The organism is Rhodococcus sp. YH3-3 (assembly GCF_001653035.1).
GTDB lineage: Bacteria > Actinomycetota > Actinomycetes > Mycobacteriales > Mycobacteriaceae > Rhodococcus_F > Rhodococcus_F qingshengii.
Map to the genome: position 1 here is coordinate 20,252 of NZ_BCWH01000003.1, position 55,621 is coordinate 75,872.

Sequence of the window (55,621 nt, forward strand, 5' to 3'; positions counted from 1 at the left end):
GGGTCCGGTTTCGGCGGGGAGCGGCCTTCTCTTCGGGGCCGTCCGAGTCGGTCGACTTCGGCGCGTCTGCTTTTTCCGTTGCTGCCTTGTCCGTTGCTGCCTTCTCCGGGGCGGCCTTGGCCTTGCGAACAGTGCCCTTGGCATCGGCCGGAATGGACAACTCTTCGTAGAGGTGCGGCGAGCTGGAGTAGGTCTCGACCGGGTCGGGGATTCCGAGGCTCAGTGCCTTGTCGATGAGCTGCCAGCGAGGGATGTCGTCCCAGTCGACCAGCGTGACGGCGATGCCGGTGCGTCCGGCGCGGCCGGTACGACCGATGCGATGGACGTAGGTCTTCTCGTCCTCGGGGCACTGGTAGTTGATGACGTGGGTGACGTCGTCGATGTCGATGCCGCGTGCGGCGACGTCGGTAGCGACCAACACGTCGACCTTGCCGTTGCGGAAGCCCTTCAGGGCCTTTTCACGGGCGATCTGGCCGAGGTCACCGTGGACGGCACCGACGGAGAAGCCGCGTTCCGCGAGATCGTCGGCCACCTTCTGGGCTGTGCGCTTGGTGCGGGTGAAGATCATCGTCGCGCCGCGGCCTTCGGCCTGCAGGACGCGGGCGACCATCTCGGCCTTGTCGAGCGCGTGTGCACGGTAGATGTGCTGGCTGGTGCGATCGTGCACCGCGGAGGATTCGGCCTCTTCGGCGCGGATGTGCGTCGGCTGCGTCAGGAAGGTGCGAGCCAGGGTGATGATCGGGCCGGGCATCGTCGCGGAGAAGAGCATCGTCTGACGCTTGTCGGGGACCATGCCCATGAGGCGTTCGATGTCGGGGAGGAATCCCAGGTCGAGCATTTCGTCGGCCTCGTCGAGGACGAGAACGCCAACCTTGCCCAGGATCAGGTGCGACTGGTTGGCGAGGTCGAGCAGGCGACCCGGGGTGCCGACGACAACGTCGACGCCCTTCTGGAGTGCCGAGATCTGCGCCTCGTACGGACGGCCGCCGTAGATGGGCAGAACCTGGAGACCGCGGTCGCCGACCCGGAGGTACTTGCTGGCGTTCTCGAGGTCGCGGGCGACCTGGATGCACAGCTCGCGGGTGGGAACGATGATCAGAGCGCGGGGCGTGCCGTCGAGAACAGCTGTGCCGTTCTCGGCGGTGACGATGCGATGCAGGAGCGGGACGCCGAAACCGAAGGTCTTGCCCATTCCGGTGCGGGCCTGACCGATGAGGTCGTCACCGGCGAGAGCCAACGGAAGGGTGAGTTCCTGGATGGCGAAGGTGCGCTCGATGCCGATCTCGTTCAGTGCGCGGACGATTTCGTCGCGGACACCGAGTTCGGCGAAGCTCGGGGGTACATGGGTGTCGTCGAGCTGGACGGAAACGGTGTTCTCGGTTGCTTCGTCTTCGTGGTCGACAGTGATCTTGCTCAGGGGACTAGCCTTTCCTCGTGGCGGTACGCACGCACAAGGTAAGGGGCCAGGCCGTAAGTCGGCCGATGTCGATGCCCTCTTTTTCTTCGGTCATGCCTACGCCTCAGCACTGAATTCCACTCGGACGAATTCGAACCGTCCGGAGATCTCGGCGAAGCGGGCGACAACCGTCGATGCAGGTGCGCGCACATTATCGGTGGGGTTCGTGTGAATACAGCCGTCCCGGCTAACCAAATGGCCCGGGGGAACTGGCGAACTCCCAAGACCATTGTAGCTGCACGTTGTCCGTCCCTCGCGATGACATGTCGAAGATCACCGAATCGGACATGCGGTCCTTGCCGGTCGCGTCGGCCGTCGAAGCACTACAGTTCGTAGTCATGGGCGCACACGATCTTGATGCTTCGACGGACGCTGGAACCGGAGGCCGAGTCGCTTCCGATCACCCTGGCGTGATCGATTTGTTTGCCGTTCTCGCGTATGGCGAGATTTCGGCGTTCTACCGCTTGGCGGAGGACGCACAAATGGCACCGGACCTGCGAGGCAAGGTGGCGTTCGCCAGCATGGCCGCCGCCGAGATGGACCACTTCGAGACTCTGGAAACGGCGTTGACGGAACGTGGCCACGAGATCTTCGCCGTCATGGACCCGTTCGTTCGAGCTCTCGACAACTACCACGCGTCGACGACACCGTCGACGTGGCTGGAATCGCTCGTGAAGGCGTACGTCGGCGACGGAATCGCTGCCGACTTCTATCGCGAGATCGGGCACTCCCTCCCGGCGGATGTCGCGGAAATCGTCGAGGACGTGCTGTCCCAGACGGGCCACTCGGAGTTCGTGGTGCTCGAGGTGAAGGCAGCAGTGGAGGCCAGTACTCGCGCAAAGGACCGGTTGATGCTGTGGGGACGCCGTCTTCTGGGCGAAGCAATCACGCAGGCACAGTTCGTGCTGGCGCAGCGTGAAGATCTCACCGATCTGGTGATCTCCGCCTCCGGCGACCTCAACGGAGTTGTCGCGTTGTTCGACGGCATGCAGGCAAAGCATGCCGAGCGGATGGCGATTCTCGGACTCGTCTAGGTGCCTGTTCGCTCTGGGCACAGCGTGCAGAGGAGCGTGGGCGGTCGTTGCTGCATTAGCCTTGCGTCGACAACGGATGTAATTCACGAACAGTTCGGAGGTTGACCGTGGAGGTCAAGATCGGTGTAATCGACAGCCCGCGTGAGCTCATCGTCAACAGCGAACAGACCCCTGACGAGGTCGAGACACTGGTCGCGGCTGTCCTCGGTGGCCGCGAGCCGGTTCTGGCTCTCGTCGACGACAAGGGCCGCAAGTTCCTGGTGCAGGCTTCTCGTGTGGCGTACGTGGAGATCGGTCCGTCCGATATCCGCAAGGTCGGATTCGCGCCTACCGTCTGACGCGTAGCTGTAACAGCAGAATGGGCGGGCAGTCGTGAGACTGCCCGCCCATTCTCGTTCGGGTTCCGGTTACTTCGTTTCGGCTTGCAGCGGCACGTGTGAGAGACCGCCCCACGCGAGGGTCACGGTGATTTCCACGGCTTCTTCCTTCGGGATCGGCCGCGCGGCCTCGAGCCAATACCGCGCAGTGAACTGGCTGGCACCGACAAGACCGACCGCAAGGATGCGCGCGCGGTAGGGATCGAGTCCGGAATCCTGACTCACCAGGTCGAACACGGCGTCGACGCAGGCTTCGGTGGCTTGTTCGACGCGTGTCTGGACCTGAGGTTCGCCCATGATGTCGGACTCGAACACCAGGCGGAAGCCCTGGGAGTCGTTGTCGACGAAGTCGAAGAACGCCTGGACCGCGGCGCGGACACGCTGTTTGTTGTCCGTCGTCGATCGCAGGGCCTGGCGTACACCCGAGATGAGGCTGTCGACGTAACTCTGCAGGACTGCGACGTACAGTTCGAGTTTGCCTGGGAAATGTTGGTACAGAACTGGCTTGCTGACACCGGCACATTCGGCGATCTCGTCCATGCCGGCCGAGTGGTACCCGTTCGCAACGAATACCTCACTTGCAGCTGCGAGGAGCTGGAGGCGGCGCGCATCGCGCGGGAGGCGGGTGCTGCGACGTGTTCCGGCAGGCTTGCCAGCCGTTGTACCGCGATCGGAGTCAGTCCGATCCGCGAGTTCTGTCATGTCGCTTCCAATCTGAGCAAAAGTAATTCGGTCGGCGCGCGGATCCGCGAGTCGCGTGTGCGTACCCGCCAGTATCCTCCGTCACACCGGTCGTAGCCGAATGAACGATACCGTGTGTCGCCCGGGCGAGTCGCGCGTGCCTCGGTGAGCGAGACCAGCGGTCTTTCTCGTTACAGGACGGGCTGCCATGACACGCCAGGACCAGCAAGTTTCGGTCAGCCCGGGCGAGCGACTTGCCGTGTGTGAGATTCTGGACGACGTGACTGACCCAGGGGGACCGCGCATGCGTGGACGAACTACGCAGAACCCTGAACGTGAGGAACGTCGAATGCGTAGCGGAACTGGAGCGCCTCGCGACGAACGTCGGCCGGAGGTGCCGGATGATCGTGCCTACGGCGAACGCGACTATCGCGGCATTTCCTCCCATCAGCCTTTGCGCGCCCAATGGGATCCGACCAAACGAGAAGTGGGCCGAACCCCGCGTAATCCGCGACCGGACCGGGCAGCGCGAAAGCAGAGCAAGCTCGGGCGCTTCGTCTCGACCTACGGTTGGCGGGCCTACGCGATTCCGGTTCTCGTGGTGCTCACCATTCTTGTGATCGTCGATGCGGTGCGGCCGGACGCCACAGACTCCGCGAGCAAGACGTCGGCCACCGCCGACCTCGCGCACAGCACCGACGGAACCGATGTCATCGGTGCCCCACCGGCCGGAGACGGAACTTTTGCCTCGTCGATACCGTCCGGTGCCCTTCCCGACGGTGGTCCGTTCACCGTCGCGGGGGGTGGAACGTGGCACGTCGTACCAGGTACGACGGGCAAGGTCGGACAGGGAACCGAACGCGAGTTCACGTACACGGTCGAGATCGAGGACGGCGTCGACACGACCGGCTTCGGCGGAGACGAATCGTACGGACGCATGGTCGACCAGACACTGGCCAATCCGAAGAGTTGGACCAACGATCCCAAGGTCGCGTTCCGGCGCGTCGACGCCGGCGAGCCGGACTTCCGGATCTCCTTGACCTCACAGATGACGATCCGCGAAGGCTGTGGATACGAAATCGAACTCGAAGGATCCTGCTACAACCCGAGCATGGACCGAGTCCTGCTCAACGAACCGCGATGGGTGCGAGGCGCCATTTCGTTCCAGGGCGACATCGGCTCGTATCGGCAGTATCAGATCAATCACGAGGTCGGCCATGCCATCGGATACGCCGCTCATCAGCCGTGCGAGACCGAAGGCGGACTCGCACCGATCATGATGCAGCAGACCTTCGGAACCGCGAACAACGACATCGCTAGGCTTGATCCCGAGGGCGTCGTTCCGATGAACGGACTCACGTGCCGCTTCAATCCGTGGCCGTACCCCCGAGCGTGACCGGATCTAGAATCCCTGATCTCGTCTTGAACTAGGAGTGTTTCGCGGTGTCTGCAACACCCGTCGTATTGCCACCACTGGTGGAGCCGGCAGCCGAGTTGAGCCGGGAGGAAGTTGCCCGATACAGCCGGCACCTGATCATCCCGAACGTAGGCATGACCGGTCAGAAGCGGCTCAAGAATGCACGAGTCCTGTTCATCGGCGCCGGTGGATTGGGTTCACCGGCACTGCTCTACCTCGCGGCCGCAGGAGTGGGCACCATCGGGATCGTCGAGTTCGACGAGGTCGACATGTCGAACCTGCAGCGTCAGGTGATTCACGGACGCTCCGACGTCGGACGCCCGAAGGCGCTCAGCGCGAAGGAGTCGATTCTCGAAATCAACGAGCACGTCGACGTCCGGTTGCACGAGTTCCGCCTGGACAACTCCAACGCGGTCGAACTGTTCTCCGAGTACGACCTGATCCTGGACGGTACGGACAACTTCGCGACGCGGTACCTCGTCAACGATGCTGCCGTCATCGCGGGAAAGCCGTACGTGTGGGGCTCGATCTACCGCTTCGAAGGGCAGGTCTCGGTCTTCTGGGAAGACGCCCCGGACGGCGCGGGACTGAACTATCGCGATCTTTACCCGGAGGCGCCGCCGCCAGGCATGGTCCCCTCGTGCGCCGAGGGTGGTGTGCTCGGAGTCCTGCCTGCGACCGTCGGTTCGATCATGGCGACCGAGGCGGTCAAGCTCATCACGGGGATCGGCGAACCGCTTCTCGGACGCCTGATGATCTACGACGCACTTGCGATGACGTTCCGGACGATCCGCCTTCAGCGTGATCCGACCCGCGTGCCGGTCACCGCCTTGATCGACTACGACGCGTTCTGCGGTGTCGTGTCCGAAGAGGCGAGTGCCGCTGCTGTCGGTTCGACGATCACGGCGCCCGAACTGGAGGCCATGATCGGCGAGGGACGGTCGATCGAGCTGGTCGACGTACGAGAACCGGTTGAATGGGAGATCATGCATCTGCCGGGGGCCGTGCTGATCCCGAAGGACCGCATCCTGTCCGGTGAAGCTCTGGCGACGTTGCCGCAGAACAAGCAGATAGTGCTGTACTGCAAAACCGGCATTCGTTCCGCCGAGGCATTGGCATTTCTCAAGAACGCCGGTTTCTCCGACGCGGTCCACGTTCAAGGCGGCGCGATCGCCTGGGCGAACCAGGTGGATGCGAGTCTGCCGGTCTACTAGGCGCGCCTCGCGGGAGGCGGCGCCGCGCACCGGTAGCGTTGGGGTGTGAGCACAGGCCAACCTCCCCAGCACGTGTGCTCCACCTTCGGCCTCCGTGAAGTCGATCCCATCCCACTCGGTGCGGATTGGGACGGCGGGTGGCTGTGTGGAGACGTCGTCCTTTCAGCAGTCGCGGATCATGCCCGCGCAGCGTGGTCGGCGAAGGTGCGAGAGAACCTCGAAGTCGACGGCGTTCGGCTGGCTCGACCGGTGCGTTCGACCGACGGTCGTTACGTCGTCTCGGGCTGGCGTGCCGACACCTTCATCGTCGGATCGCCGGAACCACGTCACGACGAAGTGGTCTCGATGTCCTGCCGACTGCATGCGGCGACGGCCTCGCTCGAGCGCCCGCGCTTCCTTGCGCAACCGCCCGTGCCGCCGTGGGCCGAGGTCGACGTATTCGTCGCCGCTGATCGCGCGGCCTGGGAAACGGTTCCGCTGAGGATCGCGAAGGGCGTCGAGCAACTCGAGACGCCCACTCCTGACGGTCGCAAGAGTCTGGAACTGATCGCCGGGCTCGCTACTTTGCGTAAGCCGGTGCGGAGCCCGGACCAGCTCGTGCACGGCGATCTGTTCGGGACAGTGCTGTTCTCGGGCAGTATGGCGCCCGGAATCACCGACATCACGCCGTATTGGCGGCCGGCTGCGTGGGCCGCCGCCGTCGCTGTGGTCGACGCGATCTCGTGGGGCGGTGCCGACGAGGCACTGGTCGGCCGGTGGGAAGATCTCCCCGAGTGGCCGCAGATGCTTCTACGTGCGGTGATGTTCCGCTTGGCGGTTCATGTTCTGCATCCTCGCTCGACGGCGGACGCGTTCCCGGGGTTGGCCCGTACGTCCGACATCGTGCGCTTGCTGCTCTAGATCGGGGCGCCGGTACCGAAGTCCGAGACCAGGCCCTCGAACAGCTCGCGTGCGGCGTTCGAGGCGGCCACGGTGTTCCCGTCGACGACAGCGTTGACGAGGTTCGCGTGCTGCGAGTGGAATCCTTCGCCGGTTGCATCGATGTGCTGTTGGATCGTGGTCTCGATGACCGGGAGCAGGGAGTCGTAGAACTCCAGGTAGACCTCGTTGTGGCTGGCCGCGACGATTGCTCGGTGCAGGGCGACGTCTGCGGTGGTGGCAGCGTCGACGTCCTGACCCTCCCATGACGCGGTGCGAAGCTCGAGTAGCCGCGTCAGTTCGGCGATGTCGTCTTCGGTTCGCCGTGCGGCGGCGAGGGTGGCTGCAGTGATGTCGAGTGCGCGCCGAAGTTCGAGTACATCCCGCTGGTGGGCACCGGCAAAGTAGTTGCCGAGAGTGCCACCGAGGTCGGAGACAGCAACGACGTAGGTGCCCGATCCCTGACGACGTTCCAGCATTCCGGCGTGTACGAGCGCCTGGACTGCCTCGCGCACGGTATTGCGACCGGTCCCGGTCAGCTCCGACAGTTCCGGTTCGGTGGGGATTTTGGAACCGATCGGCCAGGTTCCGCTCCGGATCTCGTTGCGGAGTTGTTCGGTGACCTGCGAGATGAGACTTGCGCGTCGGACGGGTTGCACGTGGTTGTTTCCTCGGGTCCGGGTAAGTGGTGTGAATGTGACGTTAGATTACCGCGCTTGTGCGAGTTCGTCCGGTCATCCTATGATTTCCCGGTGACTGCTCAACTGGAGAGAACCGAAACCCGCTCGTTGGTACAAGGCCGTGTGCTCGTCTTCGCTGCGATTGCGATGTCTGCGCTCGTACTTCGACTTGCGGTGACCTCGTTCTCGCCCTTGGCGGCCGAGATTCGCGACGAGATCGGCTTCTCCGCCTCGATCGTCGGTGTCTTCGGCATGGTTCCGACCGCCATGTTCGCCATCTTCGGTCTCGTCACTCCCGCCATCGCGAAACGTATCGGGCTCGAGCGGACGGCCCTCGTTGCGATGCTCATGGCCGGCGTCGGAATGCTGTTGCGCGCCATGATGTCTCAGACATGGTCGTTGCTGGCCCTCTCGGCTCTGGCACTGGCAGGCATGGGAATCGGCAATGTCGTGATCCCGCCGTTGGTCAAGCGGTACTTCTCGGATCGCCTCGCCACCATGAGTTCGGTCTACATCGTGGCCGTGCAGATCGGCACCATCGTTCCGGCGTTCGTCGCAGTCCCCGTTGCCGACGCCTTCGGGTGGCGGTTCTCGATCGGCTGGTGGTCCGCCTTCGGCTTCGCCGCAGCAGTGCCGTGGTTGATCACCCTCGCTCGCTCGCGCAAGGCTCGCGCGAACGAAGCCGGGTCCGTCGAGAATTCATCGGATTCGGTTGCGGCAGTGGCAGAACAGCCACGCGGTCAGGTCTGGCGTTCTCCCGTGGCCTGGGGGATGGCCGGCATGTTCGGCATGACCTCACTGATCACGTATTCGATGTTCACGTGGATTCCCTCGATCCTTCGTGACGCCGGAGCCAGTGACGCCTTCGGCGGAACGATGGTCGGAATGTTCTCGGTGATCGGGCTCGTCGCAGCTTTCGGTGCACCGACGCTGTGCGCCCGCATGGCCAATCCCTTCCCTGTCGTGATCGCGTGTGCCGTCTGCTACCTGGTCGGCATGGGCGGGCTGTACTTTGCCCCGATGGCGGCGCCGGTCGTGTGGGTTGTCGTCCTGGGCCTCGGTCCGAGCACGTTTCCGATGTCGCTCACACTGATCAACCTGCGTACTCGTTCACACATCGGTTCCTCGGCACTGTCCGGCTTCACCCAGGGCATCGGCTACTCCGTTGCCTGCCTCGGTCCGCTCCTGTTCGGCGTTTTTCACGACGTGTCCGGTGGATACGCTGCGCCGTTCGGCCTGCTCGTCGTCGCGGTGATCGTGGTGCTCCTGGGCGCCTACCAGGCATGCAAGCCTCGGATGCTCGAGGATTCCTGGCACGCACCTGCGAAAAACTAGCTCACACCCGGTCTTGTTACCGGGTGAGGATCAATTGACTTCGCGGTCATCGCACGCAGCACCGGCGCAATAACCGTTTTCTACCTTTGGGTCTCCAACATATTCAGGAGGCCCTGGTGAGTCATTACATCGAGCATTGGGATGCAGAGGACGTCGACGCCTGGGAATCCGGCGGCAAGGACATCGCGAAGCGGAACCTGATCTGGTCAGTGGTAGCCGAACACGTCGGCTTCTCGATCTGGTCGATCTGGTCCGTGATGGTGTTGTTCATGCCGACGGATATCTACGGCATCGACGCGGCCGGAAAGTTCTTCCTCGTCGCAGTGCCCACACTTGTCGGGTCAGTCCTCCGTATTCCCTACACGGTTGCCACCGCACGGTTCGGCGGTCGTAACTGGACCGTCATGAGTGCGCTGTTCCTCTTCGTACCAACACTTCTCACGCTCTACCTGATGATGAACCCGGGTGCGTCGTACACCACGTTCATGTTGGTAGCGGCCACTGCAGGTATCGGCGGCGGCAACTTCGCGTCGTCGATGACCAACATCAATGCCTTCTACCCGCAACGCCTCAAGGGGTGGGCGCTCGGTCTCAATGCCGGCGGCGGCAACATCGGTGTGCCGATGATTCAGCTGATCGGTCTGCTGGTGATCGCCACCGTCGGTAACCGCGCTCCGTGGATCGTCTGCGCCGTCTATCTCGTGTTCATTGCGGCCGCCGCCGTCGGTGCCGCGCTGTTCATGGACAACCTGGGCAACCAGAAGTCGGACCTGCGCTCCATGGCCAAGGCACTCAAGTTCTCCGAGTCGTGGGTGATCAGCTTCCTGTACATCGGTACGTTCGGTTCCTTCATCGGATTCAGCTTCGCCTTCGGTCAGGTTCTGCAGATCAACTTCCTCGCCGGCGGTGCCACTCCGGCCGCGGCGGCGCTGCATGCAGCACAGATCGCCTTCATCGGCCCTCTCCTCGGTTCGATCGCCCGGCCGCTCGGTGGCAAACTGGCCGACCGCATCGGCGGCGGCAAGATCACCATGTGGACGTTTGTCGCCATGGCATTCGCGGCATCGATACTCGTGACGGCCGGAACGATGGACGACAACACCGCCGGCGTCGCCAGCGCCGGGATCATGGTGACTTTCGTTCTCGGCTTCATCGCCCTGTTCCTGCTCTCGGGCATCGGAAACGGATCCGTCTACAAGATGATCCCGGCGATCTTCGAGGCGAAGGCTCAGAGCTTCGATCACATGGATCGAAGCGAGAAGGCAACGTGGTCGCGCAGTATCTCCGGTGCTCTCATCGGATTTGCCGGTGCGGTAGGCGGTTTGGGCGGCGTCGGCATCAACCTGGTGCTGCGCGCGTCGTACAGCAGCCCCGCGAAGTCGGCGACCATGGCCTTCTGGGTGTTCCTGGCCTTCTACATCGCCTGCATCGCAGTCACCTGGTTCGTCTTCCTGCGCAAGCCGTCGACGCTGACCACAGACGTCGACGAGGCGAAGGTCGCAGTCACGGCGTGAGCGGTCCGCAGAATCTCAGAACTATCTCGTACCTCAGGAAGTAGGCGTCATGAGCAAGTCGGTTGTTGTCATCGGACACGGAATGGTCGGACACCGATTCGTCGAGGCACTGCGTTCGCGCGACGAAGCGAACAACTGGTCGGTGACCGTACTCTGCGACGAGCAGTACGCAGCGTACGACCGAGTCGGGCTGTCCTCGTACGTCGGAGCGTGGGACCCCAAGGAATTGGCACTGGCCGGCAACGATTACGTCGGTGACGGCCTGGTCGATCTCCGAGTGGGGGAAGGCGCGCTCTCGATCGACAAAGATGCACGCACGGTCACGACGACAACCGGCGAGACGATCTCCTACGACGCTCTGGTGATGGCGACCGGTTCGTATCCGTTCGTGCCTCCCGTGCCGGGGCACGACGGCGACGGATGTTTTGTCTACCGCACCCTCGACGACCTCGACGGTATCCGGGCCGCCGCCGAGGAGGCTGGCCCTGGCGCTGTCGGCGTCGTGGTGGGCGGCGGTCTTCTCGGACTCGAGGCCGCAAATGCTCTCTCGCTCATGGGGATGACGGCACACGTCGTCGAGCACAATGCGCGATTGATGCCGATGCAGGTCGACGAGGGTGGCGGCGCACTGCTCGCTCGCCTCGTCACCGAACTCGGGCTCACTGTCCACACCGGTGTCGGGACGGCGGGAATTTCGCAGGCCGACAACGGAATCGTGGTCGAACTCTCCGACGGCTCCACCATCGACGCCGCGCTGCTCGTCTTCTCCGCCGGAGTACGTCCGCGTGATCAGCTGGCCCGCGACGCCGGGATCGCAGTGGGGGAGCGCGGTGGCATTCTGACCGACCTCGGCTGCGTGACGTCGGACGAGAACATCTATGCCGTCGGCGAATGTGCTGCGGTGGAAGGCCGTTGCTACGGTCTGGTCGCTCCCGGTTACACGACGGCCGAGATCGTGGCCGATCGTCTGCTCGGCGGCGCCGCGGATTTCCCGGGCGCGGACATGTCCACCAAGCTCAAGCTCATGGGCGTCGACGTCGCCAGTTTCGGTGACGCGATGGCGACCTCGCCGGGCGCCCTCGAAGTCGTCCTCAGCGACGCGTCCAAGGGGACGTACGCAAAGCTCGTGGTCTCCGACGACGCGAAGATCCTGCTCGGCGGCATTCTTGTCGGTGACGCATCGGCCTACGCGTCGCTGCGCCCGCTGGTCGGTCGCGAACTACCCGGTGACCCGGCGACATTGATCTCGCCTGCGGGGGAGAAGCCGGGTGCAGGCTCGCTGCCCGACGACGCCGAGGTGTGCTCGTGCAACGCCGTGACGAAGGGAGCCATCTGCGGTGCAATCGCAGCCGGCGCATGCGACATCGCTTCGGTGAAGGCGTGCACCAGCGCCGGAACCACCTGTGGCGGTTGCCTTCCCACCGTGAAGCAGCTGCTGGCCGATTCCGGCGTCGTGATGTCGAAGGCACTGTGCGAACATTTCGCGCAGTCGCGGGCCGAGTTGTTCCAGATCGTCCAGTCGACGCAGACCAGAACTTTCTCGGCGCTGATCGCCAAGTACGGCAAGGGCGCCGGTTGCGACATCTGCAAGCCCGTAGTCGCTTCGATTCTGGCCTCGACGGACTCCGATCACATCCTGCACCGCCAGCAGGCGTCGTTGCAGGACACCAACGATCACTTCCTCGCGAACATCCAGAAGAACGGTACGTACTCCGTGGTACCTCGGATGCCGGGCGGCGAGGTCACGGGTGAGCAACTCATCGTCATCGGAGAAGTCGCGCGGGACTTCGGCTTGTACACGAAGGTGACCGGCGGTCAGCGCATCGACTTGTTCGGTGCCCGCGTCGAACAGTTGCCCGCGATCTGGAAGCGCCTCGTCGACGCCGGGATGGAATCGGGTCAGGCGTACGGCAAGTCCCTCCGGACGGTCAAGAGTTGCGTCGGTTCGAGTTGGTGCCGCTACGGTGTCCAGGATTCGGTGGGTATGGCCGTCGACCTCGAGAATCGCTACCGCGGTCTGCGTTCGCCGCACAAGATCAAGTTCGGCGTCTCGGGTTGCGCCCGTGAATGTGCCGAAGCGCGAGGCAAGGACGTCGGCGTCATCGCGACGGAGAACGGTTGGAATCTGTATGTGGGCGGTAACGGCGGACAGTCGCCCAAACACGCTCAGTTGCTTGCCGGAGGCCTCGACGACGCGACCTTGGTCAAGTACATCGACCGCTACCTCATGTTCTACATCCGTACTGCCGATCGCCTCCAGCGCACGGCGCCGTGGGTCGAATCACTCGAAGGCGGACTTGATCACCTCAAGGCCGTGATTTGTGAAGACAGCCTGGGTATCGGCGAGGAACTCGAGGCACTGATGGCCAAGCACGTCGAGGGTTACCAGGACGAATGGGCCGGTGTGCTGGGTGATCCGGAGAAATTGTCGAGGTTCGTCTCGTTCGTCAACGCACCGGAAGAAGCCGACCCGACGGTTGTGTTCGACGAGACCGGAGTGCGCAAGGTTCCGGTCCTGATGGGCATGCCGAGCATCCCCACGCGCCGGTAATAGTCGCGTAACCCGTGGGAAACACGGGATCCGTAGAAACGTAGACAAGAACCCGCGCGACGTTGTCGCCGGATCGACAGGAGGACTTCGATGAGTGTCATCGATGCGCAGATCGCCAAGCTGGATTCGGATCGACTCGAATGGACGTCGGCCTGCCCGCTGAGCCATCTGATCCCTGGGCGCGGAGTTGCCGTGCTTCTTCGCGGCGGCGAGCAGGTGGCACTGTTCCTACTCGAGGACGGCACACTCCGGGCTGTCAGCAACTTCGATCCGTACGGCCGCGCCGCGGTGATGTCTCGCGGACTCGTCGGCGACCGGGACGGTGAACCGATCGTGGTCTCGCCACTGCTCAAGCAGGCGTTCTCGCTGGTCGACGGCCGGGCGCTGGACGACTTGTCGGTTGCGCTGCCGGTGTACGGCGTTCGCGTGTGGGCTGGAGTCGTTCAGGTACACAGCTTGCAGATGCAGGGCGTTCGCTCGACTGTCTCCGATGCAGTCTCGTGAGTGACGACATGCCGTTGGCTGGATTCACGGTAGGTATCACTGCTTCGCGCCGCGCCGAGGAGTTCGCGACCTTGCTGACTCGTCGGGGAGCGGATGTCGTTCACGCTCCGGCGATTCGAATCATTCCGTTGGCCGACGACCGTGAGCTCGAAAGGGTGACACAGCAGATCATCTCGGATCCTCCCGAGGTGGTTGTCGCCACCACCGGGATCGGATTCCGGGGTTGGCTGGAAGCCGCCGACGGATGGGGCGAAGCCGAAAGTCTCGGTTCTGCGCTCGGTTCGGCTCGTCTACTCGCGCGAGGACCGAAGGCCAAGGGAGCAATCCGCGCGGCCGACCTTCGTGAGGAATGGTCACCGGCATCCGAGTCTTCCGCCGAGGTGCTCGAACATCTTCTGGCAGAAGGTGTCTCGGGAAAGCGGATCGCTGTACAACTGCATGGTGCGACCACCGAGTGGGAGCCGATTCCCGACTTCTGTCAGGTGTTGCGCGAGGCCGGCGCCGAGGTCATCGCGGTGCCCGTCTATCGATGGGAACCGCCGGAGGATCCGACGCTGCTCGACCGGATGATCGACGCCATAGCGTCAGCCGGAATCGACGCCGTCAGTTTCACCAGTGCACCGGCCGTAGCCTCGATGTTGATGCGCGCCGACAAGACCGGGGATCTCGGAGACATTCTCGACGCGATGCGGGGTCCGGTGGCGGCCATGTGCGTCGGCCCGGTCACCTCGGCGCCGCTCGAAGCCTTGAATGTACCGACCACAGCCCCGGCGCGGGCACGTCTGGGCGCGCTCGCGAGACACATCGTCGACGAACTCCCGCAGCGAGCCAACAAGATTCAAGCCGGCGAACACGAAATCAGCATTCGCGGCGGTTGCGTAGTCGTGGACGGTGATGTGAAGCAATTGCCGCCGGCTGCGATGTCGTTGATCCGCACTCTCGGTGCGAGTCCCGGTCGAGTCGTCTCCCGCGACGAACTTCTGGCTTCTCTTCCCGGCGGCGGCGGCGACACCCACGCCGTCGAGACCGCCGTCGCCCGATTGCGCGCGTGCCTCGGTGCGCCCAAAGCCGTTCAGACGGTGGTCAAGCGGGGCTATCGACTTGCCCTCGACCCCGGCGACTACGTACAGAATCCCGGTGACTATGCAACGCGATGACGATGTACTCGTACTGGTAGCTCACGGCACGCGTAGTGCACGTGGCGTGGAAATGGTTGCCGCCCTGGCCGAAGCCGTCGGCACGCGCGTCGGACGCACGCGCGTTGCCTTTGTCGATGTGCTCGGTCCGTCACCTTCGGAAGTCCTCCGGGACACTCCGGGGCGAGCGATTCTCGTACCGGCGTTCCTGGCGTCCGGCTACCACGTTCACACCGATGTTCGACGCGAAGTGACGCTCAGTGAGCACTCGGCTGTGAGTGTGACGCCCGCACTCGGACCCGATCCGGCGCTTGCGCGCGTGCTGCTCCGACGCTTGACCGAGGCGGGGTGGAATCCGGGTGACGCGATAGTGCTTGCTGCCGCCGGGTCCTCCGATGCGCGGGCGCTGCGAGACGTCGAGCGTGCTGCGCTGATGCTTGCCGAAGCGGCGGGGACTCGTGTCGACATCGGGTACATCGCGACCGGGGAGCCGAAGGTAGCCGATGTTGTTGCAGCAGCACGCGTTCGCGGCGCGAAGCGAGTTTTTGTCGCCTCGTACCTCCTCGCGCACGGGCTGTTCCACGAAAGGTTGCACGCTGCAGGAGCCGATGGTGTGACCGAACCGCTCGGCGTCGATCCGGGAGTGGTGGACCTTGTCGTGAATCGGTATGAGAGTGCGCGAAGGGAACTAGTATCGCTGCATGACGTCTCACTCCGTAACGCCGACGTATGCCGACCTGGTCGCAGCAGTTCGTGAATCCGACGTCAAGGCACAGGCTCTCATCGGTGCACTGACCGAAGAGCAGGCGCGGGAGCCCTCCGGGCTCCCCGGGTGGAGTCGGGGACACGTCGTGACGCACATGTCGCGCAACGCCGACGCGCTGGGCAGATTTGTTGCCGGCGTGCAGGGCGGCGAATCGGGGGAGATGTATCCAGGGGGGCCGGATGCGCGCAATGCTGCAATCGAAGAGGGCGCAGATCGCCCGGCTGAATTGTTGGCCCTCGACTACCGCTTCTCGGGAACGAGGCTGGTCGACGCGTTGTGCGAGATCCCGACAGATCGACTGGACACACCGGTGCCGTGGCGCAAACCTGTGACGGCATTCGATCTACCGATCCTGCGCTGGAACGAGATCGAAATTCACCTGATGGACCTCGACATCGGTTACACCTGCCACGACTGGCCTGCCGAGTTCGTGGAATTCACTCTCGCCAGTCAGTTGGGCGCACTCGAGACGGCGGTCCCGGGTGTACGAGTGCCGTCGCTGTCCGACGCGGAGACCTTGGCCTGGTTGGTCGGGAGGCCGACGAGGGTGGGGCTGCCGACTCTCCCTGCCTGGCCGTTCTGAGATGCAGCCGTTCTGAGATGCAGCCGTTCTGAGATACAGCCGTTCTGAGAGTTAGAACAGGGTGGGGGCGCTCACGTCGTTGCGTGCTTGGGCCAATCGCGCACTCCACCTTTTCACCAACCACATCTCGACGATCTCGGGTTGGGTGCCGGCGGCATAGGCCCAGCTGTCGAGAAGTTCGCAGTACCGGCGGTAGCGACGCGTCGTGAAGCCGGTGACGGAAGGATCCTCGAGCCAGCCCTCGTGGATGAGCGTCGAGACTCCGTACTGGTCGATCATCTGAGCGCGTCGGCCTTCGTCCTGTACGCCCACTGCCCACATGAAAGCGGCCATCAGCGATACCCCGACACCGGGGGTGAGTGGCCACCCGGACCAGGTGTCGCGCCGGACGACGGGCATCGACTTGTTTTTCGAGCAGTGATCGAGAATGGCTGTGATCTGGGTCAGCGGATCCTCGTCCTCGCGGTGATGGGGATTGAAGACGTTGGGGAACCGCCGTGTGAACCGTCGGCTCTCGTGCGAGCCCTGCCAGGCCGCGCAGAGAAACAGTAGTCCGAGGCCGTCGTGCTGGGCGACAACGAGATCGCTCGACGGGCGAAGGTCGTTGCGTTGAACGATGGCTCGGCCTTCGGTGATCACTTTGCCGTCGAGATCACGCCCGCGCAGGCTGATGGTGTGGCCGGCGTCCTTCAGGTGGGCGTTCCACCAATCCAGGTCGACGGTGGCTTCGTCGTCGAGGACGTGCAGTGGAAAGGTGCGGGAGCGGCACCACTCGACCAATGCGTCCGGCGGTTCGAATCCTTCGTCGACACGATTCATGGCGCGATGATCCCACGAGTCGCCGACAGTAATTCGTGCGACGCGCAGTCCACCGGGATGGAACCGGACACTCGCGGTACGCTCCGCTCATGAAATTCGCGTCCTCGCAGGTGCGGTCGGCGCTGTGGACGGTAGCCATCGCTTTGGCGGCCACGAGTCTGAGCGGATGTATCGGTGCCGTCGATCGGATGGATTTCGACAATCAGATGCGCGAACGTGGCGGTGGGATGACGTCGGAGTTGGTGCGAGGCGGGTTCGACAGCCTCGCACATAGATACGGCGTCGACGCGGTATCGGTGACCAGCATCGACATCAGCCCGATCGAGACGCTCGGAGTCACCGTTCGAGACCCCGGGAAGCCGACCCAGCTCGACAGATTCTCTTTCGACGGAGTCATTCTCGGCGAGCCGAGCCCCGTGCAAGTCAGTGTCACCGACGATCTCGATGCACGATCGTTCACGCTGGATCAAGTGCCGGCATTGACGAACCTCGAGAAGTTGGTCGACGACGCGCTGGAGAACAGCGGTGTCGACGACGGCGAAGTCACCGGGATCTCGGTCAGTCGCACCGAGGCGATTCGCGCATCCGTGATGGTGGAATCTCCACGCTCGCGGGCGCTGGTGGTCTTCGAGCCTGACGGAACTCCCTTCCTGGTGCACCCGCTGTGAGCCGCCGTATCGCTCCGTTGCTGATCTCCGTAGTGGTGATCGTGGTCGTGGGAATCTTTGCTGCACTACTGTCTTCGGTGATCTGGCCAGGACAGGTCGCTCATTTGGCGCCGATTTTCTGTGAAGCTCCCACATCGAGCGCGATGGTCGTCTCGGATACCTTTTCCGACGGCGACGGTACGTCCACCAATTTCACGCTGTATTGCGTCGGACCGCGCGGTCAGACCGTTGATGCCGGGTGGCTGCTGCCGTTCTTGGTGCTGTGGGGCGTGTATTCGCTGGTGCTTGCGATAGTGGTCGGCGTGGTCGGGGTCAACCGGCGTAGGCGCCCAAACGACTGACCCGATCAGCGTGGGAGGACAACCACTTCGGCGACGGCATCGTCTTCCGCGTGTGGCGGAACGAGTGCAAACGCGGAGCGCCCGATCAACCCCGCCAGGTGTGCGGTACGTACAGACGGTTCGGCGCGCCAGCGACCGTCGGCGGATTGTGTGACCGGCAGTAGGCGTACCGCATCGGAAGTCACCGCAGCGGCGTTCTCGATGATGCCGAGCAGTCGCGGTGGTGTGTCGCTTCCCGTCAAGGCGGCCACGACGGTGGGCAGCATCGTCAACAGGGTGGTCACTGCGGCGTACGGGTTGCCGGGGAGGCCGAGAACCACCCGACCACTGGGCAGGACAGCCGTTATCTGAGATCCGCCCGGGCGCGAGGCGACTCGCCCGACAATCGTGCGAGCGCCGAGTCGATCGAGCGCACTGCGCATTTCGTCGGCAGCGCCGCCGCCCGTGGCACCAATGACAACAAGCAGGTCCTGTTCAGTCGCATCCGCCAGTACACGCTCGAAACTGTCGGCCGTGTCCCTCAGGTGCGAATCCGCCACGCACCGTACGCCGTTGCTTTCCAGTAGGTAGGGGAGAATCCCACCGACGGAGTCGCGGGTCTGACCTTCACGCAGTGGACCGGTCCGCCGGATCTCGTCGCCGGTGACTGTCACGCGTGCCCGTACCGGACCACGGACGAGGGCGTCGAACACCTCACCGCTGGCAGCTGCGGAGACCACCGCCGGAGTCACCGCGGTACCAGTCGGGGCGATCGTGAATCCGGTGGTCCAATCTTCCCCTCGTGGTCGAGCGTCGTTGCGGTGCGGCGCATCCGGCAGTCTCCGTACCATCCGAGATGGCTCGTCGACGGACAGATACTCGTCACGAATCACCGAGGTGGCGCCGAGGGGCAGGTGTGCTCCCGTGGCAATGCGAATCGCTTCGCCTTCACCGAGTTCGAGTTGCCCGTCGGCGCCCGCGATACGGATCTCGGTGCGGATTCGCCAGGGACCCTCGCCGGAGACGGCGTACCCGTCCATCGCCGAGACATCGGATCGAGGAAGATCACCCAGGGCGACGAGAGGCTGCGCGAGCGTTGCTCCGAGACTGTCGGTGAGGGCGGCCCGGTGTGGTGACAATGCTGTCAGTGAGTTCCTGACGGCGGCGCGGGCTTGCTCGATTGTCAGGCGCGGATGGTTTCGCGCGCGGTCGATGTCCGCCGGTGTGTCGCAGTCAGTGGTGCCAGTGACACGCAGCGTCGAGAACGGTTCGGTGACAATCGCTTTCATAGGTTGATTCTCCAACCCCGAACTCTCCCGCAATGTGGACAGGCGTTGCCGGAGCTCGCGAAATGTCCACGCGGAGAGCAGGAATTGGGTTCGGTTGTTCTCGTCCACGGCACACGTCACCGGACTGTCCGTCGACGTGGCAGCTATCAAAGCGTCGACTGATACGGCCTCGATGTGCGGCAGATCGGACGCCAGGACCACCACCACGGCGTCATCGGGTAACCGGGTCGCAGACAATCCGGCCCAGATCGCCTCGACAGGGCCGGCTCCGGCCGGAGTTTCCTGAGTTTGAGTGATGCCAGGATCAAGTTCAGGGCGATGTGGACCGACCACGACGACGGCGTCCAGATGCGCCGTCGCTGAAAGCGCGATGTCGAGGAGCCTGCGGCCGTGAACGAGCAGGCCGGGTTTGTCGACACCACCCATTCGGGTCCCGCGACCACCCGCCAGAATGAGGGCGGCGGTCGGCGGCGTGACGGTCATACCTCCATGCTGCCCCATCGCCCGCGTCACGACGACCGGTGACACGTGAATCAGAAGTGATACCGAGCTTTCTTCAGGTCGATCCGACCGTCCTTGATCGGCACGCCTTCGAGTTCGAGCTTGGCGATCTGACGATGAGCCAGGTGCGCCGACGGTTTGCCGGAGGCGCCGAGAACCCGATGCCACGGCAGGTCGGCAGAGTCCGTTCGCATGATCCAACCGACCGTGCGAGCACTGGAAAGTCCTGCAGCATCAGCGATATCGCCGTACGTCGCCACGAAACCGGCCGGAATCGACGCGATGAGGCGCCGTACCTCTTCGATCTGCTCTTCGGTGGTGGCTGCCATGTCGGTTCCTTCAGAGCATGCTGCGAACGAGGGCGGCGACTTCGTCGGCCCGCACGTGCGGGACCATGTGGTCACAGTCGAATTCGACACCGGTCAGATTTTCACCGAGGTGCTCGGTGAGCGCTGCCCGGAACTCGTCGGTGACGTACGGCGGTTGGACCTTCATCGCCTGAACCAGCACGGTTGGCATCGACGACGGAGGCAGCACGATCGGGCGAGCGAGTTCGCCCCACCCGGTCACGATCGCGGGTGTGGACAGGCGCCAGTTGACGCGTCCGTTGCCCAGTTCGATCAGGTGTTCAGCCATCTCGACGTCGAGGTCCTGGGTGGGAACCTCACCCCACGAGCCGTGAATCTTCTCGGAGTAGGCCTCTGCCGCATCGGTGTAATCCGGTGAGCCGATTGTGAGTTCGGCCACTTCCTGCATGAAAGTCGGATCCAACCCGATCGCCGGGTCGAGCAGGACGAGCCCACGAATGCGTTCCGGTGCGGTGGCCGCGAGGTGCAGCGCCAGCATTCCGCCGAAAGAATGCGCGACGATCACCACCGGTCCGGTGGCATGTTCGTCGAGCGTCTCCAGCAGGCTCGCCACGTGGGATTCGATGTTCCACGGAGGAGCCCAGGTGGAACGCCCGTGACCGCGTAGATCCGGCGAGATCCAGCGCGCTTCGGGCAGTTGGTTCTCGGCCATCGACTGCCAACGTCGGCCGTGACCGGTCAGACCGTGCAGCGAAAGGATCTCCGGTGCCCCGACGGGTCCGTAGAGATACGTATGGAGTGCAGACACGAGGTCAATCATGCCGGAAGCAGGCGATGTGTGAGTTGTCGGTGCGCTCTGGTGGAATGCCTGGGTGAGTGAGAGGGCAACACGCAGCAAGGTCACCATCCCGCGGGCGCGGTTGGTGCACCGAACTGCGCCGTCTCCGATACCCCGAACATGGGACGAAGGGACGGCCCGGCTGTTCGCGCCGCCGTCCGAGGATCCTTTCCAACTCGCGTTCGGCCCTGTTTCATTCGGCTCGGGGGCCGCCTGGAGTCCCTGGCAGGTACTCGGCAGCCCCGGAACGGGCAAGACGTCCCTTCTCGTGGATCTGGCAGTGCAGAAGATCTCCGGTGGCGAAGATCCTGAATCGGTCCTGGTGCTCACCCAGTCGCGCCGGGCAGCGACGCAGGTCCGCGAGCAGATCACGGCCGGGTTGCTCGGGTACGAACAAGAACGCGGACCGCAGGCAACTCGTGAGCCGTTGGTCCGCACCGTTCACTCGTACGCCTTTGCCGTACTCCGGCTTCAAGCCGCAGCGCACGGCAACGCGCCGCCACGCCTGATCACCGGCGCCGAGCAGGACTCGGTGCTCCGAGAGATGTTGCGCGGCGACATCGAAGACGGTGCGCTCCGGTGGCCGGAGCGCCTGCGACCCGCATTGGGTTTGAACGGCTTTGCCGTCGAACTTCGAGATCTGATGTTGCGAGCGAACGAGCGCGGACTCGGTCCCGAAGATCTGGTCAAGCTCGGCAAGAAGCGTGGACGTCCGGAGTGGGTGGCGGCCGGGCGGTTCGCCGAGGCCTACGAGCAAGGCGTGCTGCTACGCGGCAGTGTCGGTGTCGAGGCTCCGGAGGCGACGGCGCCGGCACTCGACGCGGCCGAGTTGATCGGTGCGGCATTGACCGCGTTCGGCACCGATCCCGAATTGCTTCGCTCCGAGCGCGCTCGGATCCGGCACCTACTCGTCGACGACGCACAACATCTGGATCCGCAGGCGGCGCAGCTGGTTCGGCTGATCGGAACCGCAACTGCGGGCACGGTCATCGCCGGTGATCCCGATCAGTCGGTCTTCGGGTTCCGCGGTGCGGATTCGGCGTTCCTACTCGGACTCGCCGAGCGCGGAGACGAGCGCCAGATCGTCCTGCCCACCACGTTTCGCAACAACGCCGACGTCGCGTCGATCGCGGCGAAGATCGCTGCGCGGCTGCCCGGCAACCTCGCTCATCGCATCGCGGTTCCATCCGATCTCACCGATGAGGACCCGGGGCGGGCGTCGGTGCGGGTTCTCGGTACGACGGCCAAAGAAGCGGCAGTCGTCGCAGATACCTTGCGCCGGGCGCATCTGCTGGACGGGATTGCTTGGTCCGACATGGCCGTCATCGTTCGGTCGGTCCCGCGCACTCTCGCCCCTCTCCGGCGAGCGCTGCTCGCGGCCGGGGTACCCGTCACGACCGCTGCCACCGAATTGCCGCTGGCCAGGCAACACGGAGTGTCCGGCCTGCTGCTGGTCCTTCGGGCGCTCGGCGGCGATCAGTTCACCGGCGACGACGCGCTTGCCCTGATGGCCGGTCCCATCGGCGGCGCCGAGCCGGTCACCCTGCGCCGGTTGCGTCGTGGCCTGCGCCGGGTCGAGTTGGCATCGGGAAGTGATCGGGACTCCTCGGAGTTGTTGCGGCTCATTCTGATCGACGAGGATCGTGCGCAGTCCAAGCGCCTCATGGGCAAGTTGACAGACGTCGAAGCTGCGGCACTCAATCGCGTGCTGTCGGTCCTTCGCAAGGCCCGAGTGCCTCTCGAGCGAGGTCTCGGGGTCGAAGAAGTTCTGTGGGCGGCATGGCAGGCGACGGGGCTGGAACGACGCTGGGCGGCTGCGTCGGCGCGCGGCGGGCCTATCGGCTCACAGGCCGATCGAGACCTCGACGCAGTCGTCGCACTTTTCGACGCGGCCGCCAACTACGTCGACCGGTTGCCGCGTTCGCAACTCGCCGGTTTCGTCGACTACTTGACCAGCCAGGAGATACCGACCGACTCGCGGAGCCGGTCGGTCATCACTCCCGACGCCGTCACCGTGGTCAGCGCTCACGCCGCGGCGGGTCGCGAATGGGCGGTCGTGGCAGTGGCGGGGGGGGGGGGGGGGGGCGGGGCTCTGGCCGAGTTTGCGGGCACGCGGATCGCTACTGCGTACCGAAGCGCTGATCGACCTGGTCAACGGAGTCTCCGACGGCAGTGACTCGGCTGCCGAACGACTCTCGCGAACCGCACCGCTTCTGGCCGAAGAACGCAGGTTGTTCCTGGTTGCCTGTAGCCGTGCTCGTCGCCGTCTGCTGATCACCGCAGTCGAATCGGCTTCGGGGGACACCGACTTGGTGCCTTCGCGGTTCGTGGACGAATTGATCCGTGGTGACGCCTACTCGGACGATCCGTCCTCCGATCTCGACGTCGTTGCACCCGAGACCGGGGATACCCGGGTTCTGTCGCTGCCTGCACTGGTCGCACAGCTTCGCAGCGTCGTGTGTGATCCCGACATCGCGCATTTCGACCCCGAGAAGCATTCCCGGGCCGCTCGCCAGTTGGCACGTCTGGCTGCTGCCGGGGTACGCGGCGCGCACCCGGATCAGTGGTACGGCACAGCCGAGCCGAGTACCGCTGCTCCCATGTGGCAGCCCGAGGACGGACCGGTTTCACTATCGCCGTCCACCATCGAGCTTCTCGAAACATGCCCTCTCCGATGGGTGTTCGAGCGTCATGGCGGCAGCGACGGAGACAACACTCATGCGATCGCCGGTACGCTGGTCCATACCTTGGTGCAGGCATTGGCCGGCCGGATTCCACCGGATCAGGTCGAGAAGGCACTCGAAAATGCCTGGGAATCCATCGATCTGGGATCGCAGTGGTACTCGCGCCGCGAACTCAATCGAACTCGGGAGATGCTGGCGACGTTCACCGCCTGGATGAACGCAACTCGCGGCGAACTGACCGAAGTCGGCGTCGAGGTCGCGGTCGAGGGGGTCCTCGAACCACGTGAGGAGGGAGCGCCTGCGGTCAAGCTTCGTGGCCGGATCGACCGGCTCGAGCGCGACACCGAAGGCCGTCCGGTGGTTGTCGACGTCAAGACTGCGCGAAACCCTGTCAGCAACGAGGCCGCGCAATCTCACGCGCAGTTGGCGGCGTACCAGGTCGCAGCGGCCGAAGGTGCGATTGCCGGCGAACCGGCCACACAACCCGGCGGTGCACGCCTGGTATTCGTGGCCAAGTCCAACAAGAAAGACGGTGCGGCGCAGCGAGTTCAGCCGCCGCTGACGGCCGAAGCCGTCGAGATGTGGCGAGACGTCATCCACAACGCAGCGGCAGCGACCCAAGGGCCGCAGTATCTGGCCAGGGTCAACGACGGATGTAGACATTGCCCGGTGCGCTCGAGTTGCCCGGCACACGACGAGGGACGACAGGTGAGTAACTAAGTGGCTGCCGCGACGCAGAAGGCACGCCGACCGAAGATCGATCCTGTCGACCTGGCGGTCGCGCTCGGTCAACACCCGCCGACGCCGGAACAGGCGGCTGTCATCGCCGCACCGCTCGGTCCGACATTGGTCGTCGCCGGTGCCGGTGCCGGTAAGACCGAGACGATGGCTGCTCGCGTCGTGTGGCTGGTGGCCAACGGCTTCGTCGATCCCGAGGCCGTTCTCGGATTGACCTTCACGCGCAAAGCGGCACAACAGCTCACGTCGCGAATCCGCAAGCGCTTGGCGCGACTGGCGGGTTCGGACGTTTTGCGGGCACTCGACCCGACCGGCGGAGTGCGTTCCCGGATTCTGGCCGGGGAACCCGAAGTCAGTACCTACCATGCTTACGCGGGACGGTTGCTGTCCGAGCACGGATTGCTGTTGCCGATCGAACCCTCGGCGACGCTGTTGTCCGAGACCGAACTGTGGCAGGTTGCGCACCGCGTCGTGAGCGGCTGGGACAGTGATCTGGACACCGACAAGAATCCGGGGTCCATCACCGAAACCGTTCTGGCCCTTGCCGGTCAGTTGGCGGAGCACCTGGTCGACCCCGAGCAGTTGCTCGAGGCTCACACCGAGTTGGACAAGCTGATTCACACTCTGCCCGCCGGTCCGAAACAGCGGGGTGGGCCGAGCAAAGAGCTGTTGAATTACCTTGATGTGCAACACAAACGCATCGAGCTACTGCCCCTCGTTGCCCGGCTGGGTGAGACGCTGCGGCGTGAAGGCGCATTGGATTTCGGCAGCCAGATGTCGCTGTCGGCCCGTGTCGCCTCCGAACATCCCGAGGTCGGGCAAACCGAGCGTGAGCGCTTTCGGGTAGTTCTTCTCGACGAGTACCAGGACACCGGTCACGCTCAGCGAGTGTTGTTGTCCTCGTTGTTCGGTGGGGGAGCCGACGGCCGGTTGGCGCTGACAGCCGTCGGCGATCCGATGCAGTCGATCTACGGTTGGCGAGGCGCGTCGGCGGCCAACCTGCCACGGTTTGCAACCGACTTCCCGCTTGCCAACGGAAAGCCGGCTCCGACGCTCGAACTGCTCACCAGTTGGCGTAACCCGCCGGAGGCTCTCGAACTGGCAAACCTGTCGTCGGCACCGTTGCGCCGACGCGGTGTGGCCGTCAGCACACTTCGTGCGCGGCCGGGAGCCGTCGCCGGAGACGTTCGACTGGCGCTGCTGGGAGACGTCGAACAGGAACGTCAGTGGGTTGCGGAGAAGATCGCCGAAGAATACGAGGCGGCACGTGCCGAAGACCGCCCGACGCCCACGGCAGCGGTGTTGATCCGCCGCAACGCCGATGCTGCCCCGCTGGCCGAGGCTTTGCGGTCCAAAGGTCTGCCGGTCGAAGTGGTCGGACTCGGTGGGCTCCTGCACACACCCGAGGTGGCGGACGTGATCGCCATGCTCCGAGTGGTCGCCGATCCGCTGGCGGGCAGCGCCGCCGTTCGGCTGCTCACCGGAGCGAGATGGCAGATCGGCGCGAAGGACCTCGCCGCACTCTCGCAACGCTCCCGCGAACTTGCCATCTCCGCCGGATACGGAACAGCGGGTGCGGTCACCGACGCCGAGGCGCTCACCTCGGCAGTTCAGGACGCGCTGCCGGGGGAGAACGCCGAGCAAGCAGGATTGGTCGATTCGATCTCCGATCCAGGCCCGGCAGAACGCTATTCAGCTCTCGGGTACACACGCATCAACGCGATAGCGGCAGAGTTGGAGTCGTTGCGCGAACGTATCGGCCAGCCGCTCACCGAACTGGTGGCGGAGGTCGAGCGGGTGCTCGGTATCGGAATCGAGGCAGGCGCGCGAACCCGAGTCGGTGTCGTCGGGACCGCGGGCCGCGAGCATCTCGACGCATTTGCCGACGTCGTCGCCAATTACGCGACGCGTCCAACAGCCAATCTGCCCGGGATGCTCGCATTCTTCGCGGCCGCCGAACAGATCGAAAAGGGCCTCACTCCGGGCGAAGTGGAGGTGGCGCCGGATCGCGTGCAGATCTTGACCGTGCACTCGGCGAAGGGGCTCGAATGGGAAGTAGTGGCGATCCCGCATGTCAGCGACGGGGTGTTCCCCTCGTCCACCGCGTCCGGATCGTGGCTCGGGGCGCTCGCCGAACTGCCACCGTCGTTGCGTGGTGACCGGGCCGTCGACGCGGATTCGGCCGACGGAGTTCCGGTGCTCGACCTCGAGGAGCTCTACAACCGCAAGGACCTCGAGAACGCGATCACGGCGCACAAGAAGGCCTTGTCCAACCGTCGACTGGACGAGGACCGGCGACTGTTCTACGTCGCGCTGACCAGAACCGAACGGGCGCTGTTCATCTCGGCGCATCACTGGGCGGAATCCGGTTCGGAACCGAAGGGGCCTTCGGAGTTCCTGGACGAGCTGCATCAGATGGTCACGGCCGAAAACGATGCCGGTGAAGAAGACTCACGCGGTGCGATCGGCGTCGTGGAGGAATGGGCGCCTGCACCGGAACCCGACACCGAGAACCCGTTGGCCTCCACACCCCGTACTGCGCAGTGGCCGCCGGATCCGCTGGGTGCGCGGCGCGGCGCGGTCGAGGCCGGAGCCGCAAGCGTCCTGTCCGCACTTGCATCGCTGCCGCAAGACAGCGAAGAGACGGAAGAACCGGAGGACGATCCGGAGAACTGGGCCTCGGACGTCGACGTGCTCTTGGCCGAGCGCGAAGCCCGGGCAAACGCGCGTGCCGAAGTGATTCTCCCGGCGCAGCTTTCGGTGACTCAGCTCGTCGACCTCAAGGCAGATCCTGATGAACTCGCGGCACGGCTGCGTAGACCACTGCCGTACCCACCGAACCCGCTCGCTCGGCGCGGCACGGCTTTTCACGCCTGGATCGAGCGAAGGTTCGGTGCGACCCGACTGTTGGATCTCGACGAACTACCCGGCGCCGCGGATACCGGCGCGGGTCCCGAGACCGATCTGGTGAAACTTCAGGATGCGTTCCTGCGGTCCCCGTGGGCCAATCGCAGCCCGATCGAAGTGGAAGTTCCTTTCGAAACATCCATTGCCGGAACGGTTCTCCGCGGTCGGATCGACGCTGTGTTCGCCGATCCCGACGGCGGATGGACGGTGATCGACTGGAAGACCGGTGCCGAACCGTCGGCCGCCAACGAGGACGCTGTTGTGATGCAGTTGGCCGCGTATCGGGTGGCCTGGGCCGAATTGATGTCCGCCAGAGCCCGTTCGGCGGGGCGCAACGAACAGTTTCCGGCCGACAAGGTGCGGGCGGCGTTTCACTACGTTCGATCGGGTCGCACCATCGCACCCGAGAACCTGCCGGACGGTGAGGCTCTCGCTCGCCTCATCCGAACGGCAGGCGCGCAAGATTAGCTTGCGTTTCGACGAGCCTTGAGTGCTTCGGTCACCAGCGGAACCTGCAGGGGAAGACGTGCGATCGAACCGATCTTCTGCGGTGTGGACGTCTTCGGGCTTCGGCACCAGTCGATCGCCATCTGGATGTTGGCGGGGAACACGGCAACAAAGAGCGCGGCGGCAAGGCCCGCGCCGAGCTTGCGGGTCTTCGGCACGGCCAAGGCAGCGCCGATCGCCAGTTCCGCGACGCCGGACACCTGGGTGTAGGTGCGGGCCTGTCCGGGAAGCTGGCGGGGAACGGTGCTGTCGAAGAAGGAAGGCGCCACGAAATGCATGGTGCCGGCGCCGAGAAGGAGGGCCGACAAACGAAGAGCGGCCGCTTGGCTGGGAGTGGACGTCGAACCGGTGAAAGGCATTTGCCCAGCCTGCCTCACGGTGGACCTTCTTGCCACTACCGGCGCCACGACCCGCGCGCTATTCGGCGCCCGAGTTCCGAAGTCGATCTTCGAGGGTTACGCTGCCTGCCGATGTCTGTGTAGGTATTTCGTAAGTTCGAGTGAGAGAGTCGATGTATGGCCGGTAAGCTCCGGGCGCGTTTGACCAGGTCGGAAGCATTGACCGATCAGCCTGACTTCGCCCTTGTCGGGGTGCTGCGCATTCCCCAGCTACAGACAAGTCCGGCGCGGGCCATCTACAAGCGAGTTCTCATCGCGTTGGGTGCTCTCGGCGCCGCCGTGTTGATCGTGTACATCGATCGCGCGGGATACCGGGACGCACAGGACAACGAGCTGTCGCTGCTCGACTGCATTTACTATGCGACGGTTTCGCTCTCGACCACCGGTTACGGCGATATCACTCCGTTCACGCCGTCGGCGCGCCTGGTCAACGTCCTGTTGATCACGCCACTTCGGATCTTCTTCTTGATCGTGTTGGTCGGAACCACACTTTCAGCTCTGACCGAGAGTTCGCGTCAGGCGTTCAAAATTCAGCGTTGGAGGCAGCACGTGCGTAATCACACCGTCGTCGTCGGATACGGGACCAAGGGGCGGACGGCAATCGAAGCAATGCTCGGTGACGGTGTACCGGCGTCGGAGATCGTGGTCGTGGACACCGATCAGACCGTCCTCGATTCGGCGGCGAGCAAGGGCCTGGTGACGGTGTTCGGTTCGGCGACGAAATCGGACGTACTTCGGTTGGCAGGTGCGCAGAATGCGTCGTCGATCATCGTGGCAACCAACCGTGACGACACCGCAGTGCTCGTGACGCTGACAGCCCGCGAAATCGCGCCGAAAGCCAAGATCGCCGCAGCCATCCGTGAAGCCGACAACGCGCATCTTCTGCGTCAGTCCGGCGCAGACTCCGTCGTCGTGTCCTCGGAGACGGCGGGTCGACTCCTCGGCATCGCGACCACGACGCCGACCGTCGTGGAGATGATCGAAGACCTGCTGACTCCGGAGGCCGGATTCGCGATTGCCGAGCGTGCCGTCGAGCGCGACGAGGTCGGCGGCTCTCCGCGTCATCTCTCCGACATCGTGCTCGGGGTCGTTCGTGACGGCCGTCTGGTTCGCGTCGGTTCACCCGAGGTGGACGCCGTCGAAGAGAACGATCGACTGCTCTACATTCGCCGCGTCACGAACTGAGTGTTACCGAGCTTCGTGCGCGCAGTAATGTCGTGAGCGTGAACGACTTCCAGCTGACCGAAACACCTCTGCTCTCACGCTCGAGCGTCGGCCGCGCCGAGGAATTGCGGTCGGACGCCGCTGCACTGACGACGGGTTGGGCGGACGCACTGCTCCTCCGTGTGAATTCACGGGGTCAGGTCAAGGTGTCGCCGGAAGGTCAATTGGTCTTCGCCGAGGCAACCGAGTTGGGGCCCGAACCGGTGCGCGGCGCGGTCTTCCTGGGAATTCGGGAGAATCGCCACGTCTGGGCGGTGCGGGTGTCGCTGCTGGCGGGCACTTTGTCTGAATTGCGGATGCTCGGCGGAACACTCGACGACGCGGACGCCGGTTTGTTGACCGGTGCCGTCGCGATTCTCAACTGGCACGACAGTGCCGGATTCAGCGCTATCGACGGCGCACCGAGTGAACCCACGATGTCCGGCTGGTCACGCATTTCCACGTCCACCGGCCACGAGGAGTTTCCCCGAACGGATCCGGCGGTCATCTGCCTGGTGCACGACGGCGGCGATCGAGTTCTACTCGCGCGTCAGCCGACCTGGCCGCAGCGCCGTTTCTCGATTCTCGCGGGATTCGTCGAGGCCGGGGAGTCACTCGAAACGTGTGTTGTCCGCGAGATCAAGGAAGAAGTCGGTATCGACGTGCACAGCGTTCGATACCTCGGGAGCCAGCCTTGGCCGTTCCCTCGCTCGGTGATGTTGGGCTTCGCCGCAATCGGCGACCCCGCCGCTCCGCTGCTGTTCGCGGACGGCGAGATCGCCGAGGGCACCTGGTTCACGAAGGACGAGGTGCGCGCCGCTCTCGAACTCGGCGACTGGGGTTCGGAAGCGGACGCGCCACTGCTGCTGCCCGGGTCGATCTCCATCGCTCGCGGAATGCTCGAGAGCTGGGTCAAGTAGCAGCCGGAGAAGGTCTACAGACCCAGAGCCTGCTTGACCTGGTTGAGCGACGGGTTGGTCGCAACGCTGCCGTCGCCGTACTTCACGGTCGGAACGACGTGATTGCCACCGTTGACGCTGCCGACGAAATCGGCTGCTGCCGGATCGTTCTCGATGTCGATCTCGGTGTACTCGATCCCCGACGCGTTGAGCTGCGTCTTGAGGCGACGGCAGTAGCCGCACCACGTGGTCGAGTAGATGGTCAGGGCAGGCGCATTTTCGGTAGAAGTCACGGCCGATATAACACCACGACCGAGAGCGTTGTTCCGTATCGGCCCGTGTTCTCTTGCCCACATACCGTCGGGCGCGGCGAATGGAGTGTCGGAACGTCCTGCCATGATGGTCCCCATGCCTGCGGACACCGGACTGGATCCAGAACAATCGGCCGCCGTGCTCGCGCCACGCGGCCCGGTATGTGTCCTCGCGGGCGCTGGAACAGGCAAAACCCGCACCATCACGCGCCGGATCGCTCATCTGGTTGCCGACGGTCACGTGTCGGCCGGTCAGGTGCTTGCCGTGACGTTCACCGCTCGTGCGGCCGGGGAAATGCGTGGACGTCTTCGTGAGCTGGGCGTCGGCGGGAGTGGGCCGCAGGTGCAGGCTCGAACTTTTCACGCTGCTGCTCTCCGTCAACTGAAGTACTTCTGGCCGCAGGTTGTCGGCGACACGCCGTGGCGTCTGCTGGACCGAAAGTTCGCCGTTGTCAGCAGTGCCGCAGCCCGGGTGGGATTGTCCACCAGCACGGAAAGCGTCCGCGACCTCGCCAGTGAAATCGAGTGGTCGAAGGCGTCGCTGATCGCGCCGGAGGATTACCCACGCGCGATCGCCAAGATTCGCCGTGAGGCACCGGTCGATGCCACCAAGGTGGCCCAGGTGTATGCCGCATACGAAGAGCTGAAAGCACGCGGCCAGGACGGCATGCTGCTTGATTTCGACGATCTCCTACTGCACACGGCGGCAGCTCTCGAAGAGCATTCGACAGTCGCCGACGAGTTCCGCGAGCGGTATCGCTGCTTCGTTGTGGACGAGTATCAGGACGTCACCCCACTGCAGCAGCGTGTGCTCGACGCCTGGCTGGGCGACCGAGACGATCTGACCGTGGTGGGCGATGCGAATCAGACCATCTACTCCTTCACCGGAGCCACCCCCAACTATCTGTTGGACTTCTCCCGGAAATTCCCCGAAGCGACCGTCGTTCGGCTCGAACGGGATTACCGCTCCACCCCTGAGGTCGTGTCGTTGGCGAACCGCGTGATCGGTGCCGCGCGCGGGCGGATCGCCGGGACGCGTCTGCAGCTGATCGGGCAGCGCGCGCCGGGGCCTGAGCCGGAGTTCATGGAGTTCGACGACGAGCCGGCCGAGGCGCTCGGCGTTGCGCGGGCGATCAAACGGCTGATCGCGGCAGGCACTCCTGCGGCCGAGATCGCTGTTCTGTACCGGATCAATGCTCAGTCGGAGGCGCACGAGCAGGCCCTGACGAAGCTGGGCATTCCGTTCCAGGTGCGCGGTGGAGAGGGCTTCTTCACTCGCACCGAGGTACGTCAGGCGGTGGCAGCGCTGCGTCAGGCAGCTGGACGCGACGACCTCCCCGAAGGTGCAGACAACGGCGAAGCGCTGGTCTCACTCGTCCGCGCTGTGCTCGCGCCACTCGGCCTGACCAACGAAGAGCCTTCGGGTACTCAGGCACGCGAGCGCTGGGCGTCGCTCTCGGCTCTCGTGGCGCTCACCGAAGAACAACTTGTCCACGAACCTGAACTGACGCTCACCGGGCTTCTACAGGAGCTCACGGCCCGAGCCGAGGCGCGGCACCCACCGACCGTGCAAGGTGTGACGCTGGCCTCCCTCCACGCGGCCAAGGGGCTCGAATGGGATGCGGTGTTCCTGGTCGGCCTCAACGACGGCACCCTGCCGATCCAACACGTTCTCGGCGACGCCAATTCGGGCGCCGACGATGTCGCGGTGGAGGAGGAGCGTCGGCTTCTCTACGTGGGGGTTACTCGCGCTCGCGAGCATCTGCAGCTGTCGTGGGCATTGGCCCGCAATGAGGGTGGACGCAAGTCCCGTCGCCGGTCGAGATTTCTCAACGGACTAATCCCGGAGGACTCGCCGGCCTCGCGCGTCGCCGCGCCGTCGTCGGGAAACAAGAAGCGTCCGCGCTGCCGCGTATGCGGCAAACCGTTGATCGGGACGTCGGCGACCATGCTCGGGCGCTGCGAAAAATGCCCGTCCAATGTCGACCTGGAATTGCTCGAGCACCTCAAGGCCTGGCGTCTGGACAAGTCCAGAGAACTCAAAGTTCCGGCCTATGTCGTCTTCAGTGACAACACACTGATGGCTATTGCCGAACAACGACCACAAGATAATCGTGGACTGGTTTCGATCCCTGGAATCGGGCCGAAGAAACTCGACAACTTCGGGGAAGACGTACTAGCTGTCATTCGCGGTGAACTGCGAGCGGCAACACTCGATATCTGACAACACATCCGAATCGACAACGGTGAGTTACATAACCGCAGGTCAAAAATAGGTTGTGCAGATTCGGCAGATTCTCTACTCTGGTTTTCAGTGTTACGGGGCAACCTGTGCGCAGAAACTATCCGGACCGACACGAAATGGAGGTGGCAAAAAAATGACGAACTTGATCTCTTACGAAGCGTGCGCAAGCGCAAAGTTCGCTGTTGCCGCCCCCATGCTGCCGCGTGCAGCGGGATGGGCGCAGCATGCGCTCCGCCTGCGCCCTCAAGCAGCAGCAAAGAAAGCAGCTGTCGAGTCCGTGTTCTTAAGCCATCGAGGTATTTCTCGGTAGGACACATCCGTTCACTTACGGCCACGGACCCGCAGCCCCTGCGGACCGTGGCCTTTGTGTTGGATAGCCCTCTTCATCTGGTTTCCGACTCGGCTCAGGTTCGCACCCATCGAACCCATATCGTGCGACACAGTTTCGCATCCGAGCACTAGGAGACCGAGTTGTCTGCCCAGACAATCCGCGTGGAATCCGAAAACTCCACCACTGCAGTAACTTCCACCGACGTCACTTCGGCTGCAGTCACGTTCATCGAGGTCGCGTCCACCCGCCGCGACCTGCCGTGCCGGGCATCCAACCCCGATCTCTGGTTCGCCGAAGCTCCGGCCGAACTCGAGCAGGCCAAGGCACTGTGCGCGCAGTGCCCCATCCGTTCCCGTTGTCTCAGTGCGGCTCTCGACCGCGCCGAGCCATGGGGGGTGTGGGGCGGCGAGATCCTCGATCAGGGGGCCGTCATAGCGCGCAAGAGACCGAGAGGGCGCCCACGCAAGCAACTTGTGTGCGCGTGAGAGCCCTATTCGGCGGAGCCGGTGTCTTAGTCGGCGGAGCCGGTGTCATCCAGAACCGGCTCCGCGAACCCTGGCAACCAACGAGTCAGGATTTCCATGTACGGGGCATATGCGTCCAACTGGGCGCATATGCCGACCGAACCGAGAAGAACACGGAAGATCATCAAATACTCGGCCGGAAGGTTGAGTGCACGGGCCGTTCGGAACTGCGCACTGTTGAAGTCAGTGGCGGTTCCGGCGGCCTTTTGCAGCCATGCCCGAGTGAAGTGAAATGACTCGGTCTGGATCGGGTCGGTGAAGGGTCGCAGGTAATCCGCGATCTCCTTGTCGGTCACCGTGCGTCCGGGGATCACGAAACCGTTGGCGCGCAACAACTCCGTCAACTCGTCGAATTGTTCCTCGACAGCCAAGCGCACCATCGTGCCGAGAACCCGTGGCAGTCCGTTCGGGAACGGCGCAGCAGCACCGAAGTCGATGACGCCGAGTCGGCCGTCCTCGAGAAGCATGAAATTGCCGGGGTGCGGGTCACAGTGGAGCAATCCGACACGGGCCGGAGACGCGAAGTGGAATTCGGCGAGTAGTGCACCGGCCGCATTGCGCTGCTCCGGCGTTCCACTCTCGATGATTCTGGTCAACGGGGTTGCCGTCATCCATTCGGTCACGACCACTTTCGGCGCGCTCGCCACGACGTGCGGGATCACGAATTGGGGATCTCCGTCGAACTCTTTGGCAAAAGCTCGCTGATTGTTCGCCTCGATCCGATAGTCGAGTTCTTCCTCCGTGCGCGCGGTGAACTCCTCGATCACGGGCCGTACGTCGACACCGGGCATGACCGAACCGAAGAGACCGGCAAATCTGCCCAGGGTCTTGAGATCGGCGCGTAGAGCTTCGTCGGCGCCGGGGTACTGAACTTTCACGGCTACGTCGCGGCCGTCCGCCCAGACGGCTCGGTGAACCTGCCCGATGCTTGCCGACGCGGTCGGTTCATCGTCGAACGACTGGAATCGGTCGCGCCACTTGGTTCCGAGTTGCTGGTCGAGCATCTTGTGTACTTGCTTGGTCGGCAGCGGCGGGGCGGCGGCCTGGAGCTTGTTCAGCGACTCGCGGTATGGCTCGGCGAATTCCTCCGGAATTGCCGCCTCCATGACGCTGAGCGCTTGGCCCAGCTTCATCGCGCCGCCCTTGAGTTCGCCCAGCACCGCGAACAGTTGCTCGGCCGCCTTCGCGCTCAACTGCGCGTCGATCTCGCCTTTGTCGCCGCCGGCGAGCTTGCGTCCGAAGCCCATGGCGGCGCGACCGGCCATCCCCAGGGGGATGCTCGCGAGTTTGGCAGTACGGGCAGAACTCTTGCGTGGGATCTCGGACACCACACCATCATGTCTGACTGGGGCGTCCTTTGCCCGAAACAGGTGCCAGGTATTGGCAACTGCAGGATATTTGCCGAGGCCAGTGCCTGGTTGTGATCCGATACGGACGCAGCGCGATCTCGAGCGTCGACGACAGACTGGCCACATGCGTCGCCGCTGTCTCCGATAATGCGGAGTCGATCTCGGCCAGGGCCAGCGCGACACTTGCATGGATCATCGCCGATTCCGCGTGGCCTGCGCTGCCGAGTAGCTGCGCGGACAGATGAAGCCAATGAGGGTCGAGTTCGGATCGGAGGATGTCGGCGCACCGCAGGCAACTCGACTGACCAGGCAGGACAAGAGGACCGACCACACCGTTGCCGTCGCGGATGCGGACGGAAAGGTGGGGGAGTCCACAGCGAACGAGATCGCTGACCAGACGAGGATCAGTTACGACGTCGTCGGCCAGAACCACCAGTTGTTCGTTCCACGTGCGCACGACGTCGGTGTTGCGATACCCGCGCGAGCGACGCGTGCTGACCCCGCCGGTGACGAGTGCGCGCTCGATGGCGTCAGAGAGCGGACCGACACCGTGAATCCGGACCGTCGCGGTGCTTCTGCGGGCAGTGTGGACGAAACCGGAATCGGCGAGTTGCTCGAGCAACTCCTCCGTCACGGATGTGGGAATCCCGCGCCTCGACGCTTCCCAGAGGATGTTTGCGCGGGATCTCGAGCCGTCCATTTTGCGCAGGATCGACTTCACCGCGCGATCGTCGACCCCGACAGGCAGAGTCAGCAGGACGGCACGTCCGGGGGTCCATCCCAGCTGCAGTCGACCATCCGGGCGCGACAGAACAGCGATCCGCGGGTCCCATCGAGGTCCCGCGGATCGCTGTGAAGTGCTGTCTTGTCTGGTGTCGTCGTGTGTGTGACCGGTCATCATTCGATGCTGGCACGACGGGCCCTCGGCGAGTCCCCGTCAGCGGCAGTTATCCACAGGCGGTCATCGCGGCTGATCTGCGAAAATCGGTCGAGAAGGGATTACTTCTCTTCGTCGTCCTCGCGGGTCTTGTCCATCGCTGCCTCGGCCGCACGCTCTTTTGCCACGACGGCTTCGAGCTGGGCTATCGGGTCGTCGAAATTACCGGCTTCGCCGGCGCCGAGGACACGGGCGACAAATCCGTCCGGTGCGTCGAGATCGCTCGAATCGGGCATCAGGTCGGGATGCGACCAGACGCCGTCGCGAACGTCCATACCGGCTTCCGCAGTGAGCTTCTGCCACAAACCGGCCGCTTCACGGACCTTGCGAGGACGAAGTTCGAGTCCGACCAGCGTCGCAAAGGTCTGTTCGGCGGGGCCGCCGGTGGCACGGCGACGCCGCAACGTCTCGCTCATCGCGGCAACACCAGGCAGTCGCTCGCCGAGTGCGGCGGTGACGACCGTCTCCACCCAGCCCTCGACCAGCGCAAGCAGAGTCTCGAGACGTTCGAGAGCGGCTTTCTGCTCCGGTGTGTTCTGCGGCTCGAACGTGCCCTGCTGCATCAACGCTTCGAGCTTGCTCGGATCGGTGAGAGCGGATGGATCGAGGTCCTTGGCGAATTCTTCCATCGCCGAGAAGTCCATGGTGATTCCGCGGGCGTATTCCTCCACTGTCGCGAGAACACGCTGGCGCAGCCACGGAACGTGACTGTAAAGGCGCTGATGAGCGGCTTCCCGCGCGGCGAGGAAGACCAGAACTTCCTGATGCGGCTGTTCGAGACCCTCACTGAAAGCCTGAACCGCAGCCGGGAGAAGGGCCGCGGTGCCTTCGGGGCCGAGGGGCAGGCCGATGTCAGTGGAGGAGAGCACCTCGGTGGACAGTTGGCCGAGTGCCTGGCCCAATTGCGAGCCGAACGCGAGTCCGCCCATCTGGCCGAGCATGCCCAGCATCGGGCCAGCCATCTGCTGTGCTTCGGCCGGAAGACCCTGGACCCACATGCCCGCTACCTTCTCGGCCACCGGATCACAGAGTCGCTTCCAGGTGTCGATCGTGTTGTCGAGCCAGTCGTTCGGAGTCCACGCAAGAGTGCGGCTCGCTCCGGCAGGGAGCGTTGTCGCGGCGTCCAGCCACATCTCGGCCAGGTGCGCGGCGTCGGCGATCGCCTTGACGTTGCCCTCGGTGATCGGTGTGACCGATCCGATCTGTTGGCGTGCCAGCTTCTTGGCGATGTCGTAGTTGACCGGGCCGGACGTACCGCCCTGGCCCATCGACGAGCCCATTCCGCTCAGCATCTGCCCGAACTGGGTGAGCATCTGGCCGAGCTGAGCCGGATCGAATCCCTCACCGCCCGCGCCGAACCCGAACGGCATGTCACCACCCCCGAACGGATTGCCACCCGCCGCGTTCTTGTCGCGATCGGGATCGTCGTCGGAGTTGGAGAAGCCGAACGGCATATTGCTCATACCTCAACGGTACAAGGCTCGAGCGGTCGGAGTCGCCCTCCGAGTCACGCTGACGGCGAACACGCACGGCGCTCAGGCGGTGCGATCGGTGCTCCGGAGCCTTCGCGCTTTACTCTGGATCAGGTGAATCGACGGATAGTGACGCTCTTGGCCGCACTCGCACCCATCGTCGTGTTGGGAGTCGTCGGAACAATGGTCACTGTTCCTTATGTCGCACTCGGTCCGGGCCCCACCTTCAACACGCTCGGCGACGTCGACGGTAAGCCCGTCGTGGACATCCAGGGGACCGAGGTCGATCCCACCGACGGCAACCTCAACATGACAACGGTGTCGGTTCGCGACGGCCTCAACATCTTCGAAGCGTTCGGACTGTGGGCGAGTGGCAGCAACGGACTCGTCCCTCGCTCGGAGATCTATCCGCCCGAGAAGTCGAAGGAAGAGATTCAGCAGGCCAACACGGCCGACTTCCAGCAATCCGAGGACAGTGCCGAGTTGGCGGCACTGCACTTTCTCGGCAAGCCGGTGGCACTGACTGTTTCGAAGGTGACTCCGGACGGTCCCGCTGCGGGTGCCCTGCAAGAAGGCGACGTCCTGGTCAAGATCGGCGACACTCCGGTAACCACCATCACCGGCGTTCAGGACACGGTCGGTGCGATCGCGCCCGGCACCGCGATCGACGTCACCGTCCTTCGTGAGGGTGTGGAGACCGTTGTGCCGGTCACCGTCGGGGCGCGGCCCAACAAGCCCGAATCGGGTTACCTCGGCGTCACACCAAGCGAGGTCCCGGACGTTCCCTTCACCGTGCAGTTCAATCTCGCCGACATCGGCGGTCCTTCTGCCGGACTGATGTTCACACTGGCCTTGGTCGACAAGCTGACTCCGGGGGAGCTCAACGGCGGAAAGTTCGTAGCCGGAACGGGCACCATCGACTCCGACGGCGAGGTCGGTCCGATCGGCGGCATCAGGTACAAGTTGATCGCCGCGTCCCAAGCCGGTGCTGAGACCTTCCTCGTGCCGGCCCAGAACTGTGACGAGGCGAAACAGAATGCGCCGGACGGGCTTCGACTCGTCAAGGTCGACAACCTGCCCGGCGCAGTGGACTCACTCGAGAGCCTCAACACGGGCGGCGACGCACCCCGCTGCTGAAGGCTGCCTGGCCGCCGACGACTCTGTCAGTCTTCTTCGACCTCGTCGAGCGTCGCGTACAGGGCGTGCACGAGGTGAGGTGCAAGACCGTCGTAGGTGAGCAGTTCCAAGTCACCGTACGGATCCGCATCCTCGTCGGGACGCATCTGTAGGAGCGACAGCGAGGGACCGTCACGGAGCACGCCGACGAACAGTCGAGCCTCGCGTCGATCGGGATGCGCGTCGGCCGTCAGTCGAGCGACTTCGTCCGCCGCGTGCTGATCGGTCAACACCGGCGCCGTGGCGTGGTCGAGATCCGATTCCGCCTCGGGCGGCAGGACGACGATCTCCTGCACCAGGATGCAACCCTGCACGGACTCGGGCCAATGCGTCGTTGCCAGGAACTCGTCGAGTGCCCGTGAACCGCCGATGATGTCCTCGGGAAGCGATTCCTGTTCGATCGGTGTGTATTCGGCGCCCTCGGCGAGTTGGTCGAGCAGTCCGGGTTCGGCCGCGGCGAGCATCTCGGTGGGTACCAACGCGTACAGCTTCGGAGGCTGATCCCAGCCTTCGGCGTCGATGTGGTCGACAACTTCATGAACGCACCGGGCGAGGGCACTCGGTGATCTGCTCATATTCTCTTCACTCACACGTTCATCCTCCCACCTCCTGTCCGGCTCCCCGCTCTCCGTGTTGTCAACCCGTGACCGTTGTTACGTAGAGTGGTCGGAAACGGCCAAGTCCACTCGGGCGTGGCCGCAGTGATCGATGCAATCGGTTGCGACGCCACGGCGTCGCCAAATCTTGGAGCGTGGCACGTGGGCATGCGGCCCCCCGCAGGTTTACCCTCTCTGTCCAGACGCAGTCGAATCTTGTTGGTGGTGGCTGTCGTAGTGGCGGCCTTGCTGCTCGTGGGGCCGCGACTGATCGGCATGTACACGGACTGGTTGTGGTTCGGCGAAGTCGGCTTCCGCGGTGTCTTCACCAAGGTTCTGCTGACGCGATTCGTGCTCTTCCTGGTCGTCGGAATTGTCGTCGGCGCCATCGTGTGGCTCGCGATGCTTCTCGCGTACCGCGCACGCCCGGTGTTCGTCCCGGTCTCCGGACCCAATGATCCGATCGCGCGCTACCGCACCACCGTCATGTCGCGTCTTCGTCTTTTCGGCGTGATCATTCCGGTAGCGATCGGCATCCTGTCCGGTCTCATCGCACAGGCCAACTGGGTCACTATCCAGTTGTTCCTCAACGGCCAGGCTTTCGGGATCACCGATCCTCAGTTCAACTTGGACGTCGGCTTCTACACGTTCGATCTGCCGTTCTACCGTTTCGTTCTGAACTGGTTGTTCGTCTCGATCCTGCTGGCTTTCGTGGCAAACCTGGTCACCCACTACGTTTTCGGTGGAATCAAGTTGGCCGGGCGCAATGGGACGTTCACCACGGCCGCTCGTATTCAGCTGGCTGTCATCGCCGGCACCTTTGTGCTTCTCAAGGCGGTGGCGTACTGGTTTGATCGGTACTCGTTGATGTCGAGTAGTCGTAAGGAACCGACGTTCACCGGCCCGGGCTTCACCGACATCAATGCGGTTCTGCCTGCGAAGCTCATTCTGTTGTCCATTGCGGTCATCTGCGCCTTGGCGTTCTTCGCCTCGATCTTCACGCGGGATCTTCGGATACCGGCCATGGCAGTCGCTCTACTGGTTCTTTCGTCGGTCCTCGTCGGTGCCGTCTACCCGATGATCGTCGAGCAGTTCTCCGTCAAGCCCAATGCGGCGCAGAAGGAGAGCACGTACATCGAACGAAACATCGAAGCGACCCGTCAGGCGTACGGGATCACGGAAGAAAACGTCGACTACGTCGACTATCCGGGAATTGGCACCAAGCAGCCCCAGGACGTTCCGGCAGACCGGACCACGATCGCGAACACACGCCTGTTGGATCCGACCATTCTGTCGCCGACGTTCACCGCTCAGCGTCAGCTCAAGAACTTCTACGGGTTCCCGCAGACGCTCAACGTCGACCGTTACGAACAAGACGGCCAGTTGCGTGACTTCGTTGTCGCCGCGCGTGAGCTGTCGCCGAACAACCTTTCCGGCAACCAGACGGACTGGATCAACAAGCACACGGTCTACACGCACGGCAACGGTTTCGTCGCCGCCCAGGCCAACGAAGTCACGGCCGTGCAGGGCGACAGTCAGAACAACACCGGTGGCTACCCGATCTACTCGGTGAGCGACCTGACGACCACGCCCGAGAACGAGAATCTCAAGGTGGACAATCCTCGTTCGTACTACGGCGAGGTGATCAGTCAGTCGGACGCCGATTACTCGATCGTCGGTTCCGTCGACGGTGAGGGACCGCGGGAGTACGACACCGACACCTCGAAGTACACCTACACAGGTTCGGGTGGCGTTTCGATCGGCAACTGGTTCAACCGTCTTGCATTCGCGGCGAAGTACACCGAGCGCAACATCCTGTTCTCGAGTGCAATCGGCTCGAACTCGAAGATCATCTTCAAGCGTGATCCGAAGGAAAGGGTCGAGGAGGTCGCGCCTTGGCTGACGACCGACGGCGCTGCTTACCCCGCAGTGGTCGACGGCAAGATGCAGTGGATCATCGACGGCTACACCACGGCCCAGGATTACCCGTACGCGCAGCGCAGTTCGCTCGACGGGTTGGTCGAGGACAGTATCGACCAGACGACCGGGCGCCTCATTCCGCGCCAGGAGTTCTCGTACATCCGTAACTCAGTGAAGGCCACGGTCGATGCCTACGACGGCACTGTCACGCTGTACCAGGTCGACGAGCAGGATCCGGTTCTGAAGGCGTGGATGGGGGTCTTCCCGAACACGGTGAAGCCGAAGAGCGAAATCTCGGACGACTTGCAGGCACACTTCCGCTACCCGGAAGACATGTTCAAGGTTCAGCGAGAGATGCTGGCGAAGTACCACGTCGACGATCCGAGTGAGTTCTTCACCAACAACGCGTTCTGGTCGGTTCCGAGCGATCCGACGATCGACACGTCGGCCAACCAGCCGCCGTACTACGTGCTGGTGGGCGACAAGGACACCGCGAAGGCGGATTTCCGTCTGACCAGTCCGATGGTCGGGTTCAGTCGTGAGTTGCTGTCGGCCTACATCTCGGTGGCGAACGACAAGGAGAACTACGGCAAGTTCACGGTGCTGCAGTTGCCGACCGATACGCAGACTCAGGGTCCACAGCAGGCTCAGTCTGCGATGACGTCGGATTCGCGTGTTGCTTCGGAAGTGTCACTGCTCAAGCAGTCGAACAAGATTCAGTACGGAAACTTGCTGACTCTGCCGATTGCCGAGGGCGGAATCCTCTATGTCGAGCCTTTGTACTCGCAGCGAAACTCGCAGAACGCGTTCCCTCAGTTGGCGCGTGTATTGGTGAGCTTCAGCGACACCAACGGCATTCGGATCGGTTATGCACCGACCGTCTCCGAGGCGATCAGTCAGATTTGGCCGGGCGCAGGTTCGGCAGCGACGGTCACCCAGCCGGCACCCGATCCGGATACCGGAGCGCAACCGGAAACGCCGACAACTCCGACGGCACCGGCCCCGCCGGCTTCTTCGGATGACGTCACGAAGGCGCTGGCCGAGGTCAATTCGGCAATGGCGGCATTGAAGTCGGCGCAACAGAGCGGTGACTTCACCAGCTACGGTGCTGCGCTCGACCGCCTGCAGAAGGCTGTTGACGCGTACCAGGCGCTGCCGAGGTAAGCGGCGTCAGTTCATGAATAGCAGAAGGCCCACCATCCGATCGGATGGTGGGCCTTCTTGTGTGCTCAGGTGAAGCTGTACGAGCTGAATCAGCGCAGTGCTGCAACGATCGGTGCGTTGGCATCGGAGAGCTGCTGGAACTGTGCGGCGAAGCCGTACTGGCCGGCGAGGTCACGAGCGGTGTCGAAAGCCTGCTGTGCGGCGGGCTTGAGCTCGGCCGGGATCTCGATGGCGGGAGCAACTGCGGGTGCCTCGGCGACGGGAGCCGGCGCTGCGGCGGGAGCTTCTTCGACTGCAGGCTCGCTCGCGACGGTCAGACGCTGGCCGCAGACGGGCCATGCGCCGGGGCCCTGGCTCTGCAGGGTGTTCTCGGCGACGCGGATCTGCTCTTCCTTGGAAGCGTTGGCGGGCGAGCCGGTGCCACCGTTGGCGGTCCAGGTGCTCTGCGAGAACTGCAGGCCGCCGTAGTAGCCGTTTCCGGTGTTGATGTTCCAGTCGCCACCGCTCTCGCACTGTGCGACGCCGTCCCAGTTGTGGGTGGCTGCGGAAGCGGTGCCGGTGCTCATGGTGAGGGGCACTGCGACAAGTGCGCCGGCTACTGCCAATGTGCCGAATGCACGCTTGCTGATGCTGGTGTACGTCATGTCGGGGTAAATCCTCTCCGCGCTTGCTGACATCGGCGGGCCTGCGGGTCGGCGATGATGCTGACTTTCCCGGGCGCTTGTCTCTCCGTGTCTCTGCCCCTCGAAGGTTTCGGGGGTTCCGATCCCGCGGGGCAGAGTGGAGCAGCGGCGGGTCGGCGTTCGCCCGGTTGATTCGGGCCGGGACCGACCGTACGGGAGCGTCGAACGAGGGTCGATTCGCAATTTTCCGGACTGTCTGGTCTGCTCTCGACCCAAAATTTTAGCGTTTGTGCTGGTAGAGCCTTTCCGATGCCGTTTCGACGTACGTTCGTTACATGCTTGTTATGTGTTGATGCTCACGGGCATTTTGTGAACCCAGTCACCCGATTCTTCGACTTTCAGGCGTGTATTTCGCTCCAGCGCAGGCGATTTGCGTTCCGTTCACCTGCTCGTGTAACTTTGTCCATGCATCGCGGGGTGGAGCAGCTCGGTAGCTCGCTGGGCTCATAACCCAGAGGTCGCAGGTTCAAATCCTGTCCCCGCTACTAGAAAAGGACCGCCGCACTGGAATCCAGTGCGGCGGTCCTTTTTTTGTGCGCAGCCGTCGTAGGGTGGCGACGTGCGACTCTCGAAGATTCTTTTGGCGATGGCGGTGACTACTTCGCTGGTGACCACCGCTCTGGCGTTCTCGGCAGGAAGCGCTGCCGCCGGTGGGCGGATCACCGATGCGAAGCGCGTGGTCTTCATCGTTCCGGGGCAGCAGCTCTACAACTCGGGAGAAACGCACCAGGCGACCTACCGCGCCCTCGACAAGGCACTGAGCGCTGCGGGCTACGAGACACACTTCGTCGACGCACCCGGCAAGATGATTGCGGCCGACGCCGAGCTGATTGCCGATTCGATTCGCTCCTACGCTGCCGGCGCTGACTCCGTCGGGGTGATCGCGCACAGTGCGGGTGGACTGAGCTCCCGGTACTACGCGAAGTTCCTCGGTGGCTCCGAGGTAGTGGATTCATTCGTCGCCATCGGTGCTCCGCAGTACGGTAGCCCCGGTGGCTGCGTACAAGGCCCTGCCGACGGTTACGACACCTGCATGTTCTCCGAAGTTCTCACCAAGCTCAATGCCGGTGAGGACACTCCTGGATCTGCCTACTATTCGGTGGTGCAGAGTTCGGGCGAGTGGGCGGACGGTCGGTTGGACGGGGGCCAATGCCGGGTGTACGTCGATGGCGTTCCCGGGGCCGGAACCGGAGGAGACCACCTCACCGAGCTCGAGCATCCAGAGGTCATCTCGGGAGCGATCAGCGCTTTGGGGCGCGACTGTGTCGGTACGTTCGTGGACGAGAACGACGGCGACATCACCTGGCCTGACACGCTGTTTCCGTCATTTCGGTAAAGCTTCAGGTCCGGGTTGTTCGGACGAGTAGCCCGGCTACGTGTGCGCTCGCGGCAGTCCTCGCCCCCAAGGCGTCACCCGATTCGATGGCCGCGACTATACGTGCGTGCTCGGTGACGGCGATCCGCCGATTGAGCTCGAGGCTCCACATGTCCGAACGGTAGAGGTGTGACTGACCATCCAGACGATGCAGGGCTTCGCTGAGCGGGTGATTGCATGCAGTCTCACGAATCAAGGTGTGGAACTCGAGGTCGAGCTTCGAATCCCGACGCTGATCCGGCGGGCTCTCGAGAAGTTCGCGTTGCACCTGCACCATCTTGTTCAGCTGTGACACGGTTTCGTGCGTGGCATTGGCCGTCGCGTTGAACGCCGCGAGACCGTCGAGTACCTCACGCACCTCGAAGACCGCGCGCAGAGACTCCGCGTCCAGCGAATCGACTTTTGCACCCGCATTCCGTGTGTGGACGGCGATGCCCTCGTAGATCAACTGCTGCACGGCCTCGCGGACCGGCGTTCGACTGACATTGAGCTTGCTCGCCAGCGCGGGAACACTCAGTGGTGTCCCCGGCGCCAGCTCTCCCGAAAAGATCAGTTCGCGAAGTGTCTCGTGCACAGACTCGGTGAGTAAAGCTCGTTCGGTGGTGGTCATCTTGTCCTCACTTCGATCCTGCACGATGTCGACGGTACCCGGGAGCGCTATCCAGCGGCGCGCACCCGGTCAGCGTTGCGACTGTCGACGTCGGGCGCCGTCGCGCCTTTCAGTCCGGCCACTTTGGCCGCGATGTTCTCAGCGATCGTGATCGGCGGGTATCCCACTTCGCCCGGTGTGAGAGTCCCTGGCAGTGCTTCGATGACGGCGTCGTAGTTCCCGTCGAAAAAGAATGCGGCAGAGCGACGTCGGATGATCTGACCATCGACGATAGGTGGGTCGACTCGGTGCACTGTCGAGCGCCATCGGTCGTTCGTCCAGCGTGCCATCGCGTCGCCGAGGTTGATCAAGAGTGCGCCGTCGGCAGGTTGGACGTCGTGCCATACGCCGTCGGCACTCAGAACTTGAAGGCCCGGAACTTGATCTGCCCACAGGATGGTCAAGATTCCGAAGTCGGTGTGAGCGCCCATTCCCGTCATGTCGCCGGAGATGCGGATCTCGCCCTCGGGCAGTGCGTAGTTGTTCATCTTCATCGCGTCGATCGAATGGTCGAGCATCGAATCGAAGTACCCGGGCTGCAATCCGAGAGCGTCGGTAAAGGCGCACATCAGGATTCGTGCCAAGCCCTGGGCATGACGGAAATACTCTTCGATTGCCGGTCGGAATCCGGGCGCGGCCACGGGCCAGGTGTTGGCGGCGTAGCTGGACTCGGGTAGGTCGACGCCCGGATAGTCGCTCACCTCTGTGCCCACGACTATTGCTTCGTAGAAATCGTTCATCTGGTTCGCGGCGGCGACGCCCAAGCTCATGCTGAGTGATTCCGATTTCGGTGGTGAGTAGCCGCGGTTCTCGGACGAGGGACGGCGATAGTTGTTCTTCACCGTCAGTGGGAGAGCAAAGAACTCGTCGAGAGCGTCGGCCAGACCGGCGGTCGCCGATCGTGGAATGCTGTGTCCGACAATCTGTATGAATCCGACCTCCCGGCACGCGCGATCGAGTTGAGCTGCCACTTCCGCACAGGCAGTGCTGTTGGTGGCGTTTGCAACCGCTGCCTCGCCGCGGAGGTACGGGCTGATATCGATCGTAGGAATTTCGAAGACAGGAGTTTCGTGAGTCATTTAAAGTCCTTGCGGCCGGACGTGTGCCACTTACCGACGAGCACACGTGAGAGGAATCCAAAGGCAGAGAAGACGAGGACACCGAACACCGACGCGATCACGATCGCGGCGATCAGATCCTCGGACTGAAGGCGGCTTCGGTAGACGTCGAGCAGCGTTCCGATCCCGGGTTGTCCTTTGGCGAAGAACATGTCGCCGATGATGGCACCGACGACAACAAGGCCGGAGGCGGTGCGGATGCCGGTGAGAATAGCCGGCATTGCCGCTCGCAGTTCGAGTTTCACCAATCGATCCCAACGGGACGCGCGGCCGAGGGTGAAGAGTTCGTGCAGTCCGCGATCGACCGATTGCAATCCGAAGTGTGTGTTGGTGATGATCGGGAAGGCGGCGATGAGAACACACACCAGGGTACGCGCGGTCATACCGTAGCCGAACCAGAGCCCGATGAGGGGGACGATGGCGAGGATGGGAATGACCTGCAGCACAACGGCATAGGGATAGACGATCCGCTCGATCCACTTGGCCTGGCTCATCAGCACGCCGGTTCCGACGCCGACTGCCACCGCGACGACGAAGCCGACCAGTGCTACCTGTGCCGTCACTGCGAGGGCTTCGAGCATGGGCGAGAGGTGCTTCCAGTCGAGTAGCGACTTTGTCAGTACTTGACTCGGCGGCGGAAGGAGAAATCGACGTTCCGGGGAGAGAACGAGGTAGCTGACGATCGACCACGCTGCGACCGCGCCGGCAAGTGAGAGCAGCGGATAGAGCAGGAAGGTGCCGAGCGCTCTCATTCGCGAGGGCCGTCCGGGCTGTGACTGTGCTCGCGCAGCGGTCGCAGAATCAGTGCGAACGGCGGAATTGCGTGCGGTGGTGCCCTGTTGCACTGCAAGGACTTCGGTCATCGTGAGCTCCCATGGAGACTGGCCGAGATCTCGGCGACGTGTTCGGTGTATCGGGCGTCGTAGCGCAGTTCCGGGCTACGCGGGTACGGGAAATCGATGTCCACGACCGAATGGATTCGTCCGGGCCGGGCGGTCATGACGACCACCTTGTTTGCGAGGTACACGGCCTCGGATACCGAGTGCGTGATGAACATCGAGGTGAACCCCTTGTCGGTGTAGAGCCTTTGCAGCTCTACCTGCATCTCCAGTCGTGTCATCTCGTCGAGAGCACCGAAAGGTTCGTCGAGCAGCATCACAGCAGGTGCGAGGGTGAGCGCTCGCGCCAACGAGACACGCATCTTCATTCCGCCCGACAACGCGTTGGGCAGTTGTTTCGCAAAGTCCGCCAGGCCCACTGCGCGAATTGCCTCGTCGGCGCGCAACTTTCGGGCTGCTTTGTCGCCGCCACCGAGTTCGGCGGACAATTCGACGTTGGCCTGCACGGTTCGCCAGGGGAGGAGAGTCGGCTCCTGGAAGATGAAGCCAACTGATTCGGTGTCGAGGGCAACCGCGCCGCTGGTCGGTCGCTCGAGGCCGGCCGCCATGCGCAACAAAGTCGACTTGCCGCAGCCGGAGGGTCCGACCACGGCGACGAAGTCTCCTCGCTCCACGTTCAGATCGATGCCGTCCAGCGCGACAGTGCCGGTATCGAACTTCTTGACGACATCGGAAAAGACCATCTGCATCGGTGCGGTGAGCTTGCGAGCGTCGGCATCCTGCATCGTGTTCGCGAGTTCCATCTGAGCCTCCGGTTCAATAATGCATGCAAAAGTTCTTCAAGATGTATGAACCATCTTGAATTGCATGTATGTCGCCTAGATTGCTGAATGTAAATGTGAGGTGACATTGCAGGTGAAGCGAGAATCCTGGCGCGCGTTACCTGATGGAAACAACTAGTCGATTGCATGTAATCCATGTGCTGCAGAATGTGCACATCGGATCATCCTTCCTGGTTCGCCCACATCCCAATTGTTTTCACGAAGGAGACGCTGTGTATTCAAATCGCAAGGTGCATTCCAATCGCAGAAGTGTGGGAGCGGCCGGCGCGGCACTGGCCATGTGTGCAGCCATCGGATTGACTGCGTGCAGCTCCAGTGAGGCTGAGACGGCCAAGGCTGAATCTCTCGAACCAGCTGCCGAGGCTCAGAACCTAGCGGGTCTCTGTCCGGAAAACGTTGTGGTTCAACTCCAATGGCAGCCGCAGTCGGATATGGGAGCGCTCTTCGAGATGCTTGGTCCCGGCTATTCGGTCGACACCGACGACAAGTCCGTCAGCGGGACTCTTGTCGCCGGAGGGAAGGACACCGGAGTCGACTTGACCTTGCGGGCCGGGGGACCGGCAATCGGGTTCCAATCCGTCAGCTCCCAGATGTACGTCGACGATTCGATCACTCTCGGCTTGGTGCACGGCGATCAGGTGATCGCGGCAGCGGCAAGTCAGCCCGTTGTGGCCGTCACGCCATTGCTCAAGTACAGCCCGGCAATCCTCATGTGGGACAAAGAGTCTCATCCGGAATGGGCGAGTGTTGCCGATATCGGCAAGTCCGACGCGAGTGTCGTCGTTTCCAAGGAGCAACTGTTTCCGCAGTGGCTCGTGGCGAAAGGCCTACTGAAGCAGTCTCAGCTCGACACGAGCTACGACGGAGCTCCCTCGCGATTTGTCGGTGACCCGACCATCGCTCAGCAAGGATTCGCGAATTCGGAACCGTACACGTACGAGAAGGAGACGCCGGCGTGGGACAAGCCGGTTTCCTATGACCTGCTGAAAGATTCGGGTTTCGACATCTACGCGTCCAATGTTTCCGTTCGTGCCGACAAGGTCGAGACACTCTCCCCGTGTTTGAGCAAGCTGGTTCCGATCATTCAGCAGGCCACCGCGGACTACATCACTGCGCCGGATACGGCGAATGCTGCCATTGTCGACGTCGTTTCGCAGGACGTGTCGTTCTCTCCCTACACCGAGGGTGAAGCAGCGTTCAGTGCCCAACTCTTGAAAGAGAAGGGCCTGATCGCGAACGAGGCGGACGGATCCGTCGGCACGTTCGACATGACGCGAGTCGCTCACACCGTCGAAGAACTGAAGCCCATCCTGAACGCCGGGGGTGCGGCGATACCGCAGTCATTGACTGCAGAAGAGATCTACACCGACAAGTTCACCGATCGGTCCATCGGAATCCGCTGAAGGAGCTGACAGCAAATGACGTACGACATGACAGAACTCAACCGCGAGACCCGCATGGGTGGCCTGGGCACGGAGACCACCGACCGCGAGGTCCGAAGAATCGATCTCTCGGATTTCGAGAACCGGCGCAGCGAGATCGCCGAGGAGTTGTGGTCGGCAGCGACCGACATCGGATTCTTCCAAATCGTCAATCACGGGATCGATCTGGACCAGGTCCGCGAGGCTTTCGCGGCGGCCGAGCGATTCTTTGCACTGCCCACCGAGGTCAAAGCGCAGTATCCGCTCAAGAAGGGTTTCAACTCCGGCTGGGAGAGCATGACGCAGGTGCGTCCGTCCATCGGAACACCTGATCAGAAAGAGTCCTATCAGGTGACCCGCCCGCATATGGGTGATCTGTGGCCCACTGCAGACGAATTGGGCGGATTCCGCGAAACGATCCTGGACTTCGAAGCCAAGTGCTGGGGCATTGCGATGGACCTGTTGTCGTGCTTCGCCGAGAAGCTGGGATTCGAACGAGACTTCTTCACCAGGGCACATGACCCGTCGGTGGACACCTACCAGAGCACGCTGCGACTACTCCACTACTTCCCCCTTGCCGCCGACGCAGATGTCGAAGGGATGTGGCGTGCCGGAGCACACACCGATTTCGATTGCCTGACATTGCTTTTCCAGCGTGACGGTCAGGGCGGCTTGCAACTGTGCCCGGGCAAGGAGATGGACACCCAGGAATGGACGTCGGTGGTGCCGGCTGAGGAAGCAATCACCTGCAACATCGGCGACATGCTGATGAGATGGAGTGATGACGTCCTGCCGTCGAATTTTCATCGAGTCAAGAGTCCCGGAGTCACCGACTATCGGGGAGCCCGCTACAGCCTCGCGTTCTTCGCTCAGGCGAACCGCGACGTGACCATCGAGGGGCCGGCGGGCAAGTACCCGCCGATCACTGCCGAGGACTACATCGACCAGCGAGTACGCGCGAACTTCGCGCGTTGATCCGTATCCGTTCCGTCACACACTTTCAGGAGAACTGGCGATGACTACCGCGCCCAAGAACATGACCGACGCGATCATCCGGGACGTGACGTTGTACAGCGGCGGGCAATGGCTGACCGGCCACGACGTCGTCGTCTCGAATGGGGTGGTCGAATCGATCGAGAAGTCGACCGGCACCGCCACACCTGGAAGTGTGGACGGATCGGGGGCGTATCTGATCCCTGGGTTCGTCAACACCCATACGCACCTTCAGCAGTCACTGATGCGTGGGATCGCCGAAGGGACACCGCTTCTCGAATGGCTACTCGCGGTCGCAGAAGAGTCGGTTCAGATCACGCCGGAGCGCGCATACACGGCCACTGTCGCAGCCTCGCTGGAGGCATTGCGCAGCGGTACGACCACCCTGGTCGAACACATGTGGCCGCATCCGTCCAGCGAGGTTCACGATGCCGTGATCCGGGCGTTGCACGACACCGGGATTCGTGCCGTACTGGGACGCGGAACCGCAGACCGGGCGGACAAGACGAGGAAGTGGGGCTTCGATCCGCGGCTCATGCAACCACTCGGAGACGTTCTCGCACATACGGATCAGATGATGCGCGACGTCGCAGGTTCCCGCGTCGACGTGGCAGTCGCGGTACCGAACCCACGTTCGCTGACCCCGGATGGGATGTCGGAAGTGCGTGAGTTCGCGCAGGCTCGCGACCTGACGGTCTCGATTCACCTGCTCGAGACGCAGACCGACAACACGATGTGTACCGAACACGCGGGCATGAACGCGGTCGACTACCTGGATTCCCATGGGTTCTTGTGGGACCGGGTGCTGGCGGTCCACTGCGTCGAACTCGACGACCGTGGTCAGAAGGTGCTGGCGGAGCGCGGCGTCGGAGTGTCGTACAACCCCGTCAGCAACATGCGCCTCGGTAGCGGAATCGCGCCCGTCCCGAGTTTCCTCGACGCGGGGATCGCGGTGGGGTTGGGTGTGGACGGCGCAGCCAGCAACGATACTCAGGACATGCTCGAGACGCTGCGCACCGGCGCCTACGTGCAGCGAGCCGCGCGCGGCCGCGCCGACCTGCTCGGCTTCGAAGCCATGATCGACATCGCATCCGGCGGTGCAAACGCAGCACTCGGTCTGCCGGCCAGGTCCGGCGGGATCTCCGTGGGTGATCCCGCCGACCTCACCATGATTCGGTTCGAACGCGACTTCGGTTGCCTCCCGGTGCGAGATCCGGGCGCGTCTATTCTCACGACGGGCAGTCGTCAGATAGTGGACACGGTGTTGGTTGCGGGCGAGGTCGTGCTCCGCGACGGGCACTCCACTCGCGTCGACGAGGCGGAATTGATCCGCACGCTCAGCGCTTTGTGACTGTGCTCAGTCTTCGCTGATCTCCATCTCGATCAGGACGCGGCGCAACAGCTTTCCGGTGGCGTTGCGGGGAAGTTCGTCGATGAAGACGATCTCGCGGGGAACCTTGTAGCGCGCGAGATTCGACCGGACGTGATCCTTCAGCTCGTCGGAGTTCTGGTCGGCGCCGTGGGCGACGACGACAAACGCTCGCAGACGGTGCCCGAAGTCGGCGTCCTCGACTCCGATGACTGCCGCTTCCAAGACGTCCTCGCGATCGGCGAGCAGGTTCTCGACTTCGAGCGGGTAGACGTTCTCGCCACCGGAGACGATCATGTCGTCGTCGCGGCCGTCGACGAAGAGGAGGCCGTTGGCGTCGAAGTGTCCGACGTCGCCGGTCGAGAGAAGTCCGTCGATACGTTCCTTGTCGCGCCCGTCGGTGTATCCCTCGAAGCTCAGCCCGCTGGCGACGAAGATCCTGCCGATCGTGTGTGGGGTGGTGATCTTCTTGTTGTTCTCGTCGAACAGTTCGACGTGACAGGTCACCGGAGCGCGGCCCGCGGTTCCCGGCGCAATGGTCAGATCCTCGGGAGTCGCGACCGTGGCCACTGCGACCTCGGTGGATCCGTACAGGTTGTAGAGGACGTACCCGAACGAGGCCGTGACTCGCTTGCACAGGTCGGGTGAGAGTGACGAACCTGCCGAGAAGATGATCTTCAGGTTCGACGTGTCGTACTTGGACAGCACGTCGGGACCGAGGTCGATGATGCGAGTGAGCATCGTCGGGACCACGACCAGACTGTCGCACTTGTACTGGGCGACAAGCTTGATCGTGTTCTCCGGATCGAACTTTCGATGCATGACGACGGTCTGGCCGAGCGCCAACGCGAGAGCGAACTGCGAGACACCGGTTCCGTGGAAGGCGGGGGCCGCCATCATCATTGTCTGTCCGCGGCGCAACGGCACGCGGTCGAGGAACTGCGCCGACGCGAGAGGGGAGGTGTGGCCACGCGGCGCACCCTTGGGAGTTCCCGTTGTGCCGCTGGTGAGGAGGACGAAGCCACCGTTCTTCTCGGGTGCCGGCACCGACGACGTGGTGCGTCCGGCGATGGCCTCGTCGAGAGTGGCTGCCGTGGAACCGTCAGCGGCCGTGCCCTCTGGCCAGGAACGATAGACGACGACGTCGTCCGGCAAGGCATCGGCGATGTCCGCGAACTCGTCGTCGTAGACGAAGGCGACCACCTTCTCCCGCGCGGCGACGTCCACGAGTTGGGGCCGAGCGAAGCCCGTGTTCATGAGAACGAGCTTCGTTCCGTTCTTCGCTGCCGCCAGCATGGTCAGGACCAAGCCTCGATGGTTACGGCACATCGCACCCATGACGGAGTCGGAGGTGATGCCGTCGGCCTGCCACGCCCGGACCAACGCGTTGCTCTGACGCTCGAGCTCGGCATAGGTGATGGGGCCGCGCTCGTCGATGATCGCCACCGCGTCGTAGCCGTTCTCGGCGTGTGCATGGACCGGCCCGGCAAAGGGTCCGTACTTGTCCACGGCTGCAATGGATTTGAGTCCGCGATCGAGGCGAGGGAACGGGACGAGTCCGGCTCGGAACATGACCCCCGCCGCGCCGATGGTGTCAGTGACCTTGGTGACCAATCCGGGCATACGTGAACCTCTTCCGAGCGTCGTTGTAGGACTGATTACACACTAATGCGCAATCAGGTTTCGGTGGTGAAGTTTCACGATGGCGACCGAGCACTCCGCCCCGCCACCTCGAAAGGTGGCGGGGCGGAGTGTTTCGGGATCTGGTCCGTGCGACCGTCACTTCAGTTCGGCGGACGACTTTCCGAGCAGGCGGCGTGCGACGATCAGCTGCTGGATCTGCTGGGTGCCCTCGAAGATGTCGAGAATCTTCGAGTCGCGGCCCCACTTCTCGAGCAACGGGCGCTGCGAGTAGCCGTAAGTGCCGGCCAACTCGACTGCCTTGAGCGTCACGTCGGTGCCGGTGCGGCCGGCCTTCGCCTTGGACATGGACGCTTCGAGCGAGTTCGGCTTCTTGTTGTCGGCCATCCACGCCGCGCGCAGAGACAGCAGGTACGCGGCCTCCCAGTCGGCTTCCAAACGGATGAACTCGGCTGCAGCTGCATGCTGGTTGTAGACCGGTGTGTCGTAGGAGATCTCGACACCGGCTTCGGTCAGGATGCCGCGCAGTTCTTCGAGAGCTGCGCGTCCGACGCCGACGGCCATGGCTGCAACGAGGGGCCGGGTGTTGTCGAACGTCTGCATGACGCCGGCAAAGCCCTGCTCCACGTTGACCTCCGGGCTGCCGAGGATGTTGTCCGCGGGAATGCGGCAATCCTGGAGCAGGAGTACTGCGGTGTCGGAGGCCTTGATGCCCAGCTTGTGCTCGAGGCGAGCAACGCTCAGGCCCGGTGCGTCACGCGGAACGACGAACGACTTGATGGCCGCTCGGCCCTTCGACTTGTCGACCGACGCCCACACGACGATGTGCGTCGAACGCTCACCGGCGGTGACGAAGATCTTCTCGCCGTTGAGAACCCACTCGTCGCCGTCGAGAACGGCGGTGGTGGTCACGGCGGCGGAGTCGGAACCGAAGCTCGGTTCGGTGATGGCCATCGAGGCCCACACCTTGCCGAAACGTTCGAGCTGTTCGTCGGTTGACACTGCGGCGATCGCGGCGTTGCCGAGCCCCTGGTAGGGGATCGAGAGCATGAGTCCGACGTCGCCCCAAGACGTTTCGAGCGAGTTGAGGAGCGCAGACATGTTGCCGCCGTTGGCGTTGCCACCCTTGGCGCTCGCGTCGGACCGTCCGCCGCTGGCACCGCCGATGTCTCCACCGGAATCGGAGAGGCCTTCGACCATGGCGGCCATGGTGTCGAGCTCGACGGGATACTCGTGCTCAGCGAGATCGTACTTACGTGAAATGGGTCGGAAGATCTGCGCCGCGACCTGATGTGCCTGGTTCGCTGATGCTTTGAGCTTCTTGGGAAGTTCGAGGTTGATCATCGTGGTTCTCCTGGAAGTTCAGCGGCGTCAGATGAGGACGATGCCCTCGGCAACGCCGATGGCACGGAGGTCGCGGTACCAGCGCTCGACCGGGTGCTCCTTGGTGAACCCGTGTCCACCGAGGAGTTGCACACCGTCGAGGCCGATCTGCATGCCCTTCTCGGAAGCCAGCTTCCGGGCCAGAGCGGATTCGCGAGCAAAGGACAAGCCCTGCTCGGCGCGTGAAGCGCCCCGAAGCGTGACCAGACGCAGTCCGTCGAGTTCGATGCCGATGTTGGCGACCATGAAGGCAACCGCCTGGCGGTGGCTGATCGGCTCGCCGAACGCTTCGCGCTCGTTGACGTACGGAATCACGTAGTCGAGAACTGCCTGGCTGGTTCCGACGGCCATGGACGCCCAACCGAGGCGAGCCAGGCGAATCGCGTCGGCGTATTCGGCCTTGCGCTGCTCGGCGTCACCGTCGCCGAGCAGTGCGGACTCCGGCACAGCGACATCGGTGAGGATCAGGCGACCCAGGCCTGCGGCGCGCAGTCCCATGCTGGGATCTGCTTCGACGACGAGTCCCTTGGTGTCGGATTCGACGATGAAGAAGGACGGCTTGCCGTCGAGTTCTGCGGCGATGACGAAGAGTTCGGACGTAGCGGCGGCGGGCACCAAGCTCTTGACGCCGTTGAGCTTGTAGCCGCTGGGGGAGCGAACTGCCTTGGTCTGCAGGGCAAACGGATCGAACAGTGCGCGTGGTTCGTTGACCACCACTGCTGCGCCGGGGACCTGCTCGCCGGTGAAGGCCGGAAGGTAGGTCTTCTGCTGCGCGTCGGTGCCCCACTGCGTCAGTGCGACTGCAACGCCGCTGGGTGCGAGGATCGGAAGTGCAAGCCCCATGTCTCCGTGCGCAAGTGCCTCGGCAACAAGAGAATTGGTGACTGCGCCGCGATCGGCAGCTGCTCCGTCGAGTTCTTCGGGAACGTTGATCAGCGTGATGCCGAGCTCGGCCGCGCGCTTGGAGAGATCGGCGGGTGCCTGCGCTGCGCCGTCGGCGTCGTGCGCTGCCGGACGCAGGATCTCGGCCGCGAACTC

Annotated in this window: 46 protein-coding genes, 1 tRNA gene and 1 pseudogene; 27 read left to right on the forward strand and 21 right to left on the reverse strand. The window is 63.5% G+C overall.

Annotation, left to right across the window (positions count from 1 at the left end; translation table 11 throughout):
* Positions 1–1,417, reverse strand: a 1,417-nt coding sequence (locus YH3_RS25215) for a DEAD/DEAH box helicase (RefSeq protein ID WP_238592732.1), incomplete at its 3' end; no start/stop codon positions are given.
* A 377-nt stretch (positions 1,418–1,794) separates the two neighbouring features.
* On the opposite strand from YH3_RS25215, the gene YH3_RS25220 reads away from it, so the two are divergent.
* Both YH3_RS25220 and YH3_RS25225 read left to right on the forward strand, forming a co-directional pair.
* Complete coding sequence (locus YH3_RS25220) at positions 1,795–2,490, forward strand: ferritin-like fold-containing protein (protein ID WP_029255047.1); 696 nt, start codon at positions 1,795–1,797, stop codon at positions 2,488–2,490.
* A 107-nt stretch (positions 2,491–2,597) separates the two neighbouring features.
* Positions 2,598–2,828 (forward strand): DUF3107 domain-containing protein, encoded by a 231-nt coding sequence (locus tag YH3_RS25225; protein ID WP_003942312.1) that lies wholly within the window; start codon positions 2,598–2,600, stop codon positions 2,826–2,828.
* A gap of 69 nt (positions 2,829–2,897) precedes the next feature.
* On the opposite strand, the gene YH3_RS25230 is transcribed toward YH3_RS25225, so the two are convergent.
* Positions 2,898–3,569 (reverse strand): TetR/AcrR family transcriptional regulator, encoded by a 672-nt coding sequence (locus YH3_RS25230; protein ID WP_003942309.1) that lies wholly within the window; start codon positions 3,567–3,569, stop codon positions 2,898–2,900.
* 328 nt (positions 3,570–3,897) lie between these two features.
* On the opposite strand from YH3_RS25230, the gene YH3_RS25235 reads away from it, so the two are divergent.
* The 3 genes from YH3_RS25235 to YH3_RS25245 are packed head-to-tail and all read left to right on the forward strand — an operon-like array spanning position 3,898 to position 7,079.
* Positions 3,898–4,944, forward strand: a complete 1,047-nt coding sequence (locus YH3_RS25235; protein WP_007731223.1) for a DUF3152 domain-containing protein — start codon at positions 3,898–3,900, stop codon at positions 4,942–4,944.
* Between the two features lie 47 nt (positions 4,945–4,991).
* The gene (moeZ, locus tag YH3_RS25240; RefSeq protein ID WP_064444278.1) at positions 4,992–6,179 is read left to right on the forward strand and encodes an adenylyltransferase/sulfurtransferase MoeZ; all 1,188 of its coding nucleotides are present in this window, start codon (positions 4,992–4,994) and stop codon (positions 6,177–6,179) included.
* Between the two features lie 45 nt (positions 6,180–6,224).
* Entirely contained in the window at positions 6,225–7,079 is an 855-nt protein-coding gene (locus YH3_RS25245; RefSeq protein WP_064444279.1) for a TIGR02569 family protein, read from the forward strand.
* On the opposite strand, the gene YH3_RS25250 is transcribed toward YH3_RS25245, so the two are convergent.
* Complete coding sequence (locus YH3_RS25250; protein WP_003942319.1) at positions 7,076–7,756, reverse strand: FadR/GntR family transcriptional regulator; 681 nt, start codon at positions 7,754–7,756, stop codon at positions 7,076–7,078. The genes YH3_RS25245 and YH3_RS25250 overlap by 4 nt on opposite strands.
* Positions 7,757–7,849: 93 nt before the next feature.
* Between YH3_RS25250 and YH3_RS25255 the strand changes: the two genes are divergently transcribed.
* The 7 genes from YH3_RS25255 (at position 7,850) to YH3_RS25285 (ending at position 16,166) form a co-directional block, all read left to right on the forward strand.
* Entirely contained in the window at positions 7,850–9,112 is a 1,263-nt protein-coding gene (locus tag YH3_RS25255) for an MFS transporter (protein WP_064444280.1), read from the forward strand.
* Between the two features lie 113 nt (positions 9,113–9,225).
* Positions 9,226–10,626 (forward strand): nitrate/nitrite transporter, encoded by a 1,401-nt coding sequence (locus YH3_RS25260; RefSeq protein ID WP_085989607.1) that lies wholly within the window; start codon positions 9,226–9,228, stop codon positions 10,624–10,626.
* Between the two features lie 49 nt (positions 10,627–10,675).
* Entirely contained in the window at positions 10,676–13,177 is a 2,502-nt protein-coding gene (gene nirB, locus YH3_RS25265) for a nitrite reductase large subunit NirB (RefSeq protein WP_064444281.1), read from the forward strand.
* 90 nt (positions 13,178–13,267) lie between these two features.
* Complete coding sequence (gene nirD, locus YH3_RS25270) at positions 13,268–13,681, forward strand: nitrite reductase small subunit NirD (protein WP_007731236.1); 414 nt, start codon at positions 13,268–13,270, stop codon at positions 13,679–13,681.
* Positions 13,678–14,838, forward strand: a complete 1,161-nt coding sequence (locus tag YH3_RS25275) for a uroporphyrinogen-III synthase (RefSeq protein WP_064444282.1) — start codon at positions 13,678–13,680, stop codon at positions 14,836–14,838. Before nirD ends, YH3_RS25275 begins: the two co-directional genes overlap by 4 nt.
* Complete coding sequence (locus tag YH3_RS25280) at positions 14,825–15,574, forward strand: sirohydrochlorin chelatase (RefSeq protein ID WP_007731240.1); 750 nt, start codon at positions 14,825–14,827, stop codon at positions 15,572–15,574. Before YH3_RS25275 ends, YH3_RS25280 begins: the two co-directional genes overlap by 14 nt.
* Positions 15,519–16,166, forward strand: a complete 648-nt coding sequence (locus YH3_RS25285) for a maleylpyruvate isomerase family mycothiol-dependent enzyme (protein ID WP_007731241.1) — start codon at positions 15,519–15,521, stop codon at positions 16,164–16,166. The genes YH3_RS25280 and YH3_RS25285 overlap by 56 nt, the downstream gene beginning before the upstream one ends.
* Positions 16,167–16,217: 51 nt before the next feature.
* Here YH3_RS25285 and YH3_RS25290 read toward each other — a convergent pair whose 3' ends face one another.
* Entirely contained in the window at positions 16,218–16,985 is a 768-nt protein-coding gene (locus YH3_RS25290; protein ID WP_003942311.1) for a hypothetical protein, read from the reverse strand.
* A gap of 89 nt (positions 16,986–17,074) precedes the next feature.
* On the opposite strand from YH3_RS25290, the gene YH3_RS25295 reads away from it, so the two are divergent.
* Together YH3_RS25295 and YH3_RS25300 are read left to right on the forward strand one after the other, a co-directional pair.
* The gene (locus YH3_RS25295) at positions 17,075–17,653 is read left to right on the forward strand and encodes a hypothetical protein (protein ID WP_042922177.1); all 579 of its coding nucleotides are present in this window, start codon (positions 17,075–17,077) and stop codon (positions 17,651–17,653) included.
* On the forward strand, positions 17,650–17,994 hold the full coding sequence (locus tag YH3_RS25300) for a hypothetical protein (protein ID WP_007731243.1): 345 nt from the start codon (positions 17,650–17,652) through the stop codon (positions 17,992–17,994). Before YH3_RS25295 ends, YH3_RS25300 begins: the two co-directional genes overlap by 4 nt.
* A gap of 5 nt (positions 17,995–17,999) precedes the next feature.
* On the opposite strand, the gene YH3_RS25305 is transcribed toward YH3_RS25300, so the two are convergent.
* Genes YH3_RS25305 through YH3_RS25315 form a run of 3 tightly spaced genes read right to left on the reverse strand, consistent with a single transcriptional unit; the run spans position 18,000 to position 20,891 of the window.
* Complete coding sequence (locus tag YH3_RS25305; RefSeq protein WP_064444642.1) at positions 18,000–19,745, reverse strand: NTP transferase domain-containing protein; 1,746 nt, start codon at positions 19,743–19,745, stop codon at positions 18,000–18,002.
* 50 nt (positions 19,746–19,795) lie between these two features.
* Complete coding sequence (locus tag YH3_RS25310; RefSeq protein ID WP_003942322.1) at positions 19,796–20,092, reverse strand: MGMT family protein; 297 nt, start codon at positions 20,090–20,092, stop codon at positions 19,796–19,798.
* 10 nt (positions 20,093–20,102) lie between these two features.
* Complete coding sequence (locus YH3_RS25315; protein ID WP_007731246.1) at positions 20,103–20,891, reverse strand: alpha/beta hydrolase; 789 nt, start codon at positions 20,889–20,891, stop codon at positions 20,103–20,105.
* Between the two features lie 52 nt (positions 20,892–20,943).
* Here YH3_RS25315 and YH3_RS25320 point away from each other — a divergent pair.
* Together YH3_RS25320 and YH3_RS25325 are read left to right on the forward strand one after the other, a co-directional pair.
* A pseudogene (locus tag YH3_RS25320) lies at positions 20,944–24,313 on the forward strand (ATP-dependent helicase).
* Positions 24,314–27,706, forward strand: a complete 3,393-nt coding sequence (locus YH3_RS25325; RefSeq protein ID WP_064444283.1) for an ATP-dependent DNA helicase — start codon at positions 24,314–24,316, stop codon at positions 27,704–27,706.
* On the opposite strand, the gene YH3_RS25330 is transcribed toward YH3_RS25325, so the two are convergent.
* Positions 27,703–28,104 carry a hypothetical protein gene (locus tag YH3_RS25330; protein WP_003942341.1) on the reverse strand — a complete coding sequence of 134 codons (402 nt, stop codon included), beginning with the start codon at positions 28,102–28,104 and terminating at the stop codon, positions 27,703–27,705. The two genes, YH3_RS25325 and YH3_RS25330, sit on opposite strands and share 4 nt — an antisense overlap.
* 156 nt (positions 28,105–28,260) lie before the next feature.
* Here YH3_RS25330 and YH3_RS25335 point away from each other — a divergent pair, with 156 nt between their 5' ends.
* On the forward strand, positions 28,261–29,328 hold the full coding sequence (locus tag YH3_RS25335) for a TrkA family potassium uptake protein (RefSeq protein WP_003942296.1): 1,068 nt from the start codon (positions 28,261–28,263) through the stop codon (positions 29,326–29,328).
* Between the two features lie 38 nt (positions 29,329–29,366).
* Positions 29,367–30,266, forward strand: a complete 900-nt coding sequence (gene nudC, locus YH3_RS25340; protein WP_007731249.1) for an NAD(+) diphosphatase — start codon at positions 29,367–29,369, stop codon at positions 30,264–30,266.
* A gap of 14 nt (positions 30,267–30,280) precedes the next feature.
* Here the strand turns inward: nudC and YH3_RS25345 are convergent, their stop codons facing one another.
* Positions 30,281–30,538, reverse strand: coding sequence for a mycoredoxin (locus YH3_RS25345; RefSeq protein WP_003942350.1), 258 nt, complete (start codon positions 30,536–30,538; stop codon positions 30,281–30,283).
* A 103-nt stretch (positions 30,539–30,641) separates the two neighbouring features.
* On the opposite strand from YH3_RS25345, the gene YH3_RS25350 reads away from it, so the two are divergent.
* Together YH3_RS25350 and YH3_RS25355 are read left to right on the forward strand one after the other, a co-directional pair.
* Complete coding sequence (locus YH3_RS25350; protein ID WP_003942300.1) at positions 30,642–32,780, forward strand: ATP-dependent DNA helicase UvrD2; 2,139 nt, start codon at positions 30,642–30,644, stop codon at positions 32,778–32,780.
* 513 nt (positions 32,781–33,293) lie between these two features.
* Positions 33,294–33,617: a WhiB family transcriptional regulator gene (locus tag YH3_RS25355; RefSeq protein WP_003942321.1), complete on the forward strand. Its 324-nt coding sequence runs from the start codon at positions 33,294–33,296 to the stop codon at positions 33,615–33,617.
* 26 nt (positions 33,618–33,643) lie between these two features.
* Here YH3_RS25355 and YH3_RS25360 read toward each other — a convergent pair whose 3' ends face one another.
* From YH3_RS25360 to YH3_RS25370, 3 genes are all read right to left on the reverse strand, one after another.
* Complete coding sequence (locus tag YH3_RS25360; RefSeq protein ID WP_172403528.1) at positions 33,644–34,987, reverse strand: AarF/ABC1/UbiB kinase family protein; 1,344 nt, start codon at positions 34,985–34,987, stop codon at positions 33,644–33,646.
* A 4-nt stretch (positions 34,988–34,991) separates the two neighbouring features.
* Positions 34,992–35,906, reverse strand: coding sequence for a hypothetical protein (locus YH3_RS25365; RefSeq protein ID WP_064444284.1), 915 nt, complete (start codon positions 35,904–35,906; stop codon positions 34,992–34,994).
* 98 nt (positions 35,907–36,004) lie between these two features.
* Positions 36,005–37,405, reverse strand: a complete 1,401-nt coding sequence (locus tag YH3_RS25370) for a zinc-dependent metalloprotease (RefSeq protein WP_042450102.1) — start codon at positions 37,403–37,405, stop codon at positions 36,005–36,007.
* A gap of 123 nt (positions 37,406–37,528) precedes the next feature.
* Here YH3_RS25370 and YH3_RS25375 point away from each other — a divergent pair, with 123 nt between their 5' ends.
* Entirely contained in the window at positions 37,529–38,551 is a 1,023-nt protein-coding gene (locus YH3_RS25375; RefSeq protein WP_054187616.1) for a PDZ domain-containing protein, read from the forward strand.
* Positions 38,552–38,577: 26 nt separating this feature from the next.
* Here the strand turns inward: YH3_RS25375 and YH3_RS25380 are convergent, their stop codons facing one another.
* A complete protein-coding gene (locus YH3_RS25380) occupies positions 38,578–39,180 on the reverse strand; it encodes a PPA1309 family protein (RefSeq protein ID WP_003942343.1) in 603 nt (200 codons plus the stop codon).
* 174 nt (positions 39,181–39,354) lie between these two features.
* Between YH3_RS25380 and YH3_RS25385 the strand changes: the two genes are divergently transcribed.
* Complete coding sequence (locus YH3_RS25385; RefSeq protein ID WP_207623849.1) at positions 39,355–42,270, forward strand: UPF0182 family protein; 2,916 nt, start codon at positions 39,355–39,357, stop codon at positions 42,268–42,270.
* 89 nt (positions 42,271–42,359) lie between these two features.
* On the opposite strand, the gene YH3_RS25390 is transcribed toward YH3_RS25385, so the two are convergent.
* Positions 42,360–42,914, reverse strand: coding sequence for a transglycosylase family protein (locus YH3_RS25390; RefSeq protein ID WP_064444285.1), 555 nt, complete (start codon positions 42,912–42,914; stop codon positions 42,360–42,362).
* Between the two features lie 450 nt (positions 42,915–43,364).
* Between YH3_RS25390 and YH3_RS25395 the strand changes: the two genes are divergently transcribed.
* Positions 43,365–43,438: transfer RNA gene (locus YH3_RS25395), tRNA-Met, on the forward strand.
* 74 nt (positions 43,439–43,512) lie between these two features.
* Positions 43,513–44,289 (forward strand): triacylglycerol lipase, encoded by a 777-nt coding sequence (locus tag YH3_RS25400; RefSeq protein ID WP_003942360.1) that lies wholly within the window; start codon positions 43,513–43,515, stop codon positions 44,287–44,289.
* Positions 44,290–44,293: 4 nt separating this feature from the next.
* Here the strand turns inward: YH3_RS25400 and YH3_RS25405 are convergent, their stop codons facing one another.
* Genes YH3_RS25405 through YH3_RS25420 form a run of 4 tightly spaced genes read right to left on the reverse strand, consistent with a single transcriptional unit; the run spans position 44,294 to position 47,737 of the window.
* The gene (locus tag YH3_RS25405; RefSeq protein WP_007731273.1) at positions 44,294–44,938 is read right to left on the reverse strand and encodes a GntR family transcriptional regulator; all 645 of its coding nucleotides are present in this window, start codon (positions 44,936–44,938) and stop codon (positions 44,294–44,296) included.
* Between the two features lie 47 nt (positions 44,939–44,985).
* Positions 44,986–46,056, reverse strand: coding sequence for an isopenicillin N synthase family oxygenase (locus tag YH3_RS25410; protein WP_064444286.1), 1,071 nt, complete (start codon positions 46,054–46,056; stop codon positions 44,986–44,988).
* Complete coding sequence (locus YH3_RS25415) at positions 46,053–46,958, reverse strand: ABC transporter permease (RefSeq protein ID WP_007731277.1); 906 nt, start codon at positions 46,956–46,958, stop codon at positions 46,053–46,055. The genes YH3_RS25410 and YH3_RS25415 overlap by 4 nt, the downstream gene beginning before the upstream one ends.
* Positions 46,955–47,737 (reverse strand): ABC transporter ATP-binding protein, encoded by a 783-nt coding sequence (locus tag YH3_RS25420; protein ID WP_003942349.1) that lies wholly within the window; start codon positions 47,735–47,737, stop codon positions 46,955–46,957. Before YH3_RS25420 ends, YH3_RS25415 begins: the two co-directional genes overlap by 4 nt.
* A 251-nt stretch (positions 47,738–47,988) precedes the next feature.
* Here YH3_RS25420 and YH3_RS25425 point away from each other — a divergent pair, with 251 nt between their 5' ends.
* The 3 genes from YH3_RS25425 to YH3_RS25435 are packed head-to-tail and all read left to right on the forward strand — an operon-like array spanning position 47,989 to position 51,541.
* Positions 47,989–49,179: a hypothetical protein gene (locus YH3_RS25425; protein ID WP_007731279.1), complete on the forward strand. Its 1,191-nt coding sequence runs from the start codon at positions 47,989–47,991 to the stop codon at positions 49,177–49,179.
* 15 nt (positions 49,180–49,194) lie between these two features.
* Positions 49,195–50,172 carry an isopenicillin N synthase family oxygenase gene (locus YH3_RS25430; protein WP_003942293.1) on the forward strand — a complete coding sequence of 326 codons (978 nt, stop codon included), beginning with the start codon at positions 49,195–49,197 and terminating at the stop codon, positions 50,170–50,172.
* A 40-nt stretch (positions 50,173–50,212) separates the two neighbouring features.
* On the forward strand, positions 50,213–51,541 hold the full coding sequence (locus YH3_RS25435; protein WP_064075173.1) for an amidohydrolase family protein: 1,329 nt from the start codon (positions 50,213–50,215) through the stop codon (positions 51,539–51,541).
* Positions 51,542–51,547: 6 nt separating this feature from the next.
* Here YH3_RS25435 and YH3_RS25440 read toward each other — a convergent pair whose 3' ends face one another.
* The 3 genes from YH3_RS25440 to YH3_RS25450 all read right to left on the reverse strand — a co-directional run.
* Positions 51,548–53,182: an acyl-CoA synthetase gene (locus tag YH3_RS25440; RefSeq protein ID WP_003942348.1), complete on the reverse strand. Its 1,635-nt coding sequence runs from the start codon at positions 53,180–53,182 to the stop codon at positions 51,548–51,550.
* A gap of 156 nt (positions 53,183–53,338) precedes the next feature.
* On the reverse strand, positions 53,339–54,544 hold the full coding sequence (locus tag YH3_RS25445; RefSeq protein WP_003942363.1) for an acyl-CoA dehydrogenase family protein: 1,206 nt from the start codon (positions 54,542–54,544) through the stop codon (positions 53,339–53,341).
* Between the two features lie 27 nt (positions 54,545–54,571).
* A partial coding sequence (locus YH3_RS25450; protein WP_064444287.1) for an acyl-CoA dehydrogenase family protein occupies positions 54,572–55,621 on the reverse strand: 1,050 nt, incomplete at its 5' end.

Bases quoted from the DNA above. Each gene is read 5' to 3' on its own strand.
- YH3_RS25220 (WP_029255047.1), top strand. From the start codon at position 1,795: ATGGGCGCACACGATCTTGATGCTTCGACGGACGCTGGAACCGGAGGC.
- YH3_RS25230 (WP_003942309.1), bottom strand. From the start codon at position 3,569: ATGACAGAACTCGCGGATCGGACTGACTCCGATCGCGGTACAACGGCT.
- YH3_RS25235 (WP_007731223.1), top strand. From the start codon at position 3,898: ATGCGTAGCGGAACTGGAGCGCCTCGCGACGAACGTCGGCCGGAGGTG.
- nirB (WP_064444281.1), top strand. From the start codon at position 10,676: ATGAGCAAGTCGGTTGTTGTCATCGGACACGGAATGGTCGGACACCGA.
- nirD (WP_007731236.1), top strand. From the start codon at position 13,268: ATGAGTGTCATCGATGCGCAGATCGCCAAGCTGGATTCGGATCGACTC.
- YH3_RS25280 (WP_007731240.1), top strand. From the start codon at position 14,825: ATGCAACGCGATGACGATGTACTCGTACTGGTAGCTCACGGCACGCGT.
- YH3_RS25285 (WP_007731241.1), top strand. From the start codon at position 15,519: ATGACGTCTCACTCCGTAACGCCGACGTATGCCGACCTGGTCGCAGCA.
- YH3_RS25290 (WP_003942311.1), bottom strand. From the start codon at position 16,985: ATGAATCGTGTCGACGAAGGATTCGAACCGCCGGACGCATTGGTCGAG.
- YH3_RS25295 (WP_042922177.1), top strand. From the start codon at position 17,075: ATGAAATTCGCGTCCTCGCAGGTGCGGTCGGCGCTGTGGACGGTAGCC.
- YH3_RS25305 (WP_064444642.1), bottom strand. From the start codon at position 19,745: ATGACCGTCACGCCGCCGACCGCCGCCCTCATTCTGGCGGGTGGTCGC.
- YH3_RS25310 (WP_003942322.1), bottom strand. From the start codon at position 20,092: ATGGCAGCCACCACCGAAGAGCAGATCGAAGAGGTACGGCGCCTCATC.
- YH3_RS25315 (WP_007731246.1), bottom strand. From the start codon at position 20,891: ATGATTGACCTCGTGTCTGCACTCCATACGTATCTCTACGGACCCGTC.
- YH3_RS25330 (WP_003942341.1), bottom strand. From the start codon at position 28,104: ATGCCTTTCACCGGTTCGACGTCCACTCCCAGCCAAGCGGCCGCTCTT.
- YH3_RS25335 (WP_003942296.1), top strand. From the start codon at position 28,261: ATGGCCGGTAAGCTCCGGGCGCGTTTGACCAGGTCGGAAGCATTGACC.
- YH3_RS25350 (WP_003942300.1), top strand. From the start codon at position 30,642: ATGATGGTCCCCATGCCTGCGGACACCGGACTGGATCCAGAACAATCG.
- YH3_RS25365 (WP_064444284.1), bottom strand. From the start codon at position 35,906: ATGATGACCGGTCACACACACGACGACACCAGACAAGACAGCACTTCA.
- YH3_RS25370 (WP_042450102.1), bottom strand. From the start codon at position 37,405: ATGAGCAATATGCCGTTCGGCTTCTCCAACTCCGACGACGATCCCGAT.
- YH3_RS25385 (WP_207623849.1), top strand. From the start codon at position 39,355: ATGCGGCCCCCCGCAGGTTTACCCTCTCTGTCCAGACGCAGTCGAATC.
- YH3_RS25390 (WP_064444285.1), bottom strand. From the start codon at position 42,914: ATGACGTACACCAGCATCAGCAAGCGTGCATTCGGCACATTGGCAGTA.
- YH3_RS25405 (WP_007731273.1), bottom strand. From the start codon at position 44,938: ATGACCACCACCGAACGAGCTTTACTCACCGAGTCTGTGCACGAGACA.
- YH3_RS25410 (WP_064444286.1), bottom strand. From the start codon at position 46,056: ATGACTCACGAAACTCCTGTCTTCGAAATTCCTACGATCGATATCAGC.
- YH3_RS25415 (WP_007731277.1), bottom strand. From the start codon at position 46,958: ATGACCGAAGTCCTTGCAGTGCAACAGGGCACCACCGCACGCAATTCC.
- YH3_RS25420 (WP_003942349.1), bottom strand. From the start codon at position 47,737: ATGGAACTCGCGAACACGATGCAGGATGCCGACGCTCGCAAGCTCACC.
- YH3_RS25430 (WP_003942293.1), top strand. From the start codon at position 49,195: ATGACGTACGACATGACAGAACTCAACCGCGAGACCCGCATGGGTGGC.
- YH3_RS25435 (WP_064075173.1), top strand. From the start codon at position 50,213: ATGACTACCGCGCCCAAGAACATGACCGACGCGATCATCCGGGACGTG.
- YH3_RS25440 (WP_003942348.1), bottom strand. From the start codon at position 53,182: ATGCCCGGATTGGTCACCAAGGTCACTGACACCATCGGCGCGGCGGGG.
- YH3_RS25445 (WP_003942363.1), bottom strand. From the start codon at position 54,544: ATGATCAACCTCGAACTTCCCAAGAAGCTCAAAGCATCAGCGAACCAG.